Source organism: Allochromatium palmeri (genome assembly GCF_009720725.1).
In the GTDB taxonomy this organism is placed as follows: domain Bacteria; phylum Pseudomonadota; class Gammaproteobacteria; order Chromatiales; family Chromatiaceae; genus Thermochromatium; species Thermochromatium palmeri.
In genome coordinates, this window is sequence record NZ_WNKT01000016.1 from 1 (window position 1) to 57151 (window position 57151).

Below are 57151 nucleotides of genomic sequence, written 5' to 3' on the forward strand. Positions count from 1 at the left end.
TCAGGCACTCAAGGACTGGCACGAGAAACGCCCCAAACTCTTCAAAAAACGTGTCTACAATCTCCGGGGACTTGACATTTCTTTAGATTTTTATAATTCTGACCGCTGGCCATACGTGATCCTGAGGGAGACCAGGTCTCTTTGACTCATTCGTAATATCCGTAGGATCTCGCTAATTCCCAAGCATCTTGAGCAGCGACACGATCAAGACTATAAAGTTCATCCCATGAAGTATTTTTATACTTCTTCCAGTCGGATCGTGAATCAATATCTTTTACGTTACGAGCAACTAAAGCATCTCTGTTTTCACTCAATTTTAATATACTACAAAGTAGCGCAAATTGATTTGAAAAATCCTCAAGCCTAATTCTAAAATCTGCTACTTCTTCCGCTCTTTTATTCCATGCAGTCCAAAACTTTGCGCACTGAACTGTAAGGTTCTCATTCTTACATTCCGGGCAATACGCAAAAATGTGAGACCATGCATGCTCATTGTTCGTATGATTCGATGAAATTACTTTAATAGGGTCTCGTACTAAATGAACAACATGCTCAAAAGCAACCCCTCTGCCATTGGCTTGCTTAGCCAAAACTTCCTTAATAGCAAATTGCCATGCAACAATACCGTCTGCACCCATCTTCTCATGTAAAACATCCATCCCAAGGCGACGTAAAACGGAAGTGACATAGTGAGTTCCACTTCGACCGCATCCTGTTACCAGTATTCGGCGAACAATAGGGTCTTTATTCATCATATATTACTTCTCTAAAAAATGTAACAAAAGGTTAGCTGATGCGCGATGGTCACGCCACCTACCGCGAACTCAAAAGAAAAAGTTATTAATCTTTAAAGCTTATCTTTTGCGATTGACGTGGCAAGCCGCTAAGTGTTTGATCTGCGTTATCAACATATATGGTTGAAAGCAACGGGAAGTACGCTCGGTGGGACAAGCTTTTATTCAGATAGCGCTGGCTGATCTCCAAGTAGTTCTTTTTATGGGCGGTTACCAATCTAACAGGTCCGTGCGCAACACATGGGAGTCCCGTATTAAAGTGATATTCACCAGGTATCACATAACATCGCGCAGTTGACTGATAAATACATTTAGTAAGAACACCCTGGTCACCGGCATCCATATTTTTTTCAAGAGCCAACAAATACTCACTTCGCCACATAGAAAAAATCTGACGTATCTCAGGAGTGTTCTTAAAAAGTATCATGCTTGAGCTTAGATCAGATAACGGTGAAGCTTTCTTTCGAAAGGAGGCGCGCGGCAACGCTATATCAAAATACTTAAGTATATCAAAAATGTCCTGCATATTATGAATAGCCAAAGTATCGGCATCTAAATACAAAGTCTCCTCGAAAGGCGTGTGCTTTATCCAATCTACTTTCATTTGGTATTTCCCTAATAATTCTGTTTTCTTCAGGATTACCTTATCAAAACATTTGACTTCCCTAGCTTGTTGGATGTATTCCTCATCAGTCATGACTGCGATAGCTATCTGAGGCAAAAATTTTTTTATCGATTGAGCTGACCTTATAGCCAAAGATAAATAGGATTCGCCAGTGTACCGACTAATTCCAGTTACAGTATACAATACTCCTCTGCTCATCATTTTACCTCGGGTTTTGCGTAGGTTATTATGGGTTCTAAAGTTTCCCACTTTTGCATGACACGTCATGTAGCGTGTTCGAGTCATGCACGGTGTGCGTCGGTATGATCCAAACGCCGTTCTGATCCAGGCCTCTTGGGGCGGAAAACGGACTCACGGTGGACTACGCTCATAGGGTGTAAACGTCCACTGAACCGTCCTAACCCGGAGTCCGCTTCCCATGTCGATCTTATCCACACTCCTTGACGAGTTCCACGCCGTTTTTCCGCGCGGCGTTCGCGGCCAACTGCATGGGTCCTGCTTCCTGCTGACGCTCAAAGCCCTGCTCATTCCGCTGGCCCCGGCGCGGGCGTCCAGTCTGCGCCGTGTCATCGCCGTGGTGTTCGGTGTGACGCTCTCGCGCTCGGCCTACTATCGCTTCATGGCCTCAGCGCGCTTGCCCTGGAAGGCGCTGTGGGTGCGCCTGTGGCGCGGTACCCCGAGTCCGCTCACCGATGGGCGCCTGATCATGGGGCTGGACGATTCGATCAACCCCAAGACCGGACGTAAGATCTTCGGGTGTCAGACCACCTTTGATCATGCGGCCAAGCCGAATCAATCCGCCTATCCGTGGGCGCAGACGATTCTGTTGCTCGGGCTGCTCAAGCGCGTCCATGGACGCTGGGCCTGTATTCCTTGGGCCTTTGCCTGGTATCTACGCCTGGCGACCTTGCGCCTGGGCTGTCAGCGCCTGCGCGGACGCGCCATTGGCTTCGAGACCAAGTTCGCTCAGGCTACACGCCTGCTGCGGTTCTTAGCCGTCGTGTTTCCCAAGACCCCGATCCTGGTCGTCGCCGACAGCTGGTTTGGCAACAACGGACTCTGGAAGCCGATGCGTCAGGCCCTCGGCCCACAGGTCGATCTGCTGGCCCGGATGCGCGTTACCACCGCCCTCTACGATTTGCCGCCCCCGCCGAGCGGAACACGCGGACGTCCGCCCAAATACGGCCCGCGTCTGGGCACCGTGAAAGACCTCGCTGAGCGTCTGCGTCCAGAGGCCCGCTGTGAAACCCTCCAACTCTATGGACGTCAGCAACCGGTACAGTTCGCCGAACGCCTCGTCATGCTCAAGACCCTCAAACGCCGTGTGCGCCTCGTTTGCGTCTTTCGGCGCTCCCACTACGTTGCCCTCTTCACCACCGATCTGACCCTCACCCCCGCGCAGATCATCGAATTCTATGCGGTAGTTGTCAGCATACTTGTCGCCTGCATCGGTGTGAAGTCACTTAAGAGACAAGCCAGGGTTCAGGTTGGCACTGGGGTTGGGCAAGATGACCATGATCGGGTCTCTGTGGCCTGTAGGCCGCTCCAGTGCTGGGGATGTGGCCCATGTCGCTCTGGTGCTGAGAGCGGCTTTGAGACAGGATCTGAGCATCCTCGCCTACTCGATGTATTAAGAAAGATCGCAAGAGCAAACGACATGTATTCTGACACTGAGGGTATGGGGCTCGGTGGAAACTCGAATCCGGGTTCAAAGAAATCAAACAGGACATCGGCAGCGCTCAGACACAAGCGCGCACCCCCGAAGCCGTCGACAACCACCTCAACTTCTGCCTGCTGGCCACCGCCTTGACCTGGATCTTCGGCGACAGCCTCACCCAGGCCCCGGACCGACGCTACGCCACGGCGCGTCGCACCCAGTACACCTTCGCCGATCTGCGCCGTGCCTTCGCCAAGGCCCTGACCGGGGAGAATTTTGAGGGGGATTGCGCCGCTCCCAGCAAACCCCCGCCAAATTCCATCGCCGACGCCCTACTCAGGCTGGTCGCCTAGGGCCAAAAACGGGAAACTTTAGATGGGTTCAGCTAAGCTCGACTTTGGCCATTTTCCCTGATCAGTAACTCCTTTTCAATCAGTAACTTACAAGGCGCAAGAAAAATAGCGAGGGGTCAAAATCCGGCGTTCGTGCGTCCAGACCCCCTCTAATTTTCCACCCCTACGGAGTTTCAAGCACTTAGCTGGCTGTGGGAGTCCAAAAATGGCCAAAGTCGAGCTAAGTACATTAATCCAATTTCTTGTAACTTAAAGCCATTTGTAATTATAATAATTATTTTTTAATTGAGTTAAGAATTTTGATGTTGAGGCACTTCTCCCGAACGTTTTGAGCCTTCCGGCGTCGCACTTTTTATCGGAATGGCTCCCAAAGACCTTTATCGAAATTGCTTATTGGCGGCCTCATTCTGACTGCAAGAGGGTTTCGCACGAATATCAGGTCACATTGATAAAGTGCTGGCCCGTAATAGACCAAATCAACAATGTCCCAAAGCTGGAAGCCAGCCTCTTGGCAAGATCTGAGCCTCGCACCAAGCGTGGCAAAAGTAGCTTCGATTATTATCACTGAAGCGCGCTTTAAGTGCTCGCCGAAACCTAGTAGTACTTCTAGATCTTTTCCATCCACATCGATTTTCAGTAAGAAGTTTGGATCCACAGTGATGCTTAAGGAGTCAAACCGCCTTATTTCCATCGGTGAACATTTAATTATATTCTTCCCATCCACATCAACAGGCTTCTCTAGTATCTGACTATGAGTCGCTGAATTTCCTCCTGCTACATTTTTCTCAACCAGCCAAGCATCATAATCCCGATCAGATAAAGCTACACAAAAAAGCTCATGTTCTAGTGACTGATATTTGCTGGCGATGGGATCGCGAAAGTGTTCCATTGGCTCAAAGAGGTAATGTTTTGCCTTCGGAAACGCAGATATGAGTTCCGGCGTGCCAAAATTCACACCGACGTCGATCACATTCTTTATATCCAGATGCTCCCGGATACGCCGCAGAACATCGATCTTAGATGGTCGGGGTGCCGTCATTACTCTAACCCTCTGAACTACTGTCTGCTATGGCCTTGATTATGGCTTGGATCTACTAGCTGCAGTAAACCCAGTTCATCAGGGAAACAGCCTGATTTTGCGACCTCAAATTAGCCATTTTTTCCGCATCGCTAGTTTTTGGATCAGGCGTGCCCAAGATCTTTGTTATCAGTTAAAAGAAATGAACTTATAACCCCTACTAGGCTACATAGCAAAACACTAAAATAACCTCCCCGCGCATCGCGTTCCCACACTGCGGACGAAAGACCCCTCTTGAAGAGATTGTCACGATTTACAACTTCGAAGGTAAGTATATTGACCAGCTATATTTTTTTGTTCTCTGACAAGATTACCGCTATCAGTAACTTGAATTAAAGAATAAACTGTATCGATTAGCGGAAAAGAATCAAAAGCTTGCATCCTTTCAGTTAGATCAACCAGAGTGTCTATCTCCGCTAAATATTCTTTTTTTAATTCTCTACTTAACTGCCCGATGCGCTCATGGAAAATGCCAAGGGCTTTATTTACAGGAACAATTTCTTCTGTTTCTGCAAAACGACGCCATAGGTTCCAGTCGCCCGCAAGACCAAGTCGTGAAAAATCCATTTTTACTGAAATTCTTTTCCACATAAACCCTCGGAAATAGGTGCCTTCTTGCTGCAAGAATGGCCAAAAATGACCATCACATAAGCCGCGACGTAGCACTTCACTATTAACAGGCAAATGATGCTCACTAACCTTGTTACTTAACGACTTAACACAGGTTTTTCCAGTAACCCAATTAATAGAAACATCAGGCATTTGGTCAATGAAAGACAATAATCCACACGAACCGGCTGTTAGCGTATCATCCGCATTGAGCCACGTCATCCAGTCCTCGTCCCGTATCGGAAGAGCCTCAAATCCTTTCGCAACCGCATCATACATACCAGTATCCGTTTCAGACCGCCACGTCATCGTCAATAACCGACATCTTCCCTGCAATTCGCCGCTTTCAATTCGCTTTTTCCAGCTCTCGACTACCTGGATTGTTCCGTCGGTTGAGCCACCATCTTGAATATGATAGTAGAGTTCAAAATCTCCCTCTTGGTTAACAACACTCTTAATACAGCGTTCAATATATTCAGCTCCATTAAGCACCGGCGTAACCAAGAATATTCTAGTCGTAGCCGAATCATCACGCCGCTCATAATCTACAATCGTTTGTTCAGTGCTCTTTCTCTCTATCGGCTTTGAGAACAACCAAAGGTCATGCGCAATCGCCTTTGTCTCTCTCCCAACATCACGATCCGCCCATAATGATGTAAATCTTCGATACAACTCTTGGCTCATCCCTTCAGACTCAATTAGCTTGGTTAGCTCTTCAAATCTCTTCCGCAACCCTTCTTCAAAGCAGCCTGCAACCGTTCTTAGCCCTGAGCTTAGTGCTTGAGGTATTGCGCAAAACAACGAAATATTTCGCGCAATAGCAAGTAACTGTCCATAGCCAAGAACAAGCTTTGGCTTATTGGATAAACCGGGTGAACGACGGTCATAAATTGACCCTACATATGCACTATAACACCACTGTCCCTCTCGCGAGGTAGAGGCAAGTCTCATTTTGAGCGCCCAGTCTTCATAAAGATCAAAGTAAGGATCGAAGCCCCCGACACGCTCATACAATTTTTTGGGTATCAGCAGATCCCTCGGAACTGGAGCGCTACGAGACGCAAGCAATTGTAATAATTTGTCGGGCGGCGCATTGTGATACTCGCTGCTATCTAAGCGCGCAGGACCGGTTTCAGTCAGCGTCAACGTGTCACTGAACGCAACGTTATTCGGATTATTCCCGAGCGCGGCGAACTCAGCCTCTAGCTTTTCCGGCGCAAAGAGGTCATCACCGTCCAAGGTCGTTACAAAATCCGTATTAAGTGCTTGAAAACCTAATCTACGGGCCATTGCAACTCCGAGATTATCGGCGTTTCTAATCAACTTAAGCGAGAACTGAGTGCAGTTTGATTTAACCTTGCGAAGAAGTTCAAATGACGCATCGCTGGATGCATCATCTACAACGACAACTTCATCTGGAAGCCTCGTTTGCCCCATCAACGAAGCAAGCGTATGTTCAATCGTGCTTTCGTTGTTATAACAAGTCACGACAACACCAATTGAGAATTGGCACGTCTTACTTCCCTTCGTCTGATTCTGTTCAAAGCCCGGTCGACGATATTGCTCTTTGCTAAGTAAGCTCCAAGGGGGGAAGATATCTTCCATATTTTTTTTTTCCAAATTTTTCTTTATCTCATCTAGGCTGTATCCAAGCTCAGCAATTACGTCAGGCGGAATTAAATCGAGACATTTTGTGAGCGCCCTTCTATTTTTTACTGTCTTAATCCCATCGAGCCATTTAAATGGATTGTTGACTGGTTTAGTATTTTTGTACACGGACTCAGGGTCACCAAATGCAAATTTTCGCGTGCTGGATGCTTTTGAGTATTCGATGTAGTCGTCCGAGTATGGTATGCCGAGATACTGGCATATTCCTCGCACTTGTGATTGTGGCTCGGCGACGAGATCCTCGTATTTGACAACGTGCTTTTTAGACCCGTTATTCAAATATCTGGCTAGGCTTTTGAAACCTTCCGTGAAATCATATCTGTAATATTCGTCATTAAATACACTATCAAAATCTCCTCGTCGCCAAGTTTGCGCATAGGAAGTAATTACGGCAGCAGGATTCCTTAAAAGGACAATAAACTTTGCGTTTGGGTATAGCTCTTGGATTTTTTCGGCGATGTAGATGTACCGCGGCGTCTTGTCCAGAAAATATTTCTTCTGCGTCTGCTTCATTGCTGCGGAGTATACTGCATCCGCATAGACTTTTTGAGCATGTTGTACGGCATTCGGACTACCGATATCTTTTTGAAAAATACTGATGGCCTCTGATGCCAGTTCAGTGCAGTAACGCGTTTTAGTTAGGTTATGATCGGTGCCAGCCAGAAGAGGAAGCATTACCCAAGGTTCGCTCGCAGTTCCAATCATCCTAGTGTTTTCTAAAATTTTCTGCAGCAACGTTGAGCCAGAACGCGGCATGGAAATCAGAAAAATTAACCTGTTTTCTACGTTGCTTAAAATGCTATTTAAGTGCTTGTTCGTATTGAACGTTTGTGGATTAACCCATTTTCCTTGGGTCGCTAACAGAGACCGATAAAAATCGTCAATTTCCTGTCTGTCGATTCGTGGGTGCTGGTATTTTCTCACGACTTGCCAGCGTTCAAGCGTCCTTTCGTAAAAGTCCGAACTTATCCCTACTGGTTCTATCTGACTGACGGCCCATGGAAGCTGCCGAAATGACGAACCGCCTGTGTATAAGCGATATAGGAGATCGTAGTCAGATACAATGCGATACGCTTGGTTATATTTGTTGTTTTTGATTTGTGACGTTTTGAAAAAAACTGACTGATGCGAACAAACCATCCCTTTCCATAGGTTTTCGATATCACCCGCTGAGGTAACGTTTGGCGAAACGAATATGCAGTCGCCATACAAAACATCATGTTTCGTGCCTTCGTCTACGTTATCCAGAAACTTGGATACTATCGTATCATCTACCAAGGTATCGCCAGAATTAAGGAAAAGCGTATAGTCTGACTCTGACAGACTTATGCCTAAGTTCATTGCATCATAAACACCTACATCTTTGCCATAAATCGCGATGTCAATATCTGAGGCTTTGTCATGCAGATAGTCGAGCGAACCGTCATCGGAGTAACCATCTATTACTATATATTGTATTTGCCCTCGCGCTGTTTGCTTAAGCACACTTTCAACAGTGCTCGCTAAACCTTTTTTATTGTTAAGATTTACGGTAACTATAGATAGCGGTTTGCGGCTTGAAAAACACCTAACTTCTTGCCAAACATTAGCGCACTTACAAATATTCAATGCCAAAAGACAGTCGTGACGTGATACAACGCTGGACGAGATCTGTGAATTGATGACCGCCGCGAGTTTTGACAACTGATTGTTGTTAAATAGCTCGCGAATTTCGCGTGAGAAATTTTTCTTTTCCATCTGCAGTCGCTAATAAAAAGTGGAATGGAGGCAATTTCCTAACGCATCGAATGCACTTGCGGTTCAGTGCCGCATTGCCGTTGCAGTTCAACACATTTCGGATAAAAAGAGTTTTCCAGATCTCTCAAATCTTGCTGGCTTTCGCTTAATTACGGAAGCCAGACTGATGTGCGCAAAATCATGCGTAGGTATGCCGGTAGGTTCGGGTCGTCATGACCGAAACACGATTGACCTCAATCCAGCAACGGATGGCCTCACTGCTTGGAGTCGCGTTACGGGTCACCTCATGCAACACCATATCGACGATATGCACCGGCCAGTTGGGCTTGAGCAACAGATCGAGTACTTGCCCGTAGGCCAGAGTGATCAGGGGCCCAGCATCCGGCAACAGAAAGACCGGCGCCCGATTGGCGATGACATCGCTCATCCGGCCAGCGCATTGAGTTCCGCCACCATGCCGCGCGTCGTGGCTTCCGATAGACGCGGCATCGGCAAATGCGCCTGCATCATCAGCAAAAACAGATCCTCATCCGTACCGATGCCCAAGGCACGCATCGCCGCCAGATCGTCAATACGCCCCAGGGCAAAATCGAGCAGGATACGATAGTTCTGATTACCCACGGCTTCAGCCAATTCGAAGGTTTCGACGAGATAGCGCAACTCGGTATTGAAAATGGCGTTCACCGAGGTCTCCGTCTTGGCCGCGATGCGCTCCGCACGCTTGAGCAGGTCGCGATCAACCACACCGGTAAAATTGACTGTCGCCATCAGTGTACTCCTTGATTGTATGGTAATTGGGGCGCAAAACGAGATCAAATGCACTTCATGCCGCCTTCAACGCCCCCATGAACTCAAACAACGCCTCATCCGCCACCCGCAAGCGCCGCTCATAAAACCGCCGCGCCCCCAGCGCCAAACGTTCAGCCAACGCCCGATCCTCACCAATCGCCCGCACCGCCCGCACGATCTCCGACACATTCGCCGCCTCGACCACCAACGCCTCCTCCCCAGCCCGAACCTCCAACCCCAAATGACTGCGCGCCAACACCACCGGCCGCCCCATCGCAAAATACTCCGGCAGCTTACTCGGAATCCGCTGATCATTGAACGCCCCCGGCTCCCCCGGCTGCACCAACACATCCGCCGCCGCCAGAATCTCCGGCACCTGCTCACGCTCCACCCAACCCAACTCCCGCACCTGAGGCGCCGGCGCCAACCCCTCCAACGCCCCAGACGCCCCATTCACCCCAGTACGCACCAACACCGTCGACCGCCCCAACCGATTCAACTCCGCCACCGCCCGATACAACTCACCCACCTCGCCCCGATTCGCCGCATGCACATTGCCCGTATACACCACAACACCCGCCTCATCCCCAATCGCCAACGCCTGCCGCAACGCCCGATTGAGCGGACGCGGATAAAACAACCGCTCATCCACCGGCGCCGACAACACCAGCGACGGCCGACCATAACGATTGAAACGCCCCAGCGTCTCGATCACCAACGTCAACCCATCGGCCCGATCGAGAAACCAACGCCCGCGCAGCGGATGATAGCGATGCTCCGGAATGCAACGATCCAACTCAGCCAACGACAACCGCGCCAACTCCGCAAAAGGACGCCCCAGCGCCACCTCAGTCAGATGCTCCTCATTGTCCTCGAGATGCACCACCAGCGGACACCGCCAACGCCCGCGCACACCCTCAACAAACCGCCGCACGATCTCACGCGGCGTCCAGGCATGCACCAAATCCGGACCACGCCCATCCCGAAAACCGGCCCCCGACGCCTCACCCAAAACCTGAGTGTACGACCGCACCCGCAGCGAAACGCTCGACGCCGCATACAGCCCATCCGGAACCGCCACCGTGCAATCCGCCCCCCGCGCCAACAACAGCGCCGCATGGAGCTGGACGTGATAACCATTGTTACTGTCGAACTGATGCGGCAACACGAACAGCACATTCAAACTCGCCCCGTCCGCCTCACCGCCCTCCGCCGCCAACGCCCGAGTCCGCTCACCCCAGAGCGCCTTGAACCGCCGATGATTGCGCTCGATGCGCGCATTCGTCAGCGCCCGATCGCGCCGGCGCGTACTGCTCTCGGCATGGCGCAGCCCCAATTCAGTCAGACACCAGGCCCGCTTGCCCAGATCGCGGGTCAGACGCAGACAGAAATCGATGTCCTCCAACCCATAGTCATACTCAGCCGAAAAACCGCCCAACCGCCTGAAATCGCGCCGCCGACACAGCAAAAACGCCCCCGTCACCGCCGGCTGCCATCCACCCCCGGACCGCGCCCCCGACTCCAGAGAGCGCTCGAGACTCGCCTGACGAATCTGACGCGGCTGATAGTACCCACGCGCCTCAGTCCAGACAAAGTCGATCCCCAGATGCTGAATCCCCGCCTCCTGCCCCGGCGGCAGACTGTCAGGATCATCATCGAGCCGCACGCCCACACAGCCGATCTCAGGCTCGGCCAGCTTCGCCAGCGCCGCCGGCAAGGCATCCGCACTATACACAATATCGTTATTCAGAAACAGCAGATTGGGATAACGCGCCCAGGCCGCCCCGAAATTACAGGACGCCGAAAAACTGTGATTCGCCCCGCGCCGCAGATGCCACAGTTCGCACACCGCACGATAACGCTCGATCACCGCCGCCGTCTCATCGCCCGGATCATCGAGCGCCCCATGATCGACGACGATCAACTCCACCGGACGCAGGCTGTTAGTCGCCACAAAGGTGCGCAACAACCGATCGAGCAAGGCCGCGCCATTCAGCGTCAGGATGATGATCGACACCCCGCCACGGTCTTGGCCCCAGACCTCGGACAAGGCACGCCACAACGGCCCGAACCAGGGCACGACACCGAAACGCACCAACTCAGGCGCCAGCCGGCGTGGCCCGACATGACCACGCCCATGCGACTCCAGCAGCGACCGCACAACCGAATGATTCGCCGCATTGGCCACGGTGACGCCATCGAAGGCGTCGGCCAGACCAACGGCGAGACGAGTGCCGGTGTTGCCGATCAGCGAACCGAATGGCTCCGGCGACCATTGATCGAGCTTGAGCGGCGCCTCGGCCCCGACGAAGGCCAGCTCCTCATCATCGATATCGACGAGGACAGAAGCCTCCCAGAGCCATTTGTACAGCAACCCGATGAGAATGTTTGGCAGGCGCGGCTTGGAGAGATGCACCAGATCATAGGGATGCGCCAGCACCAGTTCGAGCGCCTGCTCGATGAAGCGGCATTCATCCTCGACCAATAGACTGCGCACAGGGATCGGCGTGCGGCGGATCGGCGCCCAGATCTCGCGCCCCCAACTCGGAAAAAGACAGCCGATGATCTCGACCTCGACCAGTGACTGATAGAGCCGCGCCAGCGTATCGACCCGCCCAGCCGGGTTGTGCCCCAGCGACCAGCCGCACACCGCCACACGCGGGGCCGCGTTCGTCGTCACACGTTCACGGCGATAGCGTTGACGGGCAAGCGCCAGACTGTCGGCAATCGCCAGCGTCTCGGCCAACTCGGGCGCTTGCATCAGCAACCGCGCATACTCGGCCACGGCCTCGGCATAACGCCCGACACGCCAGGCCGCGTTACCCTGGCTGAGCTGAAGCGACGTCGGCGCCCGCGTCGAAACGACTGCACCGGATGACGGCGCCATCAAGTGGCCGATACGCGAAGACATACGAACGGAGTGACTTGCGAGACTTGACTGACTTGGGCGCAATCGAACAACGGCTCGTCACAGGGCAACAGCTCGCCGCTCTGAACCGCCGGCCCCGCCTGACTCAACGCCGTCGAGCCGGACACCGGATGCGAAGAAGACACCATCGACGCCGGATCGGGCGTCGTCACCGAAGCCGCCACAGCCGTCGATGCCACACCCGAACGCGCCCGAACGCCCGACTGACGACCCTTGTTACGACTTTTCTGACGACTGCGCTGACTCACTGACTCAATATCCCTTGAGCATTCCCTGCGTGTAAAAACGGGTCGGATCATAACAAAACACTCGCCACCCGGCCAAGCCGACGGACGAACGGCGGCGAGTTGCGCAGCGATGGAGCCATTGTGGTGAGCCGATCCATCGCAGCGGCCATCCGCCGATGCGGAGGCGCTGGACGCTGACGGGGGCGCTGGGCTGGGCATGGGTTAGCGGGCATCGTGGCGATCTGTTGCGCGTTCGGTCACGACTTGATTCCGCAGCGCATTGACCGCCGCTTCAGTTAAGCCGGCGGCGCTTGCAATTTGCTCATCGGTCAGGAGATTGCGTGCCACGGCTTCTCGGCCTTCTTCGCGACCTTCCCGCTTGGCTTCATTCAGAAACGAGACTTCATCGTGCAACGCCCGCTCGCGCACGAAAGCCTGGCGGCGCGCCTCTTCATCGGCACTGAGGGCGCGCAGGCGATTCATGGCCTTGATCACGGGTTCGTGAGTGATGGCGGTCATGGTCAGTTCCTCCTGCCAGTGTTTAAAGAAGGTAATCCAGGTGCGTAGCGGTCCTGGGGGCAGCCCGAGGCGGTCGGCCTTGTTGAGTTCGATCAGGTTGAGCTGGAATATGTTGCCGAGTGTGACCTGGGGCTGAGTCTCATCGCGCATCTCAAAGCGCCAGATGGCTTGCTGACGTTCGGCCTTGGGGCGGTGAACAGATCGAAGTCAATCCAGACGGTAGTCGAGCCGGTCGAGCAAGGTTTGAAACGCCTCGGACGCACACGCCTCCTGCTCCAAGGTGGGCGGATGCGCACGACGCGGGCGGGGACTGATGCGGTCACCGTGTCGACCACTGTCGCCGGACAACTCGATGGCCGAAAACGACTCGATGAAGTCAGGATTGTAGCCGAGCCCAAGCCCCTCACAGATGCGCTGCATCGTCGCCGCCGGATCGGCCACGAAATCCTCATAGCGAATCAGCGGACAGCCCGCATGCGCATCGAGAAACGCATGAACGCGACGCGCATACTCATCGAGCGTCGGCGGACTGAAATGCTGCACCCAGCCGGTGTCTTGCAGACTCAAAAAGGTATCGAACGGATGGCGCACCGTCACCAGCGCCCGCGTCGGATAGACACGCCCGACGATCGCACGCAGCGTAGGCCGCTCAGCAACCGCCTCGCCGAAATGGAACTGACCATGACTATGCTCGCGCAAAACGAGATGCTCACCCTGACGCCGCGCCTGCGCATAAAGCACCGCCAGACCGGCCAGGAACAGCTCGATCTGAGTCTCGGTGTCGGCGGGAGGCGAGCCAAAACGACTGAGGCCAATGAGATCGGTCGGCAAAAAGCGGCCGGGCACGAACGGACTCAGAGGATCGACTTCGCTCAACACCCAGGTATCGGGTTGAGCCGCGATACAGCGACTGATCAGCGTGCCGCCCGTACACGCAAGATGATGGATCAAACGCACGGGCGGCGGCCACTGCCCCGCTCCCGAATCGACGCCCATCGCTCTCCGAGCGGGACGATGCCGTCGATCACGCGGCGGCTCCAGCTTGGGCAGATCGCCGCCATCGAATTGATGGCGAATTCGCGCCTGCATCAATAGCTCGGGATCATTACCCGGCGCACCGACCGTCAGCGCCGTTTCGAGGTGACGCAGGGCGCCGGCCTCCTGACCCGCCAGCACCGTGGCACACCCCAGCGTGTTATAGACCCCCGAGATCAACATCCGCTCGATCAGCGTACGATCACAGCCCCACTCATGCGCCAGACGCACCAGACGGCGCGTCTCCTCAGCCTGCCCGAGCTGCTGATGCCCGGCCGCCGCCAACAGCGCCAGCCGAGCGCGGCGCGGATGATGCGCAAAATCATCGGGATCGAGTACGGCGAGCCGGTTCCAGTCACCGAACTGCCATTGAGTGAGGGCACGGTCGAACAGTTGCTCGTCACAGGGCAACAGCTCACCGCTCTGAGCCGCCGGCCCCGCCTGACTCAACGCCGTCGAGCCGGACACCGGACGCGAAGCAGACACCATCGACGCCAAATCGGACGTCGCCACCGAAGCCGCCACAGACGTCGACGCCACACCCGAACGCCCCCGCGCACCCGACTGACGACCCTTGTTACGGCTTTTCTGACGACTCCGCTGACTCACGGTATCTGCCGCCTCTTTACAGCCTGCGGCGACATATCGACACCGCTGACCTGCTTCCCGCGCGACGCAAACAGCGTGGCGGTGGGCAGATCGATATCGCCGTGGCCGATCATGGAAATGCGGTTGAACATGGTTTCAGGCGGCTTCCTTGGCTTGTCTTTGCAGGAGCTCAAACAGGTATTCGGGCGCAAGATCAGCACCATTCGCCCAGGTGACGGTGCCGAGTTCCGGATGCTGGTGAGCGGTTTTGAATAACTGCGGATCTTTCAGCGGCTCGAAGACCTCGCCCCAGAGTTCGTTCGATAAATCGATTTCGCCGCTAACGCCATTGTTGAAAGTGACTTGCAATCGGTAGGCTTCGCGGGGCTCGATGCTTAGGGTGTGCAAAAAGGGCATAGCTTACTCCAAAGGCGGCACTGGGTGGAGTGGCTTGCGCTGGATGGCGAAATTCCAATTCTGCATCAGTGGCTCTTGATTGAGGTCAGCCCACTCAAGCACAGCACGCAGCGCACGCTTGGGAAACTCACCACGGACGACACCGGTTTCGATTTCAACAGCGATTTCGTAGTCACCGTATCGTGCATGAAAATGCGGCAACGGGTGATCACCCCAGTTCATGTAGATGATGATACCGAGAAATCGCGAGATCTCAGGCATACGCCGCTTCCAGCAGTCTGTCGCGCATGCGTGCGGCGGCCTGCTCGCTATGCGTGCTCATACAACACCTTCCCTTCGCGCACGGCGGAATACACAGGCGTACTCCACCAATCACGCTTCTTCTCGAATTCCGCCACCGTCATCAGCACGATATCGACACCCACCTCGACACCGCAAGCCGCGCGATGCAGCCTGAGATACTCGTTCGCCGGATCCGGGATCTCCTGCTCGACGACGAGAAAATCCAGATCCGAACCGGTATCCGCCTCACCGCGCGCATAGGAACCGAACAAAATCACCTTCAGCGGCGCATGAGCGGCCGCCGCGATTCGCTGAGCCGCCGCCTCGATCATCGTCTGACTCAGCATCGGTGCATCCTCTGGAACAGCGCCACATTCGCCCGCGCACCCGACTGACGACCCTTGTTACGGCTTTTCCGACGACTACGCTGACTCACTGACTCAATATCCCTTGAGTATTCCCGGCGTGTGGCCAAACGGGCCGGATCATAACAAAACACTCGCCACCCGGCCAAGCCGACCGACGCCCAACACCCACCGCTACAGACGCGCGGTGCCGGCCTGCTTCCCGCGCGCCGCAAACAGCGTGGCGGTGGGCAGACCGATATCGCCGAGGCCGATCATGGAAATGCGGTTGAACATGTATTGCTTCTCGCTATTTACAGGCCGTAGGCTAGTTGATGACCCACTCGCCTGATTCCTTGATATGGTTATGCATGGCATCCGGCGCCAAATCCAGCTCACCCGGCCAAGTCACAAAATAATCATTGACCATCAGTTTGTTGAATTCTGCCGGATCGCGTAATTTCGCAAAAACACCGCGATAGGCCGTTGGCTGAAAACGGACTTTGCCTTCGAGACCATCGGCAAATTTGACATAGATACAGCCATGCTCCAGAACACTGGCCTCTGTTACGTCCCAATCCATCCTCGCTCACCCTCTTTATTCCAGCGGCGCAATCTCGTCGGGTTGCTGATGCTGTTGGCACAGTTCCCAGTCACGCAGCAACTCACTTTGGTGCAATTCAGCCCAGTCAAGCACCAACCCGGCGGCTCGACGCGGCAACGTTCCATCGATGATGGCGAGTGCGCGAATGTCGATAGTAGCGCGATAGTCACCATATTCGACATGAAAGTGCGGCGGCGCATGCTCATTGAAGAACATTCGAATGACGATACCGAAAAAGCGGCTGATGATTGGCATGGTCTTCACACGTTCAGGGCGTTTCGAATACGCACAGCAGCCAAACCGCCGCCATAGGGATCGCCGCCGCCACACCCGAACGCCCCCGCGCGCCCGACTGACGACCCTTGTTCCGGCTTTTCCGACGACGACGCCGACTCACGTGACCGACTGCCCCTGTCTGCGCTCGTGTTAGTGCGGCAACTCATCATTACGGTCGAGTTGGTCTGCAAGACTGTTGGCGGCCACGGCGATTTCATCGAGGCTCATATCGGGCAGCCCAGTTTTACGCCATTCGGTGTAATCGAATTTGTCCCGCGATACGGCGGCCAAAAAGCGTTCGGCCTCAACCAGCCCGAGTGCACCGATGAGCGCCTGCATGCCGGCCAGACGAATTTCCGCCTCAGTCCTCATACCAATTCTCCAGAATCGCCAACGCCTCAGCCGGTCTTTCCGCGTTGATCCGACCGATCATCTTGCGACACTTTTTGAGCAATCGATCATCGGTGCTCACAAAAATATCCACTTGTGCCGCCAGCGCCGAGGCCACATGCAAGGCGTCGAAGCGTGCCAGGCCATGTCCTTCGAGCTGCGTGGCCGTTGCGATGATATCCGGCGTGGACCGGACACAACAGGCCGCCAATCTTCTCCACTGAAAGATGGCTTGCCGATGTTCCGGGAAGGGATTTTTACTGCATTCGAAGTCGAGTACGGCCGACCAGGCCAGCTTGCACCGACCGGCGTGGATGCTCTCTTGGATGAGCAGTTTCGCCTCGGTTTCCAAACGAATACGCGCCTGCGACTGATCGTCATAGGGACGATTGAAGCAACACATGTCCAGGTAGATAAGTTTCATGCCAGGGTAGCGAGCCTGAGCGTCGACGCCACACCCGAACGCCCCCGCGCGCCCGACTGACGACCCTTGTTCCGGCTTTTCCGACGACTCCGCTGACTCATTGACTCCGTATCCCTTGAGCATTCCCGGCGTGTAACCAAACGGGCCGGATCATAGCAAAACATCCGCCACCCGACCAAGCCGACCGACGAACGGCGCCGACTAGAGATAACGCATCGCGCCGATGACGACCATCACGCCCGAAACGATGAATCCCACCAGCCACATGAAGTGCCTGTCGTGGCGCTTGAGCATCTCGTCGAAACGCTTGTCGACCTGCTCGAAACGCTTATCGATCTGCTCGAAACGCTTGTCGACCTGCTCAAAGCGCTTGTCGACCTGCTCAAAGCGCTTGTCCATGTCGGCCTTCATGAGATCTAAGCGCTTGTCCATGTCGGCCTTCATGAGATCCAAGCGCTTGTCCACTTGCTCGATGCGCTTGTCGACCTGCTCGAAGCCCTGAAGCATCAACTCACGCTGATGCTTCAGCTCCTCCTCCACCCGCACCATGCGCTCACGCAGCTCCACCTCATAGACCACCGGCGGCTTGCCGAGACTCTGCTCAGCCAGCCACTCCCCGAGATGCTGCTTGATGAACACAATGTCTTCTTGCGCCAATGCCATGACGGTCCCCTCTCTAACGGCCACGCGATCTCCAGACTCTAGCCCACACCAGCGCGCCGCGACAAGGCGCACACAGACACGCCGGCGCCACCGATCACGCTAAACTACACCCACCGCGCCCGAACCCCGAGGACCGCTCCCATGCACTTCCCCTACGGCCTGAGCGACTTCAGCACCCTGATCGAACACGATTACTGGTATCTGGACCGCACCGACCGCCTCGCCGACATCGAAGCAGCGGGTCGCCAACTGATCTTTCTGCGCCCGCGCCGCTTCGGCAAGAGCCTGCTGCTGTCAATGCTGGAGCATTATTACGATCTGGCCCGTGCCGACCAGTTCGAGACGCTGTTCGGACACCTAGCCGTAGGACGGAACCCGACCCCGTTGCACAACCAGTATTTCGTCATGAAATGGGACTTCTCACTGGTCCCGGCCCAGGGTGAAGTGCACGACATCGAGCACACAGTGCATCAGCACATCAATGACCGCATCGAAAACTTTCGCGAGACCTATGCGGCTCAGCTCAAGACCGCGATCCGGATTCATCCCGACAACGCCATCTCCTCTTGGGAGTCAGCCCTGCGCGCCGTCTCCCAGACCTCGCACAAGCTCTATCTGCTCATCGACGAATACGACAACTTTGCCAACGAGGTGCTGATGGCCGGTCGCTCCGGCAGTCAGGATCGCTACGAGTCACTGCTTTACGGCGAAGGACTGCTCAAGACCGTGTTCAAAGCAGTCAAGGCCGCCGCCGGCGGCATGGGACTGGATCGCGTCTTCATCACCGGCGTCTCGCCCGTGGTCCTGAGCGACATGACCAGCGGCTACAACGTCGGCGAGTCGATCTATCTGCTGCCGGAATTCAACGACCTGTGCGGCTTCACCGAATCCGAGGTCAGCGCCGTCCTGGAACAGCTCGCCGCGAGCAAAGACGGCCAGACGCCACCCTGGTTGGTGAGCGAAGCCCTGGCCACCATGCGCACCTTCTACAACGGCTATCGCTTCAGCGAAGAGGCCACCGAGAGCCTCTATAACCCGACCCTGAGTCTGTACTTCCTCAAAGCCCTGGCGCGCGCCGGTCGTCCACCCAGCCGGCTGCTCGATGAGAATCTGGCCATGGACCGCAACAAGCTCACCTATATCGCCAGCCTGCCCCAGGGCGAGGCGCTGCTGATCGCGGCCCTGGGCGGACAGGAGGCCGAGAGCGAGAAACACGAAGCGCCGGTGGTGGTCCCCGAGCTGGTGCGACGCTTCGGCGTGGCCGACGTCCTGGCGGCGGTCAAAGATCAGCCGTTCATGGCCTCGCTGCTGTACTTCTTCGGCATCCTCACACTCGACGGACTCACGCCCTTCAACGAATGCCGACTGCGCATCCCCAATCTGGTCGCGCGCGGACTCTATGTCGAGCGTCTGCGCGAAACCTGGCTGCCACAGGTCAATCAAGGCGAGTCGGCCCGCGCCCTGCAACCAGCCATCCGCCGGCTGGCGCAACAGGCCGATCTCACCCCGCTCGCCGATCTGATCGAACAGGGCTATTTCCGCGTACTCTCCAACCGCGACTATCGCTGGACCAACGAGCTGCTGGTCAAGTTCGCCTTCCTGACCCTGCTGTTCGACGATCGGCTCTACATGGTCGTTTCGGAGCTGGAGACCGACCGTGGCTATGCCGATCTGGCACTGATCCTGCGCCCGGACATGCGCCGGTTCCAGGCGCTGGATCTGGTGCTGGAGTTCAAATACCTGGGCCTCAAGGAACTCGGACTCAGCGGCGAGCAGGTGCGCGCCGCCCCACGCGCGGAACTGGCTCAACGCTCCGCCGTCGCCGCCCGACTCAATGAGGCCGAAGCCCAGGCGCGCGACTATGGCGCCACCCTGATCCAGCGTCATGGACTCAAGACACTCCACGCCTTCGCCGTCGTCGCCCTCGGCGTCGAGCGGCTGGTGTGGCGCCCGGTCGTCATCGCCGGGGACTGACTAACCGGGCCCAGCGCCCACATCATCCTCACCCATCCGCTCCACCGTCCCCTTGATCCGACTAGCGCGAAAGAGCGCGGCATAGGCGCGATGCAGGAGCTGGGTCGCGAGCGGATCAAGCGTCAGATCCTGCTCGGCGCGCGCATTGGCTAAGCGGTCGAGTCCGCGCGCGCTGTCGAGCAGACGCGCGTAATAGGGCGCGATGCGCGTCCATTCAGACTCGACTCCATCGATCTGCGCCCAGGCCCGCACCAGCTTGTATGGGTGGCGCTGGTAGAAGACCCAGTTCGAGCGTCCTTGCAGGACACAGCGGCGTGCAAAATCATCGACGCTCAGGGTGCGGATCATGGCGCTGAGCGCCTGGGCGTTGTAGCGCACGCGCAGACCGGCTTTGCGCAATCTGAACGCCAGTTCGATGTCCTCGGCGCCGAAGCGAAACACTGGATCGAACAGCCCATATTCGAGCAGCAGAGCGCGCTTACAGGACGAGCGCCCGCCCCAGAAGAAGGAAAAATCCAACTCCTGGCCGTCCTTGAGCGAGGGATAGTAGAAGAGCTGACAGCCCACGCCCGTGACATAGCGCATCAGCGGCGAGCGCGCCGGCCCATGAGCGAGATCAGTATGGCCGAGCACGGCGGTCTCGACCCGAGGATCGCGCTGATGGCTCAGCCAGTGCTGTTCCAGAGCGCGGCTGTCGAGCACATCGTCGTCGTCGAGAAAGACCACGATCGGCGCGCGCGCCAGACAGACACCATGATTCTTGGCCGCCGCCAGACCCGAGTTGGGCTGATAGACATAACGCAGATCGAGCAGCGGCGCAAAGGTCGCCGCGACCTGAGCCGTGTCGTCGCTCGATCCGTCGTCGATGAGCACGACCTCGAACTGTTCCGGGCCGAGCGTCTGGGCACAGAGCGCACCGAGCGCCCGCGCCAGCAGGGGCGCACGATTGTAGGTACAGAGGATGGCGCTGATCAGTGGCGTCTGGTTCATGGGGCGGAAGCGATCGCGGCCGGGCCAGTCAGTGGATAGGTCTGGCCGGCAATGCAGGCCTCCGACAGGGTCAGATGCGGCTGCCGGTCGAGGAACGCCTGCATCGCCGTCTGGGTCTGGGTGTAGTCGTAGGTACTGACCGGCTTGCGCAGTGCATGGCGCATCGGCGTGGCATCGACGATACCGAGCCGCTGGTTATGACGCTCCAGCACCACGGGCCAGACGAAATCCAGCCCCCAGCCCATGGGCGCGTCCTCATCGAACGGCAGCAGAGACGCGAAGCCATCGCGACGCAGCGAGAACAGTGGTCCGATCTCGACGAAGCGCGTGCGGCGCGATTCGACCCCTAGCAGCTGATTGACGAATTGATGGTCGGTATAGCTGTCATGGGTGCGCGCCGGCTGGGCCAGTGTGAAATCGCGCGTCTCCTGAATGGCGAGAAAGCGGTCGAGAAAGCCCGGCGGCAGTTCGATGTCGTCGTCGACCACCAGCAGATAGCGATAGCGCTCGATCTCGACCTCGGCGAGCAGGCGGTTGAGCAGTTCGAACTTGGGCACGCGCTCCGGGCTGTGCAGTCGCGTCAGGGCTTCCAGCTCGGGATCGGTCGGCGCGTTGGACTTGGACGTGGACGTGGAAACACTCACCGAGGCCCAACGCAAATCGACCTCCCAGTCATGCGAACCAAGCAATTCGCGCGAAAGCGTTGCGGCATGGTTGGCGATCTCAGGCAGATAGATGCCGAGGATCAGCACACGCCGGTCGGTCTCGCGGGGCGGCAGACTCGCGGCGTGCGGCTCGGTGCTCGACACTGACGGGTCGGACTGGGGGCTTGCGACCGGCTCGGGCGCCGGCTCCGTCAACAGGTCACGCAACCGGGCGGCCACCACCGGCACCGAATAGCACGCGCGCATCAACGCCAGCCCGGCCTCGGAGAGGTGCGACCACAGTGCCTCGTCGCGATAGAGCCGCACGACCGCTGCGGCGAACTCCACTGGATCATCGGCGATCAGGGCTTCGTCCTCGTGCGTCAGACCCAGGCCCTCAGCACCAATAGAAGTCGTGACCACCGGCAACCCCTGGCTGAGACTCTGGCCGATCTTGCCCTTCATCCCGGCGCCATGGCGCAGGGGTGCAACGAAAATCCGCGCCTGGGCAAAATAGGGTTCGGCCTCAGGCGCATAGCCGACGGCCTCGATGGCGGGCGAGTCGAGTTGACGGACCGATTCCGGCATATGGCTGCCGACGATGCGCAGACGCACTGCCGGCAGCTCGGCGCGCACCAGCGGCAGGATCTCGGCGGCGAAATAGTGCATGGCGTCGACATTGGGTTCGTGCTGAAAACCGCCGATGAAGAACAGATCACGCCGCGCGCTCAGAGGTGCGGCCCGGTCGACGACCGGATGGACGTTCGGCAGCACACGCACATCAAGCCTCGGGTCTTCCTGGAGCAGACGCGCGCGTTCGTCCTCGGTGATGGCGATGACGCGATCGGCCGCGCGCGCGTTGGCCAGTTCGAGCCGGCGATAGTGGCGTGCGCGTTCCAGCAGCTCGGTTGGATCGGACGCGAAGGCCGCACCACGCTCGAACCGCACCCAATGCAGATCGACCGTGTCATAGATGACCGTCGCCTGGGACGCATGCGCACGCACCGGCGCTAGATAGACCTCAGCGACCTCGGGACGCGAGATCCAGACCTGGCGGTAGCGATGCCCTTGTGCGGCCAGATGATCGAGCGCCGCCGACTGGCCGACGAGTGTCGTGATGCCGCGCGCACGCAGCGCCTCGGCATAGTCCGGATGCTCGGCCTCACGATCACCGATGAAGTCGATCGCGACGCCCGACTCCAGCAACAGATCCAGGATCAGGCGCAGGCGATAGGAACCTGAGTCGAGATCGGGCGTCGGCGGCTTCCAGTCGATGACGAGCAGCCGGTCGGCCGGCGCGTCGAGCGGTGGCCGCAGGACACTCCAGTCGCCGTCCCAGGCCGGCGCGTCGAGCACGGCCATCTGGCGTGACCCGAGACGCGCGAGCGGCCCTTGCAGCAAAAAATGCTTGATACGCTGACGCCAGTGGAGATCAATGGGCAGCGCGCGCCAGAGTGGACGCAGCAGATCGATCGGGTTCATGTGGGGTCAGCCGATCGTGCAGACTTGAAATACATGGCAGAAACTCGGAATCCGGGTCTATTGTTGAAACAGGCTCAATGGCCGCCTGAAGTCTGCCCAGAATCGGCGTAAAACACCAGTCACGAACGAGCAGATCCTTGATCGCCGCTCCGCGTCTCCGCCGACCCGGCAAAGGGACTAACCTTTGCCTTTCCTATGACGTACACTGCCCTTTTCGCTGGGAGGGACTCGTCAACATGTGCAACACCTGCGGCTGCAACATCACACCCGGTAACGAACATTTGGTCCAGGGCGATGGGCATCATGCCCGGACCAGAGATGGCAAGGCCGCCGTCGAGGTGCTTCAGGGACTGCTGTCTGAAAACGACCACCAGGCCACGCATAACCGCGAGCATCTCGATCATCATGGCGTGCTGGCGCTGAACCTCATGTCCTCGCCCGGTGCGGGCAAGACCAGCCTGCTGGAAGCGACCATCGAGGCGCTCGGGCACGAGCTGCGCATCGCGGTGATCGAGGGCGATCTGGAGACCGAGAACGACGCCGAGCGGATCCGCGCCAAGGGTGTCCCGGCGATCCAGATCGCCACCGGCAGCGCCTGTCATCTCGACGCTCATCTGGTCCACGAAGCGCTCCATCGACTGGATCTCGACGGCATCGACCTGCTCTTCATCGAGAACGTCGGCAATCTGGTCTGCCCGGCCAGCTTCGACCTGGGCCAGCATCGCAACGTCATCCTGATCTCGGTCCCCGAGGGCGACGACAAGCCGGCGAAGTATCCGGTCATGTTCCGTTCGGCTGACTTGGTGCTCTGTTCCAAGTCCGATCTACAGCCCCTGATGCCGGAGTTCGATCCTGAACGCGCCGAGCACCATCTGCGCGCGCTCGCCAGCACGGCGCCATTCGAGACCGTCTCGGCGCGCTCGAGCGCGGATCTGGAGCCCTGGCTACACTGGCTGCGCGATGAACTCCAGGCCCAGCGTGCGCGTCTGGAACTCGGGCGTACGATTCGCCCCAGTCATCAGCACGCCGGCGAGCATCGCTCGGGGCTGACAGGCACGGCCGCACCTGGACACCATCATCCGCACCATCATGCGCCGACTCACCAGCACGGCTGAGATGTCACAGCCTCATGTTGACCAACTGGCGCACTCAGCCAGAGTTCAAGACGCAGGACGACTAAAAAAACACCATAAAACCCGATCTGGAGGATTCATGTCAGTGTCTGTCAAGCCCAAGCCTACACTCGCCATCCTCGCCCTGAGCGGGGCGGTCGCCATCATGGCCTATACGCCTGTGAGCCACGCCTTCAATTTCGGCAACATGATGAACCCGAACCGCTGGTTCGGGGGCGACCGCGACCGTTATGACGATCCCTATTGGGGCGGCGGCCCCTATGGCTATGGATATCCAGGCGTCTATGGAGCCCCGTATGGCCCGCCCTATGGCGCTCCTGGATTGGGTGTGCCGCCCGCCGGCTATGGGGCGGTTCCGGCTCAGGCACCCGCGCCCTCAACTCAGCCCCAGATCGATCCGGGTGAGGTCGAGGCGCTCAAGCGCCGGATCGAGGAGCTGGAATCGCGTCAGCAGGGTCCGTCCCAACCGCAGCCGCCTGAGTGGCCATCGGCCCCGGCTTTTCGCCCCATGAACCAATACTGAACGGCGCTCAAACCGCGTCCAGAACGCCGCGACGCGGTGCCAAGCACTGAGTAGCAGTGCAAAAAATTCACCATCCCGGTCCATCTTCCCCCCTCTCGACCCCCTCTCCCACGAGGGGCGAGGGGTAAAGATGGGCCCGTTGTTATTGAACGGTTACTGAGTGAGTCCGCATGCCTCATGACGCCACGCTGGCCATCCGCTACAAGCCCTGGACGGCGCTCTGCTGAATGATCATTGCGCGCGCCTACTATACGAACCTCGTCGAGATCGCCGTCCGCTATTTGCCGCGGATGCTGCATGTCTTGCGCACCGAAGGGGTTGCAGTCTTACTGCGCAAACTGCGCCGGCGGCTGCATATCCGCCCACTCGACTCCAGAGGGCCGCCGACCCTGTTCGCGCTCGAAGAACCCTTCGCGCCCATCGCTGTCCCCTGTCACGCCGCACCCTGTGTCTCGATCGTCATTGCGATCCAGCGACCCTTGCGGGCTATCCATCACTGTCTCGCCGCGCTCTCCAGCGCCGAGACACAAACGGCGTTCGAGGTCATCCTGGTCGCCGCAACGCTCGATGACAGGACGCGGCGGCTGGCCGGGTATCCGGGCGCACGCCTGATCCAAACACCGCTCAACACGACGGACGCCCCTCCAAGACTGGCCAACCTGCTCAACCAGGGAGCACAGAGGGCACGCGGCGACTGGATCGTCTTTCTGGGCGATGACACCCAGGTGCAATCCGGCTGGCTGGATGTGCTGGTGCAGAGCTTCACCGAGACACCGGCGGCCGGCCTCCTCGGCAGCCGGCTGCTCTATCCCGATGGACGCCAGCGCGAGGCGGGACGCCGACTCGATGCCGATGGCCGGGCGCACGCGCTGGGCGACCTGGACGACCCGGATCAGCCCGCTAACGGCTATCGGCGTGCGGTCGATGTCTGCTCGCTGGCCGCACTTGCGATCCGCGCCGACCTGTTCCGGCTTCTGGGCGGTTTTGATTCCACCCTGGTCACGTCCAGCGATCTGGCCATCGACCTGGCCCAGCGCGTCCGCGCCGAAGGCCTCGGGGTCTACTGTCAGCCACTCTCGCGCGTGGTCCAGTGTGCGCCCGATGACGAGAACCGAGACGAGTCCAAGCCGCGTGCCCGGCCTCTGGCGCACACCATGACCGTCGAGGCGAGCCAGCGGGTGCTGGTGGTCGACAGCTACATGGTCACGCCGGATCGCGAATCCGGCTCACTGCGCATGCTCAACCTGTTTCGCATCCTGCAGGGACTCGGCTATCAGGTGACCTTCGCCGCCGCCAATCTGGAAGCGCCGCCGCCCTATGTCGCCGACTTGCAGCGACAGGGCTTCGAGGTGCTCTATCGGCCCTATGTGCGCTCGATCGCCTGTCACCTGGCCAGTGAAGGCAAACGCTATGATCTGGTGCTTTTGAGCCGCGCTGATGCCGCGGCCCAGGTGATGCCCGCCGCGCGGCGTCATTGCCCACGGGCACGGATCATCTTCGATACCGTCGATCTGCATTTCCTGCGCGAGCAGCGGCTCGCCGAACTGCTCGGCGACCGGGGCACGCGCCTGCTCGCCGAGGCGCGCAAGCGTCAGGAACTGGATCTGATGCGTCGGGCCGATCTGACCCTGGTGGTGAGCGAGGCCGAGCGCGCTCTGCTGGCGGCGGAAGCACCGGACGTCGAGGTGCGGGTGGTCTCCAATATCCACCATATCTTCGGCTCGGCCAACCCGCCCGAGGCGCGGCGCGATATCCTCTTCATCGGCGCGTTCTCGCATCCGCCCAACCGCGATGCCGTGCTCTTCTTCTGCGATGCGGTCATGCCGCAACTGCGCGCGCGTCTGCCCGCGCTTAGGCTCAAGGTCATCGGCTCGGACCCACCCGCCGAGGTGCTAGCGCGCGCCGGAGACGAGGTCGGAGTCGATGTGCTGGGCTATGTGCCGAACGTTGAGCCGTTCTTTGCCGGCTGCATGCTCTCGGTGGCGCCGCTGCGCTATGGCGCCGGCGTCAAGGGCAAGATCAACCAGAGCCTGGCCCACGGGCTGCCGGTCGTCGCCACCGGGCTGGCGGTCGAGGGCATGCATCTGGTCGACGGCGAATCGGTCCTGATCGCTGACACCGCCGAGGCGATGGCCGAGGCGGTCATCCGTCTGCACCAGGACCGGAACCTCTGGCAACGTCTCTCGGCGGGCGGGCTGGAGGTGATGGAACGCCATTTCAGCTTCGCGGCGGCCGAACGGGCCGTGCGCGCGGCACTCGCCCCGGAGTCCAGTGCGTGACCGACACCAGCCACCCGCCAACCCCGTCCGTCAGTATCATCCTGGTCAACTACAATGCGGGGCCGCTGCTCACTGAGGCGGTGGGCGCGGCGCTTGCGTCCAGCGTTCCGGTCGAGGTCATCGTCAGCGACAATGGGTCGCGTGATGACAGTCTGGAGCGACTCAGACAGGCGCATGGTCGGGATGCGCGTCTGCAGATCCTGGAGAACGGCGCTAATCTCGGTTTCGCCGCCGCGAACAATCGGGCGCTGCCCCTGACGCACGCCGAGCGGTTGCTCTTTCTCAACCCCGATTGTCTCATCGCACCCGAGACACTCGAACGCCTGATCGCCCTGTTCGATGCCCGACCCGAGGTCGGTCTGATCGGCTGTCTGGTGCTTGATCCGGATGGCAGCGAACAGGTCGCCTGTCGACGCGCGATCCCGGACCCCTGGATCGCACTCCAGCGCCTCCTGCATCTGGACCGTTTGCACCGCTCGACGGCCGGGCGGCGTCTGGATCAGCGTCATCAGCCACTCCCCACCGGGCCGGTCGCGGTCGAGGCTATCTCGGGGTCGTTCATGCTGACGACCCGCGCCGCGCTAGCGCAGGTCGGGCTGCTCGACGAGGGGTATTTCCTGCATTGCGAGGATCTCGACTGGTTCGTGCGCTTCCAGGCGGCGGGGTTGACCATTCTCTTTGTGCCGAACCTCAGCGTCATCCATCACAAGGGCGCCTGTAGCACAGGTGATCCGCTGGCCGTCGAGCGTCACAAGCATCGCGGCATGGTGCGCTTCTTTCGCAAACATCAGGCCCGGCAGCATTCGCGTGCCTTCAGCGGGTTGGTGGTGCTTGGCATCTGGGCGCATTTCGGACTCAAGGCGGTGCGGATTTGGCTTAGATCCAGGAGGCACGGATGACGAGTACGACTCACGATGCCCAACTCGGCTCGGTTCTGGTCACTGGTGCCACCGGTCAGGTCGGACGCCGTCTGGTCTCAGCCCTGCTCGCCGCCGGACATCCAGTAACCCTCCTGACCCGCTCGCCCGAGGCGGCGCGCCGGCTGTGGCCGAATGACCACGTCGCCGTCCATGAAGGTGATCTGACCAATGCCGCCAGCCTCGCCGGACTCGGCGCGGGCGTGCAGACGGTCTTTCATCTCGCCAGCTACGCCCCCCGCCCCGATGAACCGGATCTCTACAACGCGCCCGATCACTGGCGCGTAACCGCCGAGGGCACGGCCAACCTCGTCGCCGCACTCGCCGACGCGTCGATCGAGCGGCTGGTCTATGTCAGCACCGTCAAGGCGATGGGCGATCGCGCAGGAACGCTCGGTCATCCAGCGAGCGCCGACGCACCACCCGAGCCGGACTGTCTCTACGGTCGCGCCAAGCTCGCCGCCGAACAGCAGGTGCTCGCATTAGGTCACGCGCACGGCATCAAGGTCAGCGTGATGCGACTGCCCATGGTCTATGGGCTCGATGGCGCCGGAAACATCGCGCGTCTGGTCGGTGCCGTGGCGGCGGGACGCTTCCCGCCCTGGCCGCGCCTCCAGAATCGACGCTCGGCGATCCATGTCGAGGATGCCATCGACGCCGCACTCCTGATCGCCCGCCACCCGGAGAGCGGCGGACGCGCCTACATCGCCACGGACGGTCAGCCCTATTCGACCCGCTGGATCTACGAGCAGATCCGGCTCGCTCTCGGGCGACCGATCCCGCGCTGGACGGTGCCGCTGTGGATGTTGCGCCGCGCGGCGGCGGGCGGCACGCTTGCTGAGCGCTGGTTTGGAAGGCGCATGCCACTCACGCTGGATGTGCTCTCGAAACTGACGCAGGATGCCTGGTATGACTCCAGCGCCATGGCGGCCCTGGGATTCGTGCCTCGACATGGGCTGGCGGACGAGATCAAGCGCTTGACTCGGCGGTTGTCGGCTGAATCCGCTCCATGACCCGCGCGACGGCCCGCTCGGTCAGTGGGTTTTGACTCAGCAGACGTGCGGTTCCCTTACGCAGATGCGCCGCCAGACTGGCCGCCGCGAGTGTCATGGCATTCTCACCCTGACGATTGGTGAAAAGATAAACACCCTTGAATTCACTCACCCAGCTCAGACGCAGGGTGTTGCGTGTTCCACGCTCTGTTTGAAACTCGATCCAGGCGCCCAGGTCGAGAGCCTGCACCAGCTTGAGATGGGGGTCATCGGTCGTCGGTGCGCCATAGCCGCCTGACATCGGCTTGGACGGCGCGGCAGCGCGTTCCGTCGCCGGAGCGCTCGGAGGCTGCAATGTCGAAGCCGCACCCATCGCGGCCCCTTCACCGCGCAAGGCCGCCACATGACGCTGAATGAGCACGCTGAAGAACTCGCTCCAAGCGTCCTCCAAACCCAAACGCACCAGTCCCGAACGTAACCCCTGGATCAGACGCGGCAGCATACCAATGAAGTGTTCGCGGTCCGCTGGACGGATCTTGGGTTCGACACTCCAGATCAATTCATCCATGAGCTGGATCGCCTGAGTCCACTGGGGCCCCGTCTCACCCTGGCGCACGAACACATCGCTTAGAACCTGACTCCAACCCCGTTCAAGAAACTCCACGATCAGCCCCGGGACATCCGGCCGGCTGACGCGCTGTTGGATCTCGGCATTGACACGGTCAGTGGCCAGTTCCTGGCGTTCGCGCTGGGCAAGCCCCGCGACGAGTCCGACCGCCTTGTCACGCGACTGCGCGTCCTCCTCAGCTAGAAAGGCTTCGAGTTTCTCGGCCTGGTCGGCAAAGATCCCGATGTCGGACTCGAAACCCTCGATTACGGCCGTCACGACCGCACGAATCGCCGCCAACAACCCCGGATTCTCCTGCTCTCCGCGCCCAACGCCCGCTTGGGCGATGAAATCGAGCAGACGTCGTGCCGGATGCTTGCGGTCGGAAAAAAATCCCTTGTCGAGCAGCGCGACTTTCAGCACCGGAATCTGGAGCTTGGCGATTTCAGACCGTATCGTTGCCGGCAACTCGGGGTCATCGAAGATCGCCTCGAAGAGCATGGCCACGATGTCGATCGTTATGACATCAACGGGTGGCGACCCGTTGGCCATGGGCGTGGCGCGCAGTTGCGCGACGACATTACCGGCCTGAGGGTCGAGAGGCGCCATGCCCAGACCCGGCACTGAGCCTGGAACAAGCGGTCCGCGTTGCAGACTGCCCAGCGTCTGCAGCAACTGTTCGCGTCCAAAGCGTGGCGATGCCCCAGACGACGGCGGGACCACGAGCGGCCCCCGATAGGGGGCGACGGAGACGGCTGATCCAGCGACATTGGCCGGCAACACCGGGTAAGCGGCCGGCCCCTGTAAAGCGCAGACCAATTGCGCAAAGACGTCATCCGTTGACATCATCGGCGCGGCCGGCGTCGCTGGCGCGGATGCCGATCCAGAAACGTTTGGCTGAACGGCGGAGGCCTGGGTTTGCGGTTCGGTCAGTGGAATCTTGGGCAGGATTCCTGATTCGATCAAATAACGATTGATCTCGTTATAGATACCCGGCAACTCGGTAGATGTATGACGCTCGAACAGCTGCATCAGAAAGATCGCCGACTCACGGCTGACATCCATGGCCGTCAATGCCTGGAACAGGGCCTGGTAGAGGGTGATCGGATGCAGCGGGCTGTTTTCCGGGCTGACTTTCGCGCCATTCAGCAGGGCCGTGAGGCGCCGGTCGAGCGCGACCAAAGGCTGAGCACAATTGAACGACGCGCGTGTCGTCAGCTTGGTCATCGCCAGATCGAGTTCGAAGTCTTCTTCGTCGACCAGCTTGAGTTCATCAGGCAGCTCGGCCTGTCTGTGCACATCCGGCTGCCCAAGACGCTCGATCGCCTCATCGAAGAGTCTCACATAGGTCTCACGGAACTGCTGCAACAACATCGGTGCGCGATTGGCCAGCAGCGACATGGCATCGAAACACAGCTGCCGCTGATCCTGGTCGACCGCTTGATCCATCATCGCGAGCAACTCGTCGTTTGCGCGCCCGACGTGGCGCGTAAAGACCGCCCGCACGGTATCAATCAGACGCTCGCGGCACGTCTGGAGAATGGCACGCGTATCCGCGTGCATCGCCTCGGACGGGCTGATCTCCCGCGACCCGAAGGGGATGACATTTGAGTTAGCCTGCTTGACCATGGCGGATGATGTGAACCATTGGCAATACACCACGCCCACAAGCCGGAGTTCGGGCGTCTCAGAATCAACAAACGCCGAAGCGGCTTGCCATCAGCGCTGAAAGATATGACAGATGATTGGAGATGAGGTTTACCGATGTCGAAGTCTAGGAGCTTGCGGCACGCCTGTTTGCCAACCCCGTCACACTCTGCCCAAAAACCGCTCAAGCGGTCAGACATCGCGCCTATTCCACCGTCACCGACTTGGCCAGATTGCGCGGCTGATCGACGTCCGTGCCCTTGAGCACGGCGACATGATAGGCCAGCAGTTGCAGCGGGATGGTGAAGATCAGCGGATCGATCAGATCATCGGTTTCGGGCAGACGCACGACCGTCACGCCCTCCCCTTCATCCAGTGGCACCTGGAAATCAGCGAACACCACGAGCTGACCGCCGCGCGCGCGCACCTCTTCCAGATTGGATTTGAGCTTTTCGAGCAGCGCGTTGTTGGGGGCGACCACCACCACCGGCATCTGCTCATCGATCAGGGCCAGGGGGCCATGCTTGAGTTCACCGGCCGGATAGGCTTCGGCATGGATATAGGAGATTTCCTTGAGCTTGAGCGCCCCTTCCATCGCGATCGGATACTGCTCGCCGCGCCCGAGAAAGAGCGTGTGCTGCTTGTCGACGAACTGCTCGGCCAGCGTGGCAATGGTCTCATCGAGTCGCAGCACCTCTTCGATCTTGCCCGGCAGCGTGCGCAGCAAGGCCACCAACTCGGCTTCAGCGGCCGCATCGAGTCGATGAAAACGCCCGAGGGCGATGGTCAGCAGCAGCAGCGCCACCAGCTGGGTGGTGAAGGCCTTGGTCGAAGCCACACCGATCTCGGGGCCGGCATGGGTGAGAAAGACCAGATCTGATTCGCGCACCAGCGAACTCTCGGGCACGTTACAGATGGCCAGCGTCGCCGCATAGCCCGACGCCTTGGCCTGACGCAGCGCGGCCAGGGTGTCGGCGGTCTCACCTGACTGTGAGATGGTTACGAACAGCGCCTGCTCCGGGACGACGTGCCGACGATAGCGATACTCGCTCGCCACCTCGACCTGACAGGGCACACCCGCAACCGCTTCCATCCAGTAGCGCGCCACCAGTGCGGCATGGAAGCTGGTGCCGCAGGCGACGATGGTCACGGCTCGTAAACGCTGGAAGAGTTCACCGGCCTGATTGCCGAACGTCTCCGGCAACACATGCTCACCGCTCAGACGCCCTTCCAGGGTATCGGCGATGGCGCGTGGCTGCTCGAAGATCTCCTTCTGCATATAGTGCCGATAGGGACCACGCTCGGTGGCCTCGGCCGAGACCGTGGACGTCTTGACCGGACGCTCGACGCGCTGACCATCGCGATCCCAGATCCGCACCTGCTCGCGCGTCAGCTCGGCGAGATCGCCCTCTTCCAGGAAGATGAAGCGATTAGTGACCGGCAGGAGTGCGAAGACGTCCGAGGCGATAAAGTGCTCGCCAAAACCGACCCCGATGACCAGTGGACTGCCCTGGCGTGCTGCGATCAGATGCTCGGGATCGGCCGCATCGATCACACCGAGCGCATAGGCCCCATGCAAGCGCCCGGTCGCGGCGCGGACCGCCTCGACCAGCGGCACGCCGCGCGCCAGCTCGGCATGGATGGCATGGACCACGACCTCCGTGTCGGTCTCCGAGGTGAAGACGTAGCCGGCGGCGAGCTGTTCGCGCCGCAGTGCCTCATGATTCTCGATGATGCCGTTGTGCACGAGCGCGCAACGGTCGTGGCTGAGGTGCGGATGGGCATTGTGAGTCGCCGGCTCGCCGTGGGTCGCCCAGCGCGTGTGGGCAATGCCGAGCGTCCCCTGGAGCGGACTGGCGTCAACCGCTGCGGCCAGACGCGCGACCTTGCCGAGTTCGCGCCGCCGGTCGATCCGGCCGGCCTCGTCGAGCACCGCCAGGCCCGCTGAGTCGTATCCGCGATATTCGAGTCGGCGCAGACCCTCCAACAGGATGGCCGCGACCGGGCGTTGAGCGATGGCACCGACGATTCCGCACATGGTGTGATGATCTCCTGATAATTCGTTTCTTGACGCTTTACGCCGTGCTGTCCCGCCTGGACTCGGCCAGCGCCCGATGCATCTGGATATTCAGCATCCGCATGGTAGCCCCAATGGCGGCGAACACCTGATTGGCATGGACGCCACGGGTGCGCAGCTCGCCGCGCTCGGTCTGCCAGGTGATGCTGCATTCGGTGAGCGCATCGGTACGACCGCCCCTGGGGATGCGGACCTCATAATCGATCAACGGCGGCAGCGTTAGACCCTGACGCTTGAGAATCCGCCCGAGCGCATTGGTGAAGGCATCGAAGCCGCCATTGCCGGCGCCCGTGCCGGTGAAGACCTGATCGCCGAGCCGGATCTTGATCCCGGCCATGGACTCCAGATCCAGACTCGACGAAACCGTGCAGGACAGCAGTTCAGCGTGATCATAGTCCTTGCTCTCCAGCACCTCGGCGATGATGAAGGGCAGATCCTCCGTGGTGATGGTTTTCTTGGAATCGCCCAGCTCGACGATGCGCTGCAAGACTTTGCGCTGATTCTCCTCCGACAGCTCGATATCGAGCCGCTCCAGGTTCTTGGCCAGCGACGCCTTACCGGCGAGCTTGCCCAGTGCATATTTGCGCCGCCGTGCGAAACGTTCGGGTGAAAGCCGGCTGTGATAGAGACTGCCCTTCTTGTCACCATCCGCATGAATGCCGGCGGTCTGAGTGAAGACATCCGCCCCGACGATGGGCGCATTGTCGCTGATCCGCTTGCCCGAGAAAGACTCGACCAGCTCGCTGACCCGCGCCAGATGGGTCTCGTCGATCCCGAGTTCGCCGTCGAGCTGATCGCGCAGATTGACGGCGACCTCGGCCAGCGAGGCATTCCCCGCCCGCTCGCCGAGACAGTTGACGGTGCAGTGCACGGCCGCGGCGCCCGCCCGGACGGCCGCCAGCACATTGGCCGTTGCCAGTCCATAGTCGTTATGTGGATGGAAATCGAACTGGAGCGCTGGAAAACGCCCGACCATGTCCGAGATGGCCGTGAAGACCTGATCCGGCGTCATGACCCCGAGCGTGTCGGGGAGCATGAAATGCCCGATCCCGGCATCGGCCAGCCGCTCGACCAGACCATAGACATAGTCCGGATTGTCGCGATAGCCGTTTGACCAGTCCTCCAGATAAAGATTGACACTCAACCCCTGCGATTGGGCCAGATCGATGGTCGCGCGCACATCGGCGACATGTGCATCGAGCGTCTTGCCGAGCTGGCCCTGACAGTGCTTTTCGCTGCCCTTGGCCAGCAGGTTGAGCACCTGACCGCCGGCGCGGCGGATCCAGTCCACGCTCGCCCCGCCATCGACGAACCCCAGTACCTCGACCCGCTCGGCCAGTCCGCGCTCCCTGGCCCAGTCGATGATCTGGGCCACAGCACTGGCCTCACCCGAGGACACGCGCGCCGAGGCGACCTCGATGCGGTCGACCCGCACCTGTTCGAGCAGCGCCTTGGCGAGATTGAGCTTCTCGGCGGGCGCGAAGGACACGCCTTGAGTCTGCTCGCCATCGCGCAGGGTGGTGTCCATGATCAGGACGCGACGCCCGGACGCTCCCCGAGCCGGCGCATTCACGACCGACTTATTTGGAACCAAATCAGTCATGCCGGGGACACCGCCTTGAGCGTTGCTTCAAGGTATCCTTTCACAGCCTCAGCGGTGGCGTCGAGTTCCTCGCAGCGCGCCTCCTTCGCCAACAGACCTTGCAGTGACGGCGGTGGCGGAGCCTCGCAACCGATGGCCTGGACGACCGCTTCACTGAACTTGGCCGGATGCGCCGTGGCCAGACAGACGGCGTCCGGCACAGCACGCGCGGCGCGCACCCCGACAGCGGTATGCGGACAGAGGATGTACCCCGTCGCCGCATAGGTCGCCCGGATCTGGTCGAGCGTCTCGGCATCGCTCACGGCGACTGCATCGAAATCGGCCTGGACCTGCCGATGATGCGCGGCCGAGACTTCGAGTCGTCCCGTGCGCTTGAGATCGTCGAGCAGGGCGCGGACCTGTGCCTGATCGCCGTCGTGCAGATAGTAGAGATAGCGCTCGAAGTTGGAGGCAATCTGGATGTCCATCGCCGGACTGAGTGTCTGATGGACGTCGTCCTCGACGGCATAGACGCCGCTCTGGACGAATCGGGTCAGGATGTCGTTGCAATTGGTGGCGATAACGAGCCGATCGATCGGCAACCCCATGCGACGGGCCAGATAGCCGGCGAAGACGTCGCCGAAGTTGCCGGTCGGCACCGAGAAGCTGACCCGGCGCTCGGGATCACCGCCCGAGATCCGGCCCCAGGCATAGAAGTAGTAGACCGTCTGCGCCAGGATGCGCGCCCAGTTGATCGAGTTGACCGCGCCGAGCCGATAGGCCGACTTGAAGGGCAGATCGTTGAATAGTGTCTTGACGATGTTCTGCGCATCGTCGAAGGTGCCGCGCACCGCGACATTGTGGACATTGGCATCGAGCACCGTGGTCATCTGCCGTTCCTGGATCGGCGAGACCCGGCCCTTGGGATGCAGGATGAAGATCTGGATGCGCTCCTTGCCGCGCACGCCATAGATGGCCGCCGAGCCGGTGTCGCCCGAGGTGGCGCCGACGATATTGAGCCGGCCACCCTCGCGTTCGAGCAGATATTCAAACAGATTGCCGAGCCATTGCAGGGCCACGTCCTTGAAGGCCGCCGTCGGACCGTGGAAGAGTTCCAGGATGCGCGTCTCGCCCGCCGCGACCACCGGCGTGACCTCGGGATGGCTGAAGGTCGCGTAAGAGCGGTCGATCAGCGCCTTCAAGTCGGCACGCGGAATCTCATCGCCGATGAAAAGTGTCGACACTTCGAGCGCCAGCGCCTGAAAGCTCAAGTCCGCCCAGGCGCGCAGACGCGCTGGATCGAGGGCTGGAATCTCAGCTGGAACCAGCAGACCGCCATCGGTCGCCAGCCCCATCATCACGGCTTGAGCGAAACCAATCGGCTCGATTCCGCCACGGGTACTGATGTAATGCATGGTGTTCTCTAGGGCAAATGATCTTCTGTGCGAGCCGGTTCAGAACGCAGACCGACCGATTGAAACGTTGACAGCACGCCAAGTGCAACCAGACAATGCTGACAATTCGCTCGATAAGGCAGAACGAGACGGATGAATCATAACCAACGAGGGGGCTTCTGCCATGTTTTGAGCGCACCGAACCGCTTCCAGGCGGCTCTCGGCGGCGCGCCCCATCGTCACCCCGCCACCTTCAGGCCAATACCGTAAACCTTAGAACGGAGTGACATCGACCATGACACCTGACAAGCGTGCGGACTATTGGAAAGCGAATCTTCGCTATCTAACAGTCCTTTTGATCGTTTGGTTCGTCGTTTCCTACGGCTTCGGCGTCCTGCTCGTCGAGCCGCTGAACGCTATCCATCTCGGCGGCTACCCGCTCGGCTTCTGGTTCGCCCAACAGGGTTCGATCTATGTTTTCGTGGCGCTGATCTTCGTCTACGCCGCCCTGATGAATCGGCTCGATCAGCAATTCGACGTCGGCGAAGAGTGAGGAACGCACCTAATGAGCCCACTTGAGATCTGGACCTATTCCATCGTCGGCCTGACCTTCGCGATCTATATCGGCATCGCGATCTGGGCACGCGCCGGCTCCACCAGTGAATTCTACGTCGCCGGCGGCGGCGTGCATCCGGTTGCCAATGGGATGGCGACAGCGGCTGACTGGATGTCGGCAGCCTCGTTTATTTCCATGGCCGGTATGATCGCCTTCGGCGGCTATGGCGGCTCGGTGTTCCTGATGGGCTGGACCGGCGGCTATGTGCTGCTGGCCCTGCTGCTGGCGCCCTATCTGCGCAAATTCGGCAAGTTCACGGTGCCTGAGTTCATCGGCGACCGCTACTATGCCAACTCGGCGCGCGTGGTGGCCGTCATCTGTCTGATCCTGGCTTCGGTGACCTACGTCATCGGCCAGATGACGGGTATCGGTGTGGCCTTCGGCCGCTTCCTCGGCATTTCCTACGAAATGGGCATCGTCGCCGGCATGGGTATCGTGGCCGTCTACGCCATCCTCGGCGGCATGAAGGGCATCACCTACACCCAGATCGCGCAGTACGTGGTGCTGATCTTCGCCTACACCATCCCGGCGATCTTCATCTCGCTGAATCTGACCGGCAACCCCATCCCGCAACTGGGTCTGGGCAGCGAATACGCCCCCGACGGCGTCGCCAGCGGCATGTCCCTGCTGGAAAAGCTCGATCAGGTGGTCACGGATCTTGGCTTCAAGGAATATACCACCCAGGTGATGGGCAGCACGCTCAACATGTTCGTCTATACCCTGTCGCTGATGATCGGTACCGCTGGTCTGCCGCACGTCATCATCCGCTTCTTCACCGTGCCTAAGGTTGCCGATGCGCGCTATTCGGCCGGCTGGGCGCTGGTCTTCATCGCCATCCTCTACACCACCGCCCCGGCTGTCGGTGCGATGGCACGTCTGAACCTGATGGATACCATCCAGATTGGTCCAGTCGGCGAGGAGAGCAGCAACCTGGCCTACGACGAGCGTCCCGACTGGTTCAAGCGTTGGGAGACCACGGGTCTTCTGAAGTATGAGGACAAGAACGGCGACGGCCTGATCCAGTACTACGACGACAAGAACGCCGAGTTCGCCGCCAAGGCCGAGGGATTCGGCTGGAAAGGCAACGAGATGGTCACGGTCAACAACGACATCATGGTGCTGGCCAACCCCGAGATCGCGAAACTGCCCGACTGGGTGATCGCGCTGGTGGTCGCCGGCGGTCTGGCGGCGGCGCTCTCGACAGCCGCCGGTCTGCTGCTGGCCATCTCCTCGGCGATCTCGCATGACCTGCTCAAGGGCGTGTTCATGCCGCACATCACCGAGAAGAAGGAGCTGATGGCCGGGCGGTTGTCGATGATCGGCGCTATTGTGCTGGCCGGCTATCTCGGCATGAATCCGCCAGGATTCGCGGCGGGAACCGTGGCCATTGCCTTCGGTCTGGCAGCCTCCTCGATCTTCCCCGCGCTCATGCTCGGCATCTTCGCCAAGCGCATGAACAAGGAGGGGGCGATCTCAGGCATGGTCGCCGGTATTACCGTGACTCTGCTCTATGTGTTCCAGCACAAGGGCATCCTCTTCATTCCGGGCACCGAGTTCCTGATGCCCGATATGGGGATGGGCGAGAACTGGTTCTTCGGCATCTCACCGAACGCCTTCGGCGCGATCGGCGCGCTGGTGAACTTCATGGTCGCCCTGCTGGTCTCGGCGCTCACGGCACCGCCGCCTGAGCACATCCAGCATCTGGTCGAGGATGTGCGCATCCCGCGTGGCGCTGGAGTCGCCACGGGTCATTGATCGGCATCCGCCATCGCTGACCTGACACGAGCCCCGCTTCGGCGGGGCTCTTTCGTTGTGGGAAGGGGCCAAGCGTCGTTGCAATCGCCGCGCACGGCCCAATTCTCCGACCTCAGCGTCAAGGCGGCGCGCGATCCACTATCGACGACCTATCGACTTTCAGAGGGGTAAAGATCATGGCGAATGGTTCTTCCTTGGCGGCGATGGAACTGATGGTGTTCCTGGGACTGGTCGGCTGGCTGCTCTACTATCAGTACTCAAACTCACGACGCGACTCCAGCCGCACCAAATCAGACGAGGAGACGTCGAAGGAATCGGACTGAGCCGCGACGCAGTCGGGCGGCATCTCGACATTTTTACGACGCTCAGTCACCGGCTCGCTTATCATTGGCGCCGATCGGAAGCCATCGTCCCATCAAGCGGACGATGGCTTCGTGGTTTCCAACACATTTTTGGCGGGTCAAGCAGCCATGAGCGTCAACCGGATGGATTTCAGGGATGACCTGAATACGGCCTCGGACTATCTGCGCATGGCCGTGCCGCAAATGGTGCGTCGCCGCATCCCACCGACACCCTACAATTACGCGCTCTGGTACGCACACGTCCAGAACGCCTGTCCGGATCTGAGCCGCTCATTGCTCGCGGACTTTCCGGAAAACGGCCCCTATGACGCCGAGAAGAGCGAATCGCTGTTCTTCGAGTATTTCGTCAAGCATTACCTGCCGACCAGCCCGCAAGCGCGCGACCTCATCGTCGATATCGTCACGCGGTTGACACGGGCGGTCTCGCGCAATCTGCGCGGCACCCAGGACTATGGCGCCAGTCTGCGCGAGGCGCTGACGGTCTTCGAGGAAAACGACGATCAGGAACGAATCCGCGCCATGGTCGGCCAACTGCTCACCGAAACGCGCGACCTGGAAAACCTCACCCAAGCCTTCCAGAGCGAACTGAAATCGGCCGGCGCTCAGGTCGAGCGGCTCAAGCGCGAGCTGGAGGAGAGCGAGCGCCGCGCGCGTGTGGATGCGCTGACCAAGATCCCCAACCGACGCGGCTTCGATGAGGCACTCGTGCAGTCACTCTCGGCGCCCGACGAGCCGACCTGTCTGATGATGCTCGATCTCGACCGCTTCAAGCAGCTCAACGATACCTATGGGCATCCCATGGGCGATCGTGTCCTGGAGATCGTCGGTAGTGTGCTGGCCAAGGTACAAAGCGAGCGCGTGTTCGTCGCCCGCTATGGCGGGGAAGAGTTCGCGGTCATCGTCAACGACGAGCTGGAGGCCGCCCAGACACTGGCCGAGCAGATCCGCCGCCAGGTCGCCGCGCTCCAGATCAAACGCAAGAGCACCAAAGACACCATCGGCGCAATCACCGTCTCGATCGGCCTGACGCGCTTCAAGCCGGGCGAAACCGGCGCATCGCTGATCGAGCGCGCCGATACCGGGCTGTATCGGGCCAAGGAAGGCGGACGCGATCGCGTGGTGATTGCTTGATGGCGCGGCTCACAGATCAAAGCGCTCGAATTCCAGACTGAACTGCCCGCGTCCCTGAGTCAGTCCGCGCAATGTCGTTGCATAGCCAAGCAGCGGCTCCAGCGCCGCCTCGGCCCGGATCGTGGCCAGCTCATCCTGGATCTCGGTCGACTGGATCAGCGCATGTCGCGACTGAAGATCACCGAGCACGGCACCCAGATTCGGCTCAGGCACGACCACCTCCAGACGCATGACCGGCGTCATCAGCGCCGGATGCGCCTTCTCCAAGGCTTTGCGCAGCGCCGTGCCGACGGCGGCTGCCAGCGCCGCCGGAGTTGAACCCGTGCCAAAGAACTCCAGTTCCTCGACACTCACCGTGAGATCCAGCAGCTGAGCGCCCAGGCGCGGACCGCTGGCCAGCGTATTGTCGATCACGTCACGGATCGTCGGAATGTGCGCCGCATCGAGCTGAGCACCCTCGGGCCGCAGACGCGGTTGCAGCTCGACCAGCACCCCCTGCCCCCGCTCGCGCGGCCGGACGCTGACCACAGCCCTCGCCATCAGATCCGGCTGGCGCGGATCAGGCGTGGGTGGCGGGGCGAACAGCGCATCGGCGCGGGCTGGCTGAGTGATGGTCTCGCGCGTGGCCACAGCCGGCCGTCCGACACGGACGCCAACACCGAACTCACGTTCCAGACGCTCAATGACGATCTGCAAATGCAATTCACCCATGCCCCGGAGCAGACGCTGGCCGGTCTCGGGATCGTCTTCGACACGCAGGGTCGGGTCTTCCTGCTGGATTTTGCTCAGCACCTCGATCAGCTTGTCTTCATCGGTCCCCGTCGCCGGCTCGATGGCCAACCCGAGCACCGGATCATGAGTCTGGATGCGCTCCAGGCTCAGCACCTGGCCGGGTGCGCAGAGCGTATCGCCCGTGCTGGCGAACCGCAGCCCGGCCAGGAGTACGATATCGCCGGCCTCGGCCAGATCGCGCTTGGTCTTCTTGCCGGCATCGACCTCGAACAGCCGCGCCACCTGCTCGCGCTGCACGCGCCCATCGGGCGTCAGGAACTCGACCGCATCGCCCGGCGCCAACCGTCCGCGATAGAGCCGCACGAAGACATGCCGGCGCCCGTCCCAGAGCTGGACCTTGAAGGCGAGCGCGGCAAGTGGCCCATCCGGGGTCATGACGACCGACTCGCGCGTCTCATCGGGCCGCTCGGCCAGTGCCGCAGGCCGGTCGAGCGGAGCGGGCAAGAAGTCGATCACACCATCGATGAGCGGCTGCACACCCAGATTGCGCAATGCGCTGCCGCCATAGCAGGGAAAGAGCGTCCCGGCCAGTGTTCCGGCGCGGATGGCGGCGCGTAGACGTTCAGGCGGCACCTCCTCGCCGGCGAGCACCAGATCAGCCAGCGACTCATCCGCCTCGGCGGCGGCCAGTGCCAGTGCCTCGCGTCGCTCGCGATGACGCGCCCACAGTTCAGGCGGACAGGGTTCGATGACGACCTGCTCGCCCTGTTCACCGATGAAACGAATCAGCTGTTGGTCAATCAAATGCAGCACGCCACCCGCTTCGGGGACCGGAACCGTGATCGGCACCGGCTCGGCGTGCAAACGCTGCTTGACGGACGCCAGACAACGGTCAAAATCCGCGCCCGGACGATCCATCTTATTGATGAACAGGAGCGCTGGGAGCTTGAAGCGCGCACGCTGACGCCACACCGTCTCAGTCTGGGGCTCGACGCCTCGCACGCCATCGAGGACGATGACGCCGCCATCGAGCACGCGCAGCGCCCGCTCGACCTCGATCGAGAAGTCGACGTGTCCGGGCGTATCGATGAGCTGGATCAGATGCTCACGCCACTGGGCCTGGGTGACGGCAGCGGTGATGGTGATGCCGTGGCGCTGTTCCTCAGCCATATAGTCCATGTGAGCGGCGCCATCATGCACCTCGCCGATCTTGTGCGAGGCGCCGGTGTAGAACAGGATGCGCTCGGTGAGCGTCGTCTTGCCCGCATCCACATGAGCGGCAACCCCGATATTGCGGACGTGCGACGATCGGGATGGTTTTTTCATCGCTGTGCAACAGGAGCTTAAAAAAGTTATGAGAGGTCTTGAACTTGGCGGACGCCCCCGAGCCTGGCTCGTGCCGGCGCTCTGCGCATCCGTGTTTGGCTGGGGTATGCCACAGAGCGCTTGGGCCGAGACCTTCCGGCTGGAGAACCCCAACGACTCGGTCGTGGGGACACCCTTCTATTTCACGGCGCGCACCAAGGATACACTGCTCGACATCGCCCGCCAGAACAATCTGGGCTATGACGACATGCGTCAGGCCAACCCCAAGGTTGATACCTGGGTGCCGGGTGAGGGAACCCAGGTGCTGGTGCCGGCCTTCTATGTGCTGCCGAACGTACCGCGTCAGGGGATCGTGATCAATCGCGCCGAGAAACGGCTGTATTACTATCCACCCAACGAGCCCAACGTCGTGCGTATCTATGCCATCACGGTGGGCAAGGATGCCATGGCCACGCCGCTGGGCAACTTCGACGTCATCCAGAAACGCAAGGATCCGACCTGGACGCCAGGGCCGCAGGTGCGTGCCAACCATGCCGCTCGCGGCCACGTCCTGCCACCCACGGTACCGCCGGGGCCGGACAATCCGCTCGGACGTTTCGCCATGCGACTGAGCAATCCGGATTATCTGATCCACGGCACCAATCAGCCCTGGGGCATGGGTCTGGAGGTCAGCGGTGGCTGTATCCGGATGTATCCGGAAAGCATCGAGGAACTCTATGGAATGACCGAACTCAAGACGCCGGTGGCCATCATTGACCAACCCTACAAGTATGGCTGGCTGGGTAACGACCTCTATCTGGAGGTGCAGACCGGGGAGAAGAGTGTCCGCCAGCCCTATCACTCGGTGATTCCCGAGTCAGTGGTCAACGCTGAGGGGGTGACGATCGATTGGAAGGCGGTGGAGCGGGCTGTCGAAGAAGACTCCGGCGTCCCACAGCTCGTGGGACACCGGAACGGATCAGGTCAAGTGAATCACTTGCCCATGATCTTCTGATACATCCGATCCAGACGCTCGGTGTTGGAGTTGCAGCAAGCCTGGGCGCTGTTCGCGGTGTCCATGGCCTGCTGAGCCATGTCGCGAGCGGTCTGGTCGGTGGTGCAGCCGCCGAGCAGCAGCAGCGCAGCGACAGAGATGGAAGCAGCCTTGACGATCTTGGTCATGAGAAATCTCCGAAGGTTGTGGACCTTGCAGTCCCTTTAGGTATAACACATGGTGCGTAAAACTACCGAGCCACACCCACGCTGTGAGCCTGTAGCCCGACTGGTTCCGCGCCCCTGGAGGTCTGGGATTGGAAATCCCACTTAGGGGCCGGTCTCCGGCGTAAAGCTTGGGGCAAATTCAATGAGACATCAAGCCCACAAACAGGTCAATCGGCGGATTTTTTACAACACCGAGCACTTTCAATCTTAACCCATCTCGGCCAATGGGCGCTATTGCCTCCAGACCCCGCTGATTTGATGCCTAAAACAAACACTGTTGTATTTTGGACTTCACTCGATGCATCGTTACTACGGGCGCGGCACCTCCGCGCCGATCGCCCCTCCTTTTCGCTGTGATGGGTTTGCACGCGCTGGCGAACTCGTCGACGCGACGGGCGAGCCGATCCCCTTGAGCCAGTTGCCGCCCTTTCTGCGCGCGCTGCTGGTCACCGATGGTACGGTCACCAAAATCCTGGAAGCCTATTTTTGGGAGCCGGTCGCGGTCGATACCCTGGAGCAGCGCTTCGAGGTCGCGCTGGAGCCGGTGCCCTGGCTCGATGTCGAACGCGGTGACTCCTGTCTGATCCGCGATGCCCGGCTGCGTGGAACAGACAGCGGACGCTGTTTCGCCGAGGCTTTTTCACTGATTCGCACCCCGCTCATCCCGCCGGACTTTCGCCGGCGGCTCATCGATCGCGAAATCGGCATCGGCGTGCTGATCCGCGACAGCGGGCTGGAGAGCTATCGCGAAGTCCTGGACGTCGGGCTGGACCGAACGGCGGATGGCGAGCTGGCGGTGTTCCGCACCTATCGCATCACCATTGAGCATCAGCCGGTGATTCTAATCACCGAATACTTTCCGCTGGCGCTGTATCGCTAGGATCGAGGCGGCGTGATCTTGAGTCCAAACCGTCTTCGCACCGAAACCAGCGTGATATAGTACGCGCCGCTGATAAAGACAATCCTTAAGATCCACGCCTCGCCGTCCGGCCAGGACGCGGGTCGATCAGAGTTTGAGTATCGATGTCGACCGACACCCAACATGGCGAGTCGTCCCTGCTGATCCAACTCCAGCATGGACTCAAGCGCGAGCAGTTCGAACGCGCCCTGCACGATATCCGCGCCGGCTGGAACCGGCGCGAACTCTGGATGACGCTCGGGCTACATGACGTGCGCCAGCGCTATCGACGCTCCAAGCTGGGACCGTTCTGGATTACGCTGTCGATGGCCATCATGGTCCTGGCGCTCGGCCTGCTCTATGGCCAGATCTTCGGCCAGGATCTGCACGACTATCTGCCTTTTCTGGCTGCCGGCTTCGTCATCTGGGGTCTGATCGCGAGCCTGGTCAACGACGGCTGCCAGTCCTTCATCCTGGCCGAGGGCATGATCCGCCAGCTCAACGCGCCGCTGTCGATCTATGCCTATCGCGGTCTGTGGTCGATCCTGATCGCCTTTGCGCACAACATCTGGGTTTTCCTTGGAGTCGCGCTCTGGTTCGGGGTCGATCTCAACTGGAATCTGCTCTGGGTGCCGGTCGCGCTGCTGGTGCTGCTGCTCAATGGACTCTGGATGGCGCTCTTTCTCGGTCTGGTGAGCGCGCGTTTTCGCGACGTGCCACTGATCGTCGGCAGTGTGGTGCAGGTGCTGTTCTTCATCACGCCGGTCATCTGGAAGCCCGAGATGCTGCCAGGGCGCGCGCTCTGGCTCGATCTCAACCCCTTCTATCATCTGGTCGAGATCATGCGCGCCCCGCTGCTCGGCCAGGCGCCCGCGCTCGCCAACTGGCTGCCGGTCATCGCCATCACGGTCGTCGGCTGGGCCGTGGCGCTTTTCTTCTATTCAGCCTACCGCTGGCGCGTCGCTTACTGGGTCTGAGGGAGATCATCGTGGCCTCGATCAAGCTGGAGAACGTCTCGGTCTCCTTTCCTGTCTACAGCGCCTCGACGCGCTCGCTCAAGAACCGTCTGATCCAGAGTGCCACCGGCGGCCAGATCCGTGCCGACACGGTCTCGCAGCGGATCTCGGTGGTGCAGGCGTTGCAGGATATCAACATCTCGCTCGAGAACGGCGACCGGCTCGGACTCATCGGGCACAACGGTGCCGGCAAGACCACGCTGCTACGGGTACTCGGCGGTATCTACGAGCCAAACAGCGGACGGGTGACGGTCGAGGGTTCGACCGTGCCCCTGTTCGATATCGCGCTCGGGATGAATCAGGAGAGCACCGGCTACGAGAACATCGTCCTGCGCGGACTCTTTCTCGGACTGCCGCGTAAGAAGATCCACGCCATGATGGATGAGATCGCCGAGTTCACCGAGCTGGGCGACTTCCTCGATCTGCCGATCCGCACCTACTCGGCTGGTATGCAGATGCGACTGGCGTTCGCCGTCTCGACCTCGGTGGTGCCGGACATCCTGCTGCTCGATGAGGGCATCGGCGCCGGTGATGCGGCCTTTCTGCACAAGGCGCGTGAGCGTCTGGAGCGCTTCACCGAGCGCGTCTCCATCATCGTCCTGTCCTCGCATTCGGAGGATCTGGTGCGCAGCATGTGCTCCAAGTCACTGCTGATGGAACACGGACAGATAGTCTTCGCCGGCCCGACCGATGAGGCGCTCGATCACTATCGAGCCATGCGCGGCTGGTGATTTGATCGGCCTAACGCGCGACCTGATTCAGATGGAAGCGGTGGCGCAGGAAGCCCTGGAAGTGCTTGACCTCTTCCAGTGCCAGCTTCAGACGCCCGACCTCGATGCGATTAAGATGGTCGAGCGGCAGATAGTTCGTCAGCGGCTCGCCGCGTTCGAGCGTCAGCAACTGGGCGCGTAGCCTAAGCGCGATCAGAAAGTCGAAGGCAGCCAGCAGGCTTTCGGCCTGTTGCGCTTCGAGGATACCGGCCTGCTGGAGTCCGCGCACCCGATCATGGGTGCGGCCCTCGCCGATGCCGGCCTGGAGCGCCATGGCCTTCAAACCTTCAGTGATCGCAAAGACACCCGCTTTCTTGACCTCAATGCAGCCGCGATGCGGGCCGCGTCGCTCGGTCTTGACGCGCCCGAACCAGTCGAGCGGCGGTCGGAAGGCGACGGCATTGGAGACGCTATGCACCAGGAACAGATTGTTGCCGTGCAGCTTCGCGATGATGTCGGCCTTGAGTTCCTGCTCGAAGGAGGCGTCGCCATAGAGCGTGCGCAGGTCGAAGAACATGCTGCCCGAGAGGATGTTGGTGGGCGTCGGGGTGCGCAGCCATTTGTCGAGCATCTGCTTCCAGCCGCTCACACTGCGTCGCCATTCGGCGTTCTTGGCCATGATGCCGCCCGAGCAGGCCGGCATGCCGATGCCGATCAGATTGTCGATCAGATCGACGCTGAAGGCGCGGAGCTGTTCCAGCTCGTCTTCGGACAGGTCATCGGCATGGACGATGGCGTTGTCCTGGTCGGTGGCCAGCGTCTGCTCGCGCCGCCCCTCGCTGCCGAGCACCAGGAAGGCGAAGCGATCGGTGAGATCCGGATAGCGCGCCGCGCGCACCAGCTCGATGAGGCGGATCAGCAGGCGGTCGTTGAGCAGGGCCACGGTCTGAACCAGATCGCGCGTGGCAACGCCGGTGCCATGCAGATGGACGACCAACTGTTCCATGCGCTCGCGCAGCGTCTTGAGCTCTTCGGGGCTTTCGGCTTCCTCGATTTCTTTCATGAGCTGCTGAGGTGAGCGGCTGTGCAGACGCAGCGCATCAGTGTCGGTGACGATGCCGCGCAGCCGGCCCTCGGCATCGACCACGCACAGCCGATGGATGCGCCGCCGGCTCATGAGATAGAGCGCCTCGAACAGATAGTCGCTCTCGCCGATGGTGACGAGCGGGCTGTTCATGATGTCGCGCGCGCAGCCTTCGCGCGGGTCGATCCCTGGAGCCACCACCTTGTTGCGCAGATCGCGGTCGGTGACGATGCCGACCGGTTCCTCGCCGTCGCGCACCAGGAGGCTGGAGATATTGCGCGCGCGCATCAGCTCGGCGACCTCGATCAGCGACAGATCCGGCGCGCAGGTCACGACATCGGTCTGGCAGATTTTGCTGACCGGGGTGAAGAAGACGTTTTCAGCGGACATGATGGCCTTCGTGTGTTGTGCCTTGGGGTCCAAATGGTCGGGATCGATGACAGAGATCGCGTGCTCGCAAGCGGCTCGCTGATCTTACCCCGTCCGCGCCGCCGAGACGAACAGCCAGGCCCCGGTCAGATAAGCCGCCGCGATCAAGCCGGCGGCGGCTTGTTCGGGCAGCCAGTGGCCTGGACCGAGCAGCAGCACCAGGGTCGCGCACACGAGCAGCGTCGCGCCGCCGACGGATTTGAGCATGGCACTGGAGGCTGTCGCCTGATCCTCGCGGACCTGCGCCTGATCGAACTTGGCACCACGCACCTGTTTATCGTAGGCCATGAGCATCCGATAGGCGATCAGCGGTAGCTCCGGGGCCTGGTCGGCGACCGAATAGAGGTTGCGCTTGGTGCGGTCGAACAGCCCTTTCAGGCCGACCTGATCCTTCATCCAGCGTTCCATGTAGGGCTTGGCCGTGGTCCAGAGATCCAGCTCGGGATAGAGCTGACGCCCCAGGCCCTCGATGTTGAGCAGCGTCTTTTCCAGCAGCACGAGCTGCGGCTGGATTTCCATGTCGAAGCGGCGCGCGGTCTGGAACAGCCGCACCAGGAAATGACCGAATGAAATCTCAGCCAGCGGCTTTTCAAAGATCGGCTCACTGACGGTGCGAATCGCTGACTCAAACTCGTCGATCCGGGTGCCGGGCGGCACCCAGCCGGATTCGACATGCAGCTCAGCCACGCGCCGATAGTCGCGCTCGAAGAAGGCGAGCAGATTCTCGGCCAGATAACGCTGATCCTCGGTGGTCAGGGTGCCGACGATGCCAAAGTCGATCGAGATATAGCGCCCCGACGGCTCGACGAAGATGTTGCCCGGATGCATGTCGGCATGGAAGAAGTTGTCGCGGAACACCTGGGTGAAGAAGATCTCCACCCCGCGCTCGCCGAGCTGCTTCATGCTCACGCCCTGCGCCTTGAGCTTGTCGACCTCGCCGACCGGGGTGCCATAGATGCGCTCCATGACCATGACATTGGGCCGGGTCCAGTCCCAATAGATCTCGGGGATATAGAGCATCTCGCTGCCGAGCCAGTTGCGCCGGATCTGCGAGGCATTGGCCGCCTCGCGCTGGAGATCGAGTTCGTCGTAGATCGTCTTCTCGTACTCGCGCACCACCTCGACCGGACGCAGACGTCGCCCGTCCTTCCAGTACTTCTGGGCCAGATGCGCCACGGCGTACATCAGCCCCAGATCCTGACGGATGGTGCGCTCGATGCCGGGACGCAGCACCTTGACCACCACCTCGGTGCCGTCCTTCAGACGCGCGCTGTGAACCTGCGCGATCGAGGCCGAAGCCAGCGGCACCGGGTCGAACTGATCGAGCACCTCCTCGATCGGTCGCCCCCAGGCTTTCTCGATCAGGGCGCGTGCTTCGGCGCCGCCAAAGGGCGGGACACGGTCCTGGAGCCTGGCCAGCTCCACCGCGAGATCATCCGGCAGCAGATCGCGCCGGGTCGAAAGAATCTGACCGAATTTGACGAAGATCGGCCCCAGATCCTCCAGTGCCAGCCGCACGCGCGCCGGATAGGACGGCAGATCGCGCTGGACCCAATGCCAGGGCAGCAGAACTTTGATCCAGCGCAAGGGCCGGAACAGATGGGTGGCGAGGATGACTTCGTCGAGACCGTGACGAAGCAGCACCCAGTTGATGCGAAACAGACGCAGCGCCTGACGTGGACCCATCATGACTGAATGCCGGTCTCCTGGGCACGCTTGGCGAGCTGCGCGATACGCGCGCCGAGTCGCTCGACGTCGTCGCGCACGGTGTCGACCTGAGTCAGGAAGGCGTCGACCTCGTAGCGGGTCGGCAGCAGGCGACGTTCCTCTTGCAGATATTCGGTGAGATTGGCCGTCATCGAGGCCGAAGTGCGCTGCGTCCAGCGTTCGGCGTCGCGCACTCGATTACCGACCTGACGCGCGAAGGGATCGCCGATGACCTGCGCCAGCTGCTCCTCCCAATCCACGTTCAGACCGGCCAGTGCCGCGCTGAAGTCCTGGGCGAGCGCGGTGTCACCCGAGATCTCGACCTCGCCGGTGACGAACTGGGCCTCCTTGTGCTCGGTCATGCCCAGGCGTGTGAGTGCCAGCGGCGAACCCTGAATCAGACAGTCCGGTTCGGCATCATAGGCACCGAAGAGTTGCAGTCCGCGCACGCCCGGAATGACCGTGATCCGCGTCCCGAAGCCTTTGGCCTCGATCGCGATGATCCGCCCTTCCAGGGCATCGAACGCCGCCGCGCCCTCGGGATCGAGCGTGAGATAGCGATTGAGCGCCTGCTCGACGACGGCAAGCAAGGCGTCCGGAATCTGGATGCCGCCGGCGCTCATAGCTTGTAGCCTCGATGGATGGCGACGATGCCGCCGGTGTGGTTGAAGTATTCGCAGCGTTCGAAGCCGGAGGCTTCCATCATCGCGCGCAGCGTCTCCTGATCCGGGTGCATGCGGATCGACTCGGCCAGATAGCGATAGCTCTCGGGATCATTGGCCACCAGACGTCCGAGCGTCGGCAGCACCGAGAAGGAATAGGCGTCGTAGACCTTGCTCAGCGACTTGGTGGTCGGATGCGAGAACTCCAGGATCAGGGCGCGCCCGCCGGGCTTGAGCACGCGGAACATCTCGTCAATCGCGTTCTGCTTGTGGGTGACGTTACGCAGACCGAAACCGATAGTGACACAGTCGAACAGAGTGCTCTCGAAGGGGATCTGCTCGGCGTTGACCAGGCTGTACTGGACATTGCCGACCCGACCGCGATCGAGCATCCGCGAGCGGCCCTCGCCGAGCATGGCGGCGTTGATGTCGGTCATCACCACCAGCCCGTCGGAACCGACCAGCCCCGAGAAGCGGTAGGCCAGATCTCCGGTGCCCGAGGCCAGATCCAGCACCCGCTGGCCCCGACGCACGCCCGAGAGTTCAATCGCATGGCGCTTCCAGAGCCGGTGGATGCCGAGCGACATCAGATCGTTCATCACATCGTAGCGGGTTGCAACCGAATCGAAGACGGCGCGCACGCGCTTGGCTTTTTCTTCGACCGGCACCTGCTGATAGCCGAAATGGGTGGTGTTCTGATCGGACATGCTCTATCCCGGTAGCGAATTGGGGTTCATGGGCACGGACACGCGCGCCCACGGCGATGGGCGTCTATATTAAACCGGTCCGGCGGGATGTGGGCGATTAAGACTGGAGCGTCTTGCGCGTGTGGCCGGCCTGCTTAAGTTCGTCGAGATAGGTGTTCCAGAGGCTGTCGTACTCGGTACCGAGACGATAGAGATAGTCCCAGGAATAGAGACCGGTGTTGTGCTCGTCGTCGAAGTGCAGACAGACGGCATAGTTGCCGACCGGCTCGATCTTGTCGATGCCGACGTCCTCCTTGCCGACCTGGAGCACGCGCTCGCCCGGACTGTGGCCCTGGACCTCAGCCGAGGGCGAATACACGCGCAGATATTCGCAGGGCAGTGTGAAACGGGTGCCATCCTCGTAGGCGATTTCGAGCACACGGGATTGGCGGTGCAGATTCAGCTCGGTGGGTACTGGCATGGGTAGTTTTAAGTTTTAAGGTTTAGGTTTTAAGTGGCTCGAGTGCGTTTTTCAGAGGATGTAACGCGACAGATCCTCGTCGGCAGCCAGATCGGCCATGTTCTGGTCGACATAGTCGGCCGTGATGGTGACGGTCACGCGGTCGAGTTCGGAGGCGTTGTAGGAGACATCCTCCAGCAGCCGCTCCAGGACCGTGTGCAGACGTCGTGCGCCGATGTTCTCGGTCTTCTCGTTGACCTGCCAGGCGATCTCGGCGATGCGGCGGATGCCGTCTTCGGTGAACTCCAGGTTCACGCCCTCAGTCCCCAGCAAAGCCCGGTACTGATCGGTGAGCGAGGCATCCGGCTCGGTGAGGATGCGCACGAAATCATCCGTGCTCAGGGCCTTGAGTTCGACCCGAATCGGCAACCGGCCCTGAAGCTCGGGGATCAGGTCCGAGGGTTTCGACAGATGGAAGGCGCCCGAGGCGATGAACAGGATATGGTCGGTGCGCACCGCGCCATGTTTGGTCGAGACGGTACTGCCCTCCACCAGTGGCAGCAAATCGCGCTGTACGCCTTCGCGCGAGACATCAGCCCCGGTCGTGCCCTCGCGTTTGGCGACCTTATCGATCTCGTCGATAAACACGATGCCGTTCTGCTCGACATTCTCCAGGGCGTGCAGTTTCATCTCTTCGTCGTTGACGCGCTTGGCCGCTTCCTCGTCCTTCAGCAGCTTGCGCGCGTCGCGGATACGCAGCTTGCGCCGCTTGGTGCGGCTCTGACCGAGATTCTGGAACAGCCCCTGGAGCTGGTTCGACATCTCTTCCATGCCGGGCGGGGCCATGATTTCCACGCCAAGCGGTGAGGCTGAGACCTGGATCTCGATCTCGCGATCCTCCATGTCACCGGCGCGCAGTTTGGTGCGCAGTTTTTCGCGCGTGGCGGAGCTGACCGTCGAGCGGCTGTCTTCCTCAAAGTCCGAGGGCGGCGGCAGGAGCGCATCGAGAATACGCTCCTCGGCGGCAGCCTCGGCCAGATCGGAGAGCTTGGCCATTTCCTGCTCGCGCGCCATCTTCACGCCGATGTCGGCCAGATCGCGAATGATCGAATCGACCTCGCGACCGACATAGCCGACCTCGGTGAACTTGGTCGCCTCGACCTTGATGAAGGGCGCGTTGGCGAGCCGGGCCAGACGGCGCGCAATCTCGGTCTTGCCCACACCGGTCGGGCCGATCATGAGGATGTTCTTGGGCGTGATCTCCGAGCGCAGCGGCTCTTCGATCTGGGCGCGGCGCCAGCGGTTGCGCAGGGCAATGGCTACGGCGCGCTTGGCGTCGTTTTGGCCGATGATGTGTTTGTCGAGTTCGGCGACGATGCGTTGGGGGGTGATTTCAGACATGGATTTTAGGCGTCGAATAGGCCGGCTTGAGGGCGATGAGCACAGGGGCTCATTCGCGATCCTTGGTGTCCAACTCCTCGATGACGAGGTTGTGGTTGGTGTAGACACAGATGTCGGCGGCGATGTGCAGACTCTGTTCGACGATCTCGCGCGCCGAGAGTTCGGTGTGCGCGAACAGCGCGCGTGCCGCCGACAGCGCAAAGGAGCCGCCCGAGCCGATGGCCATGATGTCCTGTTCCGGCTCGATGACGTCGCCCGTACCGGAGAGAATCAGCGAGGTAGTGGCATCGGCGATGCACAGCAGGGCTTCGAGCCGACGCAGCATGCGGTCGGTGCGCCAGTCCTTGGCCATCTCGACCGCCGAGCGGGTCAGATGGCCCTGATGCTTTTCGAGCTTGCCCTCGAAGCGTTCGAAGAGCGTGAAGGCATCGGCTGTGGCCCCGGCGAATCCGGCCAGCACCTGGCCCTTGTAGAGCCGTCGGACTTTGCGCGCATTGCCCTTCATGACGGTCGGGCCGAGCGAGACCTGCCCGTCGCCGCCGATCACCACCTGGCCGTTGCGTCGCACCGAGAGAATTGTCGTACCGCGAAAATTTTCCATTGAACCTGAACGGCGTTCGCTGTCTGTCTGCTGGATTTCGATGACGGACATCTTAATCGAAAACGCCCAAACCCCGAAGAATCCTGTCTAGCTGGCCCGCTGGTAGTCAGCCCGCGAGCCGGTCAGATCCCAGGCGAAGGTGCAGTCCAGATGCGACAGCACCGAGATCAGTCCGCTCTCGCCGTCCTCGACCATGACCGCCACAGGGGCACGCCGTCCGAACTGCTTGTTGGCGCGCCGCACCCAGAGCTTGCGCATCTCGGGATTGCGCGGAAAGTAGGTGTGGAGTGCTTCCTCGATCCGGGCCAGATAGGCGACACGCCGGTTGACCGCCGGATCGTCAGGAAAAGCATCCTGATCGCGGAAGCGGCCGATATGGCGCGCCTTGATCGTCTCCGGCAGTTGCAGCAGCCCGCTGATGTCGCGCGCCGCCAGCCCCCAGTCTTCCAGGAGTTGCATGGTGCGCCGGGTCAGCAGCAGACGTTCGTCGAGTGTGAGATCGGTCATGGACAGCCTCTCGATCCTGATGTGTTTACGGGAGTCGATGCGACTCAACCGCTGAAATGGCGTCGATATGACCGAGTTCCAAGCTCAGGATCGCGTGATGCGCGTGATGCGATCGACCAGCGGAATGAGCCGCACCCGGCGCATGATGCGCGCGAGATGATCGCGGCTCTTGACCAGAATGCGGAATTCCAGGTCGGTCATCATGCCATCCTTCTCGATCGTCTGAACATTTTCGATGTTGGAGCCGAGTTCGGCGATCGCCCCGGCGATCACAGCCAGCACGCCGCGCCGATTACCGACCTCGACCCGGATCTCGGTTGCGAACTCAACCTCCAGCTCCTTGGACCACTCGACATCGAGCCACTTGTCGCGCTTGCTCTCCAGCCCGCTGAGGTTACGGCACTCGGCGCGATGAACCACGATGCCGCGTCCCGGACTGAAGATCGCCGTGATGTCGTCGCCGGGGATCGGGCGGCAGCAGCGCGCAAAGCTGACCACCATGCCCTCGGTGCCGCGAATGGCGAGCCGATGCGGATGCTGCTCCTGATCCGTGCGTTCATCGGATGCGACTTCCTCGCCCTCGACCCCGGCCAGACGCCGCGCAATCAGCGGCGCGAGCCGGTTGCCCAGACCGATTTCGCCGAGCAAATCTTCGACCGCGCTCAGCCCCGCCTCGTCGAGATAGGCCGCCAGCCGCAGAGGTTCAAGCGTCTCGACCTCAGCACCCAGCGGCGCGAGTTCAGCGTTCAGCAACCGTCGGCCGAGCGACTGGGCTTCGAGTTGCTTGAAGTTCTTGAGATGGCCCCGGATGTTGACGCGCGCCTTGGCCGTGGTCACGAAGTTCAGCCAGCTGGCATTGGGCCGTGCGCCGGGGGCGGTGATGATCTCGACGGTCTGACCATTGCGAAGCTGTGTGCTCAGCGCCGCCATGCGCCGGTCGATGCGCGCGGCCACACAGTTATTGCCCACGTCCGAATGGATGGCATAGGCGAAGTCGACCACGGTCGCGCCGCGCTGGAGTGAGAGGATGCGCCCCTTGGGCGTGAAGACATAGACCTCGCCGGGGAATAGATCGACCTTGACGTGCTCAAGAAACTCCACCGAGTTACCGGCGTCGCGCTGCATCTCCAGCAGGTTCTGCAGCCAGTCGGCGGCCAGCGCGGCGGGATTGGCGGTGGCGGATTGGATGCCGCTCTTGTACATCCAGTGTGCGGCGATGCCCGACTCGGCCAGACGCTGCATGTCCTCGGTGCGGATCTGAATCTCGATCTGGATGCCCTGCGGGCCGATCAGGGCAGTGTGGAGCGATTGATAGCCGTTGGCCTTGGGGATGGCGATATAGTCCTTGAACCGCCCTGGGACCGGCTTATAGAGATTGTGGACCAGTCCCAGAACCCGATAGCAGGTATCAACCCGGTCGACCGTGACCCGAAAGGCGAAGACATCGGCCAGCTCGGAGAAGCCGCGCGATTTGTCGCGCATCTTGCGATAGATGCCATAGAGATGTTTCTGGCGTCCCTCGACCCGGCCCTCGATGCCCTCCTGATCCAGGACATGCTTGAGAGCGGTCTCGACCAGACCGATCATCTCGACCCGCGCTCCGTTGCCGCGTTTCTGGAGGGCGCACTGGATGATGCGCCGTCGCCACGGCCAATAATGGGCAAAGCCCAGTTCTTCCAGCTCGATGCGGACCGAATTGATCCCCAGGCGATTCGCGATGGGGGCAAAGATATCGAGCGTCTCGCGTGAGATGCGCCGGCAGGCCTCCGGACTCATCGCATCGAGCGTGCGCATGTTGTGCAGCCGGTCGGCGAGCTTGATCAGAATGACGCGGATGTCGCGCGTCATCGCCAGCAGCATCTTTTGCAGGCTCGCCGCCTGCGCCTCGGCGCGCGACTTGAAGTCGAGCTTCGTCAGCTTGCTGACCCCGTCGACCAGCTCGGCGACCTCAGCGCTGAAGGCCGCCGCGACCTGATCCTTGTCGATCGGGGTGTCTTCGATGACATCGTGCAGCAGCGCGGCGATCAGGCATTGATAGTCCATGCGCATCTCGGCCAGGATGCGCGTAACCGCCAGCGGGTGATAGATGTAGGGCTCGCCGGACTTGCGTTGCTGACCCTCGTGCGCCTCGGCGCCGAACAGATAGGCTTGATAGCACGCGCTGATCTGCTCGGGCGGGAGATAGCTCTCCAGATAGACACAGAGATCGCTGATCAAATAGCGTGTCTCGGTCTCCGGCGTGACCGGTTCCACCTGGTCGTCGGTTTGAACCGGCGCTTGGGGGATGCGTGCGTGGAGGCTTGGGACGGGCGCGTTGGAACCGGCCGTGTCCGTTGCGGGGCGGACAGCCGGTCTCTCGGCGATCGGTGGCTCGTCAGTCCTGGACATCCTTGGGGGGTTCCGCGTCGACGGCCTCGGCGTTGGCGGCGAACTCCACAGCCAGCGCCTGTTCCAGAGCCGCCGCCGTGTCGTCCATCTCGCGCTGAGCCTCCTGGATCATGGCGTTGCTGATCTTGCCGGCGGCGATCTCGCGCAGGGCCAGGACCGTTGGCTTGTCGTTTTCCACCGCTAGCAGCGACTCGACGCCATTGGCCAGTTGGCGCGCGCGCTTGGTTGCGAGCAGCACCAGATCGAAACGGTTGTCGACGTGTTCGAGGCAATCCTCGACCGTGATTCTTGCCATGATATTCTCCTAATGAATGGATTCGATGGAATCGAGCAGCGCCGCCAGACGGGGGCGCTGATGGGCCAGCCGCTGGCGCTCGGCGGTCACGATCGCCGCCAGCGCCGCGAGCGCGGTCTCGAAGCAATCGTTGACGACCAGATACGCATATTCGGCGAAATGGGCCAGCTCGTCGTGGGCCTGGGTCATGCGCCGCGCGATTACGGCATCGCTGTCGGTGCCGCGTCCACGCAGACGGCGTTCGAGTTCCGCGATACTCGGCGGCAGCACGAAGAGTCCGATCGATTCGGGAAAACGCTCGCGCACCTGGCGCGCGCCCTGCCAGTCGATCTCCAGGATCACGTCCTGGCCGGCATCGAGACACTGGCGTACATCGGCCGCGCGCGTGCCATAGCGATTGCCGAAGACCTCGGCGTGTTCCAGGAAAGCGCCTTCAGCGATCTCGCGCTCGAAGCGTGCGCGATCGAGAAAATGATAGTGGACACCATCCTGCTCGCCGGTGCGTGCCGGGCGCGTGGTGCAGGAGACCGAGAGCACCAGTTCCGGATCACGCTCCACCAGCGCCTTGACGAGACTGGTCTTGCCCGCGCCGGAGGGCGCTGAGACGATGAACAGCAGGCCCGTCGGCTTGGGTCGGGATAGGTCGCTCATTCGAGATTCTGCACCTGCTCGCGCATCTGTTCGATCAAGACCTTCATCTCGACCGCCTCGCGCGTGACGGCAATATCGGCTGACTTGGAGCCGAGCGTATTGGCTTCGCGGTTGAGTTCCTGCATCAAAAAATCGAGCCGGCGTCCGACCGGCTCATCGCGGGTCAGGACATCGAGCACTTCCTCGATATGGGCGCCAAGCCGGTCGAGTTCCTCATCGACGTCGAGCCGCGCGGCCACCAGCGCGATCTCCTGCTCCAGCCGGGTCGGATCGAGTTCGGCGCGC

Annotated in this window: 54 protein-coding genes (1 of these 54 cut by a window edge); 16 read left to right on the top strand and 38 right to left on the bottom strand. The window is 60.5% G+C overall.

From position 1 onward, the window contains the following. Window positions 1-146: 146 nt before the first annotated feature. Both GJ668_RS09055 and GJ668_RS09060 read right to left on the bottom strand, forming a co-directional pair. Window positions 147-755: a hypothetical protein gene (locus GJ668_RS09055; RefSeq protein ID WP_186342996.1), complete on the bottom strand. Its 609-nt coding sequence runs from the start codon at window positions 753-755 to the stop codon at window positions 147-149. 85 nt (window positions 756-840) lie between these two features. After that, window positions 841-1491 (bottom strand): glycosyltransferase family protein, encoded by a 651-nt coding sequence (locus tag GJ668_RS09060; protein WP_186342997.1) that lies wholly within the window; start codon window positions 1489-1491, stop codon window positions 841-843. Between the two features lie 346 nt (window positions 1492-1837). On the opposite strand from GJ668_RS09060, the gene GJ668_RS09065 reads away from it, so the two are divergent. Beyond that, complete coding sequence (locus GJ668_RS09065) at window positions 1838-3229, top strand: IS701 family transposase (RefSeq protein ID WP_155449839.1); 1392 nt, start codon at window positions 1838-1840, stop codon at window positions 3227-3229. Next, a complete protein-coding gene (locus GJ668_RS09070; RefSeq protein WP_155449840.1) occupies window positions 3226-3429 on the top strand; it encodes a hypothetical protein in 204 nt (67 codons plus the stop codon). Before GJ668_RS09065 ends, GJ668_RS09070 begins: the two co-directional genes overlap by 4 nt. A 352-nt stretch (window positions 3430-3781) precedes the next feature. Here the strand turns inward: GJ668_RS09070 and GJ668_RS09075 are convergent, their stop codons facing one another. The 16 genes from GJ668_RS09075 to GJ668_RS09150 form a co-directional block, all read right to left on the bottom strand. Next, window positions 3782-4399, bottom strand: a complete 618-nt coding sequence (locus GJ668_RS09075) for an FkbM family methyltransferase (protein ID WP_186342998.1) — start codon at window positions 4397-4399, stop codon at window positions 3782-3784. Between the two features lie 354 nt (window positions 4400-4753). Continuing rightward, on the bottom strand, window positions 4754-8521 hold the full coding sequence (locus GJ668_RS09080) for a glycosyltransferase (protein WP_155449842.1): 3768 nt from the start codon (window positions 8519-8521) through the stop codon (window positions 4754-4756). A gap of 178 nt (window positions 8522-8699) precedes the next feature. Further along, window positions 8700-8948 carry a hypothetical protein gene (locus tag GJ668_RS09085; RefSeq protein WP_155449843.1) on the bottom strand — a complete coding sequence of 83 codons (249 nt, stop codon included), beginning with the start codon at window positions 8946-8948 and terminating at the stop codon, window positions 8700-8702. Further along, window positions 8945-9289, bottom strand: coding sequence for a hypothetical protein (locus GJ668_RS09090; RefSeq protein WP_155449844.1), 345 nt, complete (start codon window positions 9287-9289; stop codon window positions 8945-8947). Before GJ668_RS09090 ends, GJ668_RS09085 begins: the two co-directional genes overlap by 4 nt. A gap of 55 nt (window positions 9290-9344) precedes the next feature. Continuing rightward, window positions 9345-12197, bottom strand: coding sequence for a glycosyltransferase (locus tag GJ668_RS09095; RefSeq protein ID WP_155449845.1), 2853 nt, complete (start codon window positions 12195-12197; stop codon window positions 9345-9347). Between the two features lie 491 nt (window positions 12198-12688). Further along, entirely contained in the window at window positions 12689-13135 is a 447-nt protein-coding gene (locus tag GJ668_RS09100) for a hypothetical protein (protein ID WP_155449846.1), read from the bottom strand. A 57-nt stretch (window positions 13136-13192) separates the two neighbouring features. Then, window positions 13193-14509, bottom strand: a complete 1317-nt coding sequence (locus tag GJ668_RS09105; protein ID WP_246194754.1) for a sulfotransferase — start codon at window positions 14507-14509, stop codon at window positions 13193-13195. Between the two features lie 116 nt (window positions 14510-14625). Continuing rightward, a complete protein-coding gene (locus GJ668_RS20920; RefSeq protein WP_155449847.1) occupies window positions 14626-14760 on the bottom strand; it encodes a hypothetical protein in 135 nt (44 codons plus the stop codon). Between the two features lie 4 nt (window positions 14761-14764). Beyond that, entirely contained in the window at window positions 14765-15025 is a 261-nt protein-coding gene (locus GJ668_RS09115) for a DUF2442 domain-containing protein (RefSeq protein ID WP_155449848.1), read from the bottom strand. A 3-nt stretch (window positions 15026-15028) separates the two neighbouring features. Beyond that, complete coding sequence (locus GJ668_RS09120; protein ID WP_155449849.1) at window positions 15029-15286, bottom strand: DUF4160 domain-containing protein; 258 nt, start codon at window positions 15284-15286, stop codon at window positions 15029-15031. Window positions 15287-15333: 47 nt separating this feature from the next. Then, window positions 15334-15639, bottom strand: a complete 306-nt coding sequence (locus GJ668_RS09125; RefSeq protein ID WP_222930768.1) for a nucleotidyltransferase domain-containing protein — start codon at window positions 15637-15639, stop codon at window positions 15334-15336. 340 nt (window positions 15640-15979) lie between these two features. Next, window positions 15980-16234 carry a DUF2442 domain-containing protein gene (locus GJ668_RS09130; RefSeq protein ID WP_155449851.1) on the bottom strand — a complete coding sequence of 85 codons (255 nt, stop codon included), beginning with the start codon at window positions 16232-16234 and terminating at the stop codon, window positions 15980-15982. A 15-nt stretch (window positions 16235-16249) separates the two neighbouring features. Beyond that, window positions 16250-16510, bottom strand: coding sequence for a DUF4160 domain-containing protein (locus GJ668_RS09135; RefSeq protein WP_155449852.1), 261 nt, complete (start codon window positions 16508-16510; stop codon window positions 16250-16252). A 171-nt stretch (window positions 16511-16681) separates the two neighbouring features. Then, on the bottom strand, window positions 16682-16903 hold the full coding sequence (locus GJ668_RS09140; RefSeq protein WP_155449853.1) for a hypothetical protein: 222 nt from the start codon (window positions 16901-16903) through the stop codon (window positions 16682-16684). Then, window positions 16893-17468 (bottom strand): PIN domain-containing protein, encoded by a 576-nt coding sequence (locus tag GJ668_RS09145; RefSeq protein ID WP_222930769.1) that lies wholly within the window; start codon window positions 17466-17468, stop codon window positions 16893-16895. The genes GJ668_RS09140 and GJ668_RS09145 overlap by 11 nt, the downstream gene beginning before the upstream one ends. Window positions 17469-17546: 78 nt before the next feature. Beyond that, window positions 17547-18008, bottom strand: a complete 462-nt coding sequence (locus GJ668_RS09150; RefSeq protein WP_155449854.1) for a hypothetical protein — start codon at window positions 18006-18008, stop codon at window positions 17547-17549. Between the two features lie 141 nt (window positions 18009-18149). Here GJ668_RS09150 and GJ668_RS09155 point away from each other — a divergent pair, with 141 nt between their 5' ends. Beyond that, a complete protein-coding gene (locus tag GJ668_RS09155) occupies window positions 18150-19982 on the top strand; it encodes an AAA family ATPase (RefSeq protein ID WP_155449855.1) in 1833 nt (610 codons plus the stop codon). Here GJ668_RS09155 and GJ668_RS09160 read toward each other — a convergent pair whose 3' ends face one another. Together GJ668_RS09160 and GJ668_RS09165 are read right to left on the bottom strand one after the other, a co-directional pair. Further along, a complete protein-coding gene (locus tag GJ668_RS09160; RefSeq protein WP_155449856.1) occupies window positions 19983-20972 on the bottom strand; it encodes a glycosyltransferase family 2 protein in 990 nt (329 codons plus the stop codon). It abuts the gene before it with no gap. Continuing rightward, window positions 20969-23098 carry a glycosyltransferase gene (locus GJ668_RS09165; protein WP_155449857.1) on the bottom strand — a complete coding sequence of 710 codons (2130 nt, stop codon included), beginning with the start codon at window positions 23096-23098 and terminating at the stop codon, window positions 20969-20971. The genes GJ668_RS09160 and GJ668_RS09165 overlap by 4 nt, the downstream gene beginning before the upstream one ends. A 236-nt stretch (window positions 23099-23334) precedes the next feature. On the opposite strand from GJ668_RS09165, the gene hypB reads away from it, so the two are divergent. The 5 genes from hypB (at window position 23335) to GJ668_RS09190 (ending at window position 28963) form a co-directional block, all read left to right on the top strand. Beyond that, window positions 23335-24213 carry a hydrogenase nickel incorporation protein HypB gene (gene hypB / locus GJ668_RS09170; RefSeq protein WP_155449858.1) on the top strand — a complete coding sequence of 293 codons (879 nt, stop codon included), beginning with the start codon at window positions 23335-23337 and terminating at the stop codon, window positions 24211-24213. Between the two features lie 97 nt (window positions 24214-24310). After that, entirely contained in the window at window positions 24311-24754 is a 444-nt protein-coding gene (locus GJ668_RS09175; protein WP_155449859.1) for a hypothetical protein, read from the top strand. 227 nt (window positions 24755-24981) lie between these two features. After that, window positions 24982-27033 (top strand): glycosyltransferase, encoded by a 2052-nt coding sequence (locus tag GJ668_RS09180; RefSeq protein WP_246194755.1) that lies wholly within the window; start codon window positions 24982-24984, stop codon window positions 27031-27033. Next, a complete protein-coding gene (locus GJ668_RS09185) occupies window positions 27030-27932 on the top strand; it encodes a glycosyltransferase (protein WP_186342999.1) in 903 nt (300 codons plus the stop codon). The genes GJ668_RS09180 and GJ668_RS09185 overlap by 4 nt, the downstream gene beginning before the upstream one ends. Continuing rightward, entirely contained in the window at window positions 27929-28963 is a 1035-nt protein-coding gene (locus GJ668_RS09190) for an NAD-dependent epimerase/dehydratase family protein (protein WP_155449861.1), read from the top strand. The genes GJ668_RS09185 and GJ668_RS09190 overlap by 4 nt, the downstream gene beginning before the upstream one ends. Here GJ668_RS09190 and GJ668_RS09195 read toward each other — a convergent pair. The 4 genes from GJ668_RS09195 to thrC form a co-directional block, all read right to left on the bottom strand. Further along, a complete protein-coding gene (locus GJ668_RS09195) occupies window positions 28920-31112 on the bottom strand; it encodes a DUF1631 domain-containing protein (protein WP_246194756.1) in 2193 nt (730 codons plus the stop codon). The genes GJ668_RS09190 and GJ668_RS09195 overlap by 44 nt on opposite strands. Before the next feature lie 289 nt (window positions 31113-31401). Next, window positions 31402-33234 carry a glutamine--fructose-6-phosphate transaminase (isomerizing) gene (gene glmS / locus GJ668_RS09200; RefSeq protein ID WP_155449863.1) on the bottom strand — a complete coding sequence of 611 codons (1833 nt, stop codon included), beginning with the start codon at window positions 33232-33234 and terminating at the stop codon, window positions 31402-31404. Window positions 33235-33271: 37 nt separating this feature from the next. Further along, complete coding sequence (locus GJ668_RS09205) at window positions 33272-34876, bottom strand: alpha-isopropylmalate synthase regulatory domain-containing protein (RefSeq protein WP_425482482.1); 1605 nt, start codon at window positions 34874-34876, stop codon at window positions 33272-33274. After that, window positions 34873-36270, bottom strand: a complete 1398-nt coding sequence (gene thrC, locus GJ668_RS09210) for a threonine synthase (RefSeq protein ID WP_155449864.1) — start codon at window positions 36268-36270, stop codon at window positions 34873-34875. The genes GJ668_RS09205 and thrC overlap by 4 nt, the downstream gene beginning before the upstream one ends. A gap of 274 nt (window positions 36271-36544) precedes the next feature. Here thrC and GJ668_RS09215 point away from each other — a divergent pair, with 274 nt between their 5' ends. From GJ668_RS09215 to GJ668_RS09225, 4 genes are all read left to right on the top strand, one after another. Beyond that, entirely contained in the window at window positions 36545-36802 is a 258-nt protein-coding gene (locus GJ668_RS09215; RefSeq protein ID WP_155449865.1) for a DUF4212 domain-containing protein, read from the top strand. A gap of 12 nt (window positions 36803-36814) precedes the next feature. Continuing rightward, window positions 36815-38620, top strand: coding sequence for a sodium:solute symporter family protein (locus GJ668_RS09220; RefSeq protein WP_155449866.1), 1806 nt, complete (start codon window positions 36815-36817; stop codon window positions 38618-38620). Between the two features lie 176 nt (window positions 38621-38796). Then, complete coding sequence (locus GJ668_RS20120) at window positions 38797-38943, top strand: hypothetical protein (RefSeq protein WP_186343000.1); 147 nt, start codon at window positions 38797-38799, stop codon at window positions 38941-38943. A 147-nt stretch (window positions 38944-39090) separates the two neighbouring features. Further along, complete coding sequence (locus GJ668_RS09225; protein ID WP_155449867.1) at window positions 39091-40113, top strand: GGDEF domain-containing protein; 1023 nt, start codon at window positions 39091-39093, stop codon at window positions 40111-40113. Window positions 40114-40122: 9 nt separating this feature from the next. On the opposite strand, the gene GJ668_RS09230 is transcribed toward GJ668_RS09225, so the two are convergent. Further along, window positions 40123-42171, bottom strand: coding sequence for an elongation factor G (locus tag GJ668_RS09230; protein WP_155449868.1), 2049 nt, complete (start codon window positions 42169-42171; stop codon window positions 40123-40125). A gap of 106 nt (window positions 42172-42277) precedes the next feature. Between GJ668_RS09230 and GJ668_RS09235 the strand changes: the two genes are divergently transcribed. Next, window positions 42278-43165 carry a L,D-transpeptidase family protein gene (locus GJ668_RS09235; RefSeq protein ID WP_425482483.1) on the top strand — a complete coding sequence of 296 codons (888 nt, stop codon included), beginning with the start codon at window positions 42278-42280 and terminating at the stop codon, window positions 43163-43165. Here GJ668_RS09235 and GJ668_RS09240 read toward each other — a convergent pair. Continuing rightward, complete coding sequence (locus GJ668_RS09240; protein WP_012972135.1) at window positions 43144-43332, bottom strand: alanine-zipper protein; 189 nt, start codon at window positions 43330-43332, stop codon at window positions 43144-43146. The genes GJ668_RS09235 and GJ668_RS09240 overlap by 22 nt on opposite strands. Window positions 43333-43669: 337 nt before the next feature. Here GJ668_RS09240 and GJ668_RS09245 point away from each other — a divergent pair, with 337 nt between their 5' ends. The 3 genes from GJ668_RS09245 (at window position 43670) to GJ668_RS09255 (ending at window position 46016) form a co-directional block, all read left to right on the top strand. After that, a complete protein-coding gene (locus GJ668_RS09245; protein WP_155449870.1) occupies window positions 43670-44251 on the top strand; it encodes a chorismate--pyruvate lyase family protein in 582 nt (193 codons plus the stop codon). Window positions 44252-44394: 143 nt separating this feature from the next. After that, window positions 44395-45246: an ABC transporter permease gene (locus tag GJ668_RS09250; protein WP_155449871.1), complete on the top strand. Its 852-nt coding sequence runs from the start codon at window positions 44395-44397 to the stop codon at window positions 45244-45246. 11 nt (window positions 45247-45257) lie between these two features. Next, a complete protein-coding gene (locus GJ668_RS09255) occupies window positions 45258-46016 on the top strand; it encodes an ABC transporter ATP-binding protein (RefSeq protein WP_343032197.1) in 759 nt (252 codons plus the stop codon). Between the two features lie 10 nt (window positions 46017-46026). Here the strand turns inward: GJ668_RS09255 and GJ668_RS09260 are convergent, their stop codons facing one another. From GJ668_RS09260 to GJ668_RS09315, 12 genes are all read right to left on the bottom strand, one after another. Beyond that, window positions 46027-47469, bottom strand: a complete 1443-nt coding sequence (locus GJ668_RS09260; RefSeq protein WP_155449872.1) for a putative nucleotidyltransferase substrate binding domain-containing protein — start codon at window positions 47467-47469, stop codon at window positions 46027-46029. 84 nt (window positions 47470-47553) lie between these two features. Then, window positions 47554-49197 carry a ubiquinone biosynthesis regulatory protein kinase UbiB gene (ubiB, locus tag GJ668_RS09265; protein ID WP_155449873.1) on the bottom strand — a complete coding sequence of 548 codons (1644 nt, stop codon included), beginning with the start codon at window positions 49195-49197 and terminating at the stop codon, window positions 47554-47556. Further along, window positions 49194-49838: a ubiquinone biosynthesis accessory factor UbiJ gene (locus GJ668_RS09270; protein ID WP_155449874.1), complete on the bottom strand. Its 645-nt coding sequence runs from the start codon at window positions 49836-49838 to the stop codon at window positions 49194-49196. Before GJ668_RS09270 ends, ubiB begins: the two co-directional genes overlap by 4 nt. Further along, window positions 49835-50584 carry a bifunctional demethylmenaquinone methyltransferase/2-methoxy-6-polyprenyl-1,4-benzoquinol methylase UbiE gene (ubiE, locus tag GJ668_RS09275; RefSeq protein WP_155449875.1) on the bottom strand — a complete coding sequence of 250 codons (750 nt, stop codon included), beginning with the start codon at window positions 50582-50584 and terminating at the stop codon, window positions 49835-49837. Before ubiE ends, GJ668_RS09270 begins: the two co-directional genes overlap by 4 nt. A gap of 97 nt (window positions 50585-50681) precedes the next feature. After that, window positions 50682-51044, bottom strand: a complete 363-nt coding sequence (locus tag GJ668_RS09280; RefSeq protein ID WP_155449876.1) for a gamma-butyrobetaine hydroxylase family protein — start codon at window positions 51042-51044, stop codon at window positions 50682-50684. A 51-nt stretch (window positions 51045-51095) separates the two neighbouring features. After that, window positions 51096-52424 carry an ATP-dependent protease ATPase subunit HslU gene (gene hslU / locus GJ668_RS09285; protein WP_155449877.1) on the bottom strand — a complete coding sequence of 443 codons (1329 nt, stop codon included), beginning with the start codon at window positions 52422-52424 and terminating at the stop codon, window positions 51096-51098. Between the two features lie 49 nt (window positions 52425-52473). After that, window positions 52474-53025: an ATP-dependent protease subunit HslV gene (gene hslV, locus GJ668_RS09290; protein ID WP_155449903.1), complete on the bottom strand. Its 552-nt coding sequence runs from the start codon at window positions 53023-53025 to the stop codon at window positions 52474-52476. 87 nt (window positions 53026-53112) lie between these two features. Beyond that, on the bottom strand, window positions 53113-53532 hold the full coding sequence (locus GJ668_RS09295) for a DUF2384 domain-containing protein (RefSeq protein ID WP_155449878.1): 420 nt from the start codon (window positions 53530-53532) through the stop codon (window positions 53113-53115). A gap of 84 nt (window positions 53533-53616) precedes the next feature. After that, complete coding sequence (locus tag GJ668_RS09300) at window positions 53617-55920, bottom strand: RelA/SpoT family protein (RefSeq protein ID WP_155449879.1); 2304 nt, start codon at window positions 55918-55920, stop codon at window positions 53617-53619. Beyond that, the gene (rpoZ, locus tag GJ668_RS09305; protein WP_155449880.1) at window positions 55907-56215 is read right to left on the bottom strand and encodes a DNA-directed RNA polymerase subunit omega; all 309 of its coding nucleotides are present in this window, start codon (window positions 56213-56215) and stop codon (window positions 55907-55909) included. Before rpoZ ends, GJ668_RS09300 begins: the two co-directional genes overlap by 14 nt. A gap of 9 nt (window positions 56216-56224) precedes the next feature. After that, entirely contained in the window at window positions 56225-56866 is a 642-nt protein-coding gene (gmk, locus tag GJ668_RS09310) for a guanylate kinase (protein ID WP_155449881.1), read from the bottom strand. Next, window positions 56863-57151 carry the end of a YicC/YloC family endoribonuclease gene (locus tag GJ668_RS09315; protein WP_155449882.1) on the bottom strand. The gene runs 578 nt beyond the window's last position, so 289 of the gene's 867 nt are visible here — the last part of the coding sequence; the start codon falls outside the window, past its right edge — the gene reads right to left on this strand; the stop codon is at window positions 56863-56865. Before GJ668_RS09315 ends, gmk begins: the two co-directional genes overlap by 4 nt.

What these genes read in the sequence shown, in the direction of transcription:
- GJ668_RS09055 (WP_186342996.1), bottom strand. Translation starts at nt 755, where the DNA reads ATGATGAATAAAGACCCTATTGTTCGCCGAATACTGGTAACAGGATGC.
- GJ668_RS09060 (WP_186342997.1), bottom strand. Translation starts at nt 1,491, where the DNA reads ATGACTGATGAGGAATACATCCAACAAGCTAGGGAAGTCAAATGTTTT.
- GJ668_RS09065 (WP_155449839.1), top strand. Translation starts at nt 1,838, where the DNA reads ATGTCGATCTTATCCACACTCCTTGACGAGTTCCACGCCGTTTTTCCG.
- GJ668_RS09080 (WP_155449842.1), bottom strand. Translation starts at nt 8,521, where the DNA reads ATGGAAAAGAAAAATTTCTCACGCGAAATTCGCGAGCTATTTAACAAC.
- GJ668_RS09085 (WP_155449843.1), bottom strand. Translation starts at nt 8,948, where the DNA reads ATGAGCGATGTCATCGCCAATCGGGCGCCGGTCTTTCTGTTGCCGGAT.
- GJ668_RS09090 (WP_155449844.1), bottom strand. Translation starts at nt 9,289, where the DNA reads ATGGCGACAGTCAATTTTACCGGTGTGGTTGATCGCGACCTGCTCAAG.
- GJ668_RS09095 (WP_155449845.1), bottom strand. Translation starts at nt 12,197, where the DNA reads ATGGCGCCGTCATCCGGTGCAGTCGTTTCGACGCGGGCGCCGACGTCG.
- GJ668_RS09100 (WP_155449846.1), bottom strand. Translation starts at nt 13,135, where the DNA reads ATGCGCGATGAGACTCAGCCCCAGGTCACACTCGGCAACATATTCCAG.
- GJ668_RS09105 (WP_246194754.1), bottom strand. Translation starts at nt 14,509, where the DNA reads ATGGTGTCTGCTTCGCGTCCGGTGTCCGGCTCGACGGCGTTGAGTCAG.
- GJ668_RS20920 (WP_155449847.1), bottom strand. Translation starts at nt 14,760, where the DNA reads ATGTTCAACCGCATTTCCATGATCGGCCACGGCGATATCGATCTGCCC.
- GJ668_RS09115 (WP_155449848.1), bottom strand. Translation starts at nt 15,025, where the DNA reads ATGCCCTTTTTGCACACCCTAAGCATCGAGCCCCGCGAAGCCTACCGA.
- GJ668_RS09120 (WP_155449849.1), bottom strand. Translation starts at nt 15,286, where the DNA reads ATGCCTGAGATCTCGCGATTTCTCGGTATCATCATCTACATGAACTGG.
- GJ668_RS09125 (WP_222930768.1), bottom strand. Translation starts at nt 15,639, where the DNA reads ATGATCGAGGCGGCGGCTCAGCGAATCGCGGCGGCCGCTCATGCGCCG.
- GJ668_RS09130 (WP_155449851.1), bottom strand. Translation starts at nt 16,234, where the DNA reads ATGGATTGGGACGTAACAGAGGCCAGTGTTCTGGAGCATGGCTGTATC.
- GJ668_RS09135 (WP_155449852.1), bottom strand. Translation starts at nt 16,510, where the DNA reads ATGCCAATCATCAGCCGCTTTTTCGGTATCGTCATTCGAATGTTCTTC.
- GJ668_RS09140 (WP_155449853.1), bottom strand. Translation starts at nt 16,903, where the DNA reads ATGAGGACTGAGGCGGAAATTCGTCTGGCCGGCATGCAGGCGCTCATC.
- GJ668_RS09145 (WP_222930769.1), bottom strand. Translation starts at nt 17,468, where the DNA reads ATGCTCAAGGGATACGGAGTCAATGAGTCAGCGGAGTCGTCGGAAAAG.
- GJ668_RS09150 (WP_155449854.1), bottom strand. Translation starts at nt 18,008, where the DNA reads ATGGCATTGGCGCAAGAAGACATTGTGTTCATCAAGCAGCATCTCGGG.
- GJ668_RS09155 (WP_155449855.1), top strand. Translation starts at nt 18,150, where the DNA reads ATGCACTTCCCCTACGGCCTGAGCGACTTCAGCACCCTGATCGAACAC.
- GJ668_RS09160 (WP_155449856.1), bottom strand. Translation starts at nt 20,972, where the DNA reads ATGAACCAGACGCCACTGATCAGCGCCATCCTCTGTACCTACAATCGT.
- GJ668_RS09165 (WP_155449857.1), bottom strand. Translation starts at nt 23,098, where the DNA reads ATGAACCCGATCGATCTGCTGCGTCCACTCTGGCGCGCGCTGCCCATT.
- hypB (WP_155449858.1), top strand. Translation starts at nt 23,335, where the DNA reads ATGTGCAACACCTGCGGCTGCAACATCACACCCGGTAACGAACATTTG.
- GJ668_RS09175 (WP_155449859.1), top strand. Translation starts at nt 24,311, where the DNA reads ATGTCAGTGTCTGTCAAGCCCAAGCCTACACTCGCCATCCTCGCCCTG.
- GJ668_RS09180 (WP_246194755.1), top strand. Translation starts at nt 24,982, where the DNA reads ATGATCATTGCGCGCGCCTACTATACGAACCTCGTCGAGATCGCCGTC.
- GJ668_RS09190 (WP_155449861.1), top strand. Translation starts at nt 27,929, where the DNA reads ATGACGAGTACGACTCACGATGCCCAACTCGGCTCGGTTCTGGTCACT.
- GJ668_RS09195 (WP_246194756.1), bottom strand. Translation starts at nt 31,112, where the DNA reads ATGCACGCGGATACGCGTGCCATTCTCCAGACGTGCCGCGAGCGTCTG.
- glmS (WP_155449863.1), bottom strand. Translation starts at nt 33,234, where the DNA reads ATGTGCGGAATCGTCGGTGCCATCGCTCAACGCCCGGTCGCGGCCATC.
- GJ668_RS09205 (WP_425482482.1), bottom strand. Translation starts at nt 34,876, where the DNA reads ATGACTGATTTGGTTCCAAATAAGTCGGTCGTGAATGCGCCGGCTCGG.
- thrC (WP_155449864.1), bottom strand. Translation starts at nt 36,270, where the DNA reads ATGCATTACATCAGTACCCGTGGCGGAATCGAGCCGATTGGTTTCGCT.
- GJ668_RS09215 (WP_155449865.1), top strand. Translation starts at nt 36,545, where the DNA reads ATGACACCTGACAAGCGTGCGGACTATTGGAAAGCGAATCTTCGCTAT.
- GJ668_RS09220 (WP_155449866.1), top strand. Translation starts at nt 36,815, where the DNA reads ATGAGCCCACTTGAGATCTGGACCTATTCCATCGTCGGCCTGACCTTC.
- GJ668_RS20120 (WP_186343000.1), top strand. Translation starts at nt 38,797, where the DNA reads ATGGCGAATGGTTCTTCCTTGGCGGCGATGGAACTGATGGTGTTCCTG.
- GJ668_RS09225 (WP_155449867.1), top strand. Translation starts at nt 39,091, where the DNA reads ATGAGCGTCAACCGGATGGATTTCAGGGATGACCTGAATACGGCCTCG.
- GJ668_RS09230 (WP_155449868.1), bottom strand. Translation starts at nt 42,171, where the DNA reads ATGAAAAAACCATCCCGATCGTCGCACGTCCGCAATATCGGGGTTGCC.
- GJ668_RS09235 (WP_425482483.1), top strand. Translation starts at nt 42,278, where the DNA reads ATGCCACAGAGCGCTTGGGCCGAGACCTTCCGGCTGGAGAACCCCAAC.
- GJ668_RS09240 (WP_012972135.1), bottom strand. Translation starts at nt 43,332, where the DNA reads ATGACCAAGATCGTCAAGGCTGCTTCCATCTCTGTCGCTGCGCTGCTG.
- GJ668_RS09245 (WP_155449870.1), top strand. Translation starts at nt 43,670, where the DNA reads ATGCATCGTTACTACGGGCGCGGCACCTCCGCGCCGATCGCCCCTCCT.
- GJ668_RS09250 (WP_155449871.1), top strand. Translation starts at nt 44,395, where the DNA reads ATGTCGACCGACACCCAACATGGCGAGTCGTCCCTGCTGATCCAACTC.
- GJ668_RS09260 (WP_155449872.1), bottom strand. Translation starts at nt 47,469, where the DNA reads ATGTCCGCTGAAAACGTCTTCTTCACCCCGGTCAGCAAAATCTGCCAG.
- ubiB (WP_155449873.1), bottom strand. Translation starts at nt 49,197, where the DNA reads ATGATGGGTCCACGTCAGGCGCTGCGTCTGTTTCGCATCAACTGGGTG.
- GJ668_RS09270 (WP_155449874.1), bottom strand. Translation starts at nt 49,838, where the DNA reads ATGAGCGCCGGCGGCATCCAGATTCCGGACGCCTTGCTTGCCGTCGTC.
- ubiE (WP_155449875.1), bottom strand. Translation starts at nt 50,584, where the DNA reads ATGTCCGATCAGAACACCACCCATTTCGGCTATCAGCAGGTGCCGGTC.
- GJ668_RS09280 (WP_155449876.1), bottom strand. Translation starts at nt 51,044, where the DNA reads ATGCCAGTACCCACCGAGCTGAATCTGCACCGCCAATCCCGTGTGCTC.
- hslU (WP_155449877.1), bottom strand. Translation starts at nt 52,424, where the DNA reads ATGTCTGAAATCACCCCCCAACGCATCGTCGCCGAACTCGACAAACAC.
- hslV (WP_155449903.1), bottom strand. Translation starts at nt 53,025, where the DNA reads ATGGAAAATTTTCGCGGTACGACAATTCTCTCGGTGCGACGCAACGGC.
- GJ668_RS09295 (WP_155449878.1), bottom strand. Translation starts at nt 53,532, where the DNA reads ATGACCGATCTCACACTCGACGAACGTCTGCTGCTGACCCGGCGCACC.
- GJ668_RS09300 (WP_155449879.1), bottom strand. Translation starts at nt 55,920, where the DNA reads ATGTCCAGGACTGACGAGCCACCGATCGCCGAGAGACCGGCTGTCCGC.
- rpoZ (WP_155449880.1), bottom strand. Translation starts at nt 56,215, where the DNA reads ATGGCAAGAATCACGGTCGAGGATTGCCTCGAACACGTCGACAACCGT.
- gmk (WP_155449881.1), bottom strand. Translation starts at nt 56,866, where the DNA reads ATGAGCGACCTATCCCGACCCAAGCCGACGGGCCTGCTGTTCATCGTC.